Origin of the sequence: Allgaiera indica (assembly GCF_900106675.1) — a bacterium.
GTDB classification, from domain to species: Bacteria; Pseudomonadota; Alphaproteobacteria; order Rhodobacterales; family Rhodobacteraceae; genus Acidimangrovimonas; species Acidimangrovimonas indica.
Genome location: NZ_FNOB01000029.1, coordinates 1 through 44,697, shown reverse-complemented (window position 1 = coordinate 44,697; position 44,697 = coordinate 1). Strand labels below are relative to the sequence as shown.

38 protein-coding genes and 1 pseudogene are annotated in these 44,697 nt (G+C 67.4%); 18 read left to right on the top strand and 21 right to left on the bottom strand.

Features of this window, described 5'->3' with window-relative positions:
• Positions 1–149 (bottom strand): homogentisate 1,2-dioxygenase (locus BLV97_RS20925; protein WP_143037581.1); only part of this gene is annotated, 149 nt, incomplete at its 3' end.
• 199 nt (positions 150–348) lie between these two features.
• Here BLV97_RS20925 and BLV97_RS18310 point away from each other — a divergent pair.
• Genes BLV97_RS18310 through BLV97_RS18300 form a run of 3 tightly spaced genes read left to right on the top strand, consistent with a single transcriptional unit; the run spans position 349 to position 2,584 of the window.
• A complete protein-coding gene (locus BLV97_RS18310) occupies positions 349–774 on the top strand; it encodes a MarR family winged helix-turn-helix transcriptional regulator (protein WP_035839173.1) in 426 nt (141 codons plus the stop codon).
• Positions 771–1,409, top strand: coding sequence for a maleylacetoacetate isomerase (gene maiA, locus BLV97_RS18305; RefSeq protein WP_035839171.1), 639 nt, complete (start codon positions 771–773; stop codon positions 1,407–1,409). The genes BLV97_RS18310 and maiA overlap by 4 nt, the downstream gene beginning before the upstream one ends.
• Positions 1,406–2,584, top strand: coding sequence for an acetyl-CoA C-acyltransferase family protein (locus BLV97_RS18300; protein ID WP_035839168.1), 1,179 nt, complete (start codon positions 1,406–1,408; stop codon positions 2,582–2,584). The genes maiA and BLV97_RS18300 overlap by 4 nt, the downstream gene beginning before the upstream one ends.
• 167 nt (positions 2,585–2,751) lie before the next feature.
• Here the strand turns inward: BLV97_RS18300 and BLV97_RS18295 are convergent, their stop codons facing one another.
• Complete coding sequence (locus tag BLV97_RS18295) at positions 2,752–3,420, bottom strand: DUF1028 domain-containing protein (RefSeq protein WP_035839165.1); 669 nt, start codon at positions 3,418–3,420, stop codon at positions 2,752–2,754.
• A 142-nt stretch (positions 3,421–3,562) separates the two neighbouring features.
• On the opposite strand from BLV97_RS18295, the gene BLV97_RS18290 reads away from it, so the two are divergent.
• From BLV97_RS18290 to BLV97_RS18270, 5 genes are all read left to right on the top strand, one after another.
• Positions 3,563–5,146: an ABC transporter substrate-binding protein gene (locus BLV97_RS18290; RefSeq protein WP_035839162.1), complete on the top strand. Its 1,584-nt coding sequence runs from the start codon at positions 3,563–3,565 to the stop codon at positions 5,144–5,146.
• A 67-nt stretch (positions 5,147–5,213) separates the two neighbouring features.
• Positions 5,214–6,161 carry an ABC transporter permease gene (locus BLV97_RS18285; protein ID WP_035839159.1) on the top strand — a complete coding sequence of 316 codons (948 nt, stop codon included), beginning with the start codon at positions 5,214–5,216 and terminating at the stop codon, positions 6,159–6,161.
• Positions 6,162–6,360: 199 nt separating this feature from the next.
• Complete coding sequence (locus tag BLV97_RS18280; RefSeq protein ID WP_092164181.1) at positions 6,361–8,241, top strand: dipeptide/oligopeptide/nickel ABC transporter permease/ATP-binding protein; 1,881 nt, start codon at positions 6,361–6,363, stop codon at positions 8,239–8,241.
• Positions 8,238–9,197 carry an ABC transporter ATP-binding protein gene (locus BLV97_RS18275; RefSeq protein WP_035839128.1) on the top strand — a complete coding sequence of 320 codons (960 nt, stop codon included), beginning with the start codon at positions 8,238–8,240 and terminating at the stop codon, positions 9,195–9,197. The genes BLV97_RS18280 and BLV97_RS18275 overlap by 4 nt, the downstream gene beginning before the upstream one ends.
• Positions 9,166–9,942, top strand: coding sequence for a FadR/GntR family transcriptional regulator (locus tag BLV97_RS18270; protein ID WP_035839126.1), 777 nt, complete (start codon positions 9,166–9,168; stop codon positions 9,940–9,942). Before BLV97_RS18275 ends, BLV97_RS18270 begins: the two co-directional genes overlap by 32 nt.
• 164 nt (positions 9,943–10,106) lie before the next feature.
• Here BLV97_RS18270 and BLV97_RS18265 read toward each other — a convergent pair whose 3' ends face one another.
• Positions 10,107–11,279 carry a MalY/PatB family protein gene (locus tag BLV97_RS18265; protein WP_035839123.1) on the bottom strand — a complete coding sequence of 391 codons (1,173 nt, stop codon included), beginning with the start codon at positions 11,277–11,279 and terminating at the stop codon, positions 10,107–10,109.
• A 299-nt stretch (positions 11,280–11,578) separates the two neighbouring features.
• Here BLV97_RS18265 and BLV97_RS18260 point away from each other — a divergent pair, with 299 nt between their 5' ends.
• The 6 genes from BLV97_RS18260 to parA all read left to right on the top strand — a co-directional run bounded on the left by BLV97_RS18260 (position 11,579) and on the right by parA (position 17,976).
• Positions 11,579–13,012, top strand: a complete 1,434-nt coding sequence (locus BLV97_RS18260; protein ID WP_035839121.1) for an FAD-linked oxidase C-terminal domain-containing protein — start codon at positions 11,579–11,581, stop codon at positions 13,010–13,012.
• A 73-nt stretch (positions 13,013–13,085) separates the two neighbouring features.
• Positions 13,086–14,195, top strand: coding sequence for an FAD-binding protein (locus BLV97_RS18255; protein WP_035839118.1), 1,110 nt, complete (start codon positions 13,086–13,088; stop codon positions 14,193–14,195).
• Positions 14,195–15,478, top strand: a complete 1,284-nt coding sequence (gene glcF, locus BLV97_RS18250; protein ID WP_035839115.1) for a glycolate oxidase subunit GlcF — start codon at positions 14,195–14,197, stop codon at positions 15,476–15,478. Before BLV97_RS18255 ends, glcF begins: the two co-directional genes overlap by 1 nt.
• A gap of 97 nt (positions 15,479–15,575) precedes the next feature.
• Positions 15,576–16,445, top strand: coding sequence for a trypsin-like serine peptidase (locus BLV97_RS18245; protein ID WP_092164180.1), 870 nt, complete (start codon positions 15,576–15,578; stop codon positions 16,443–16,445).
• A gap of 146 nt (positions 16,446–16,591) precedes the next feature.
• Positions 16,592–17,065, top strand: a complete 474-nt coding sequence (locus BLV97_RS18240; protein ID WP_035839146.1) for an Hsp20 family protein — start codon at positions 16,592–16,594, stop codon at positions 17,063–17,065.
• A gap of 272 nt (positions 17,066–17,337) precedes the next feature.
• The gene (parA, locus tag BLV97_RS18235; RefSeq protein WP_035839109.1) at positions 17,338–17,976 is read left to right on the top strand and encodes a ParA family partition ATPase; all 639 of its coding nucleotides are present in this window, start codon (positions 17,338–17,340) and stop codon (positions 17,974–17,976) included.
• 230 nt (positions 17,977–18,206) lie between these two features.
• Here parA and BLV97_RS18230 read toward each other — a convergent pair whose 3' ends face one another.
• From BLV97_RS18230 to xdhA, 7 genes are read right to left on the bottom strand one after another with little or no spacing between them, the layout of a single operon-like run.
• Positions 18,207–19,295, bottom strand: a complete 1,089-nt coding sequence (locus tag BLV97_RS18230) for a BMP family ABC transporter substrate-binding protein (RefSeq protein WP_035839106.1) — start codon at positions 19,293–19,295, stop codon at positions 18,207–18,209.
• A 46-nt stretch (positions 19,296–19,341) separates the two neighbouring features.
• Positions 19,342–20,274, bottom strand: coding sequence for an ABC transporter permease (locus tag BLV97_RS18225; protein WP_035839102.1), 933 nt, complete (start codon positions 20,272–20,274; stop codon positions 19,342–19,344).
• Entirely contained in the window at positions 20,271–21,356 is a 1,086-nt protein-coding gene (locus BLV97_RS18220; RefSeq protein ID WP_035839099.1) for an ABC transporter permease, read from the bottom strand. Before BLV97_RS18220 ends, BLV97_RS18225 begins: the two co-directional genes overlap by 4 nt.
• Complete coding sequence (locus BLV97_RS18215; RefSeq protein WP_035839097.1) at positions 21,343–22,857, bottom strand: ABC transporter ATP-binding protein; 1,515 nt, start codon at positions 22,855–22,857, stop codon at positions 21,343–21,345. The genes BLV97_RS18220 and BLV97_RS18215 overlap by 14 nt, the downstream gene beginning before the upstream one ends.
• A complete protein-coding gene (gene xdhC, locus BLV97_RS18210) occupies positions 22,802–23,827 on the bottom strand; it encodes a xanthine dehydrogenase accessory protein XdhC (protein ID WP_081824925.1) in 1,026 nt (341 codons plus the stop codon). The genes BLV97_RS18215 and xdhC overlap by 56 nt, the downstream gene beginning before the upstream one ends.
• A complete protein-coding gene (xdhB, locus tag BLV97_RS18205) occupies positions 23,820–26,147 on the bottom strand; it encodes a xanthine dehydrogenase molybdopterin binding subunit (RefSeq protein WP_035839094.1) in 2,328 nt (775 codons plus the stop codon). The genes xdhC and xdhB overlap by 8 nt, the downstream gene beginning before the upstream one ends.
• Positions 26,144–27,559, bottom strand: coding sequence for a xanthine dehydrogenase small subunit (gene xdhA, locus BLV97_RS18200; protein WP_035839141.1), 1,416 nt, complete (start codon positions 27,557–27,559; stop codon positions 26,144–26,146). The genes xdhB and xdhA overlap by 4 nt, the downstream gene beginning before the upstream one ends.
• A 243-nt stretch (positions 27,560–27,802) precedes the next feature.
• Here xdhA and BLV97_RS18195 point away from each other — a divergent pair, with 243 nt between their 5' ends.
• The gene (locus BLV97_RS18195) at positions 27,803–28,729 is read left to right on the top strand and encodes a cytochrome c oxidase assembly protein (protein ID WP_081824924.1); all 927 of its coding nucleotides are present in this window, start codon (positions 27,803–27,805) and stop codon (positions 28,727–28,729) included.
• A gap of 9 nt (positions 28,730–28,738) precedes the next feature.
• On the opposite strand, the gene BLV97_RS18190 is transcribed toward BLV97_RS18195, so the two are convergent.
• Together BLV97_RS18190 and BLV97_RS21285 are read right to left on the bottom strand one after the other, a co-directional pair.
• Positions 28,739–29,344: an SCO family protein gene (locus BLV97_RS18190; RefSeq protein WP_051645890.1), complete on the bottom strand. Its 606-nt coding sequence runs from the start codon at positions 29,342–29,344 to the stop codon at positions 28,739–28,741.
• Positions 29,337–29,495 carry a hypothetical protein gene (locus BLV97_RS21285; RefSeq protein WP_160169149.1) on the bottom strand — a complete coding sequence of 53 codons (159 nt, stop codon included), beginning with the start codon at positions 29,493–29,495 and terminating at the stop codon, positions 29,337–29,339. Before BLV97_RS21285 ends, BLV97_RS18190 begins: the two co-directional genes overlap by 8 nt.
• Positions 29,496–29,629: 134 nt before the next feature.
• On the opposite strand from BLV97_RS21285, the gene dnaE reads away from it, so the two are divergent.
• The gene (gene dnaE, locus BLV97_RS18185) at positions 29,630–33,148 is read left to right on the top strand and encodes a DNA polymerase III subunit alpha (RefSeq protein ID WP_035839091.1); all 3,519 of its coding nucleotides are present in this window, start codon (positions 29,630–29,632) and stop codon (positions 33,146–33,148) included.
• Between the two features lie 229 nt (positions 33,149–33,377).
• Here dnaE and htpX read toward each other — a convergent pair whose 3' ends face one another.
• The 3 genes from htpX to BLV97_RS18170 all read right to left on the bottom strand — a co-directional run bounded on the left by htpX (position 33,378) and on the right by BLV97_RS18170 (position 36,086).
• The gene (htpX, locus tag BLV97_RS18180) at positions 33,378–34,274 is read right to left on the bottom strand and encodes a zinc metalloprotease HtpX (protein ID WP_035839088.1); all 897 of its coding nucleotides are present in this window, start codon (positions 34,272–34,274) and stop codon (positions 33,378–33,380) included.
• A gap of 133 nt (positions 34,275–34,407) precedes the next feature.
• On the bottom strand, positions 34,408–35,718 hold the full coding sequence (locus BLV97_RS18175) for an ammonium transporter (protein ID WP_035839085.1): 1,311 nt from the start codon (positions 35,716–35,718) through the stop codon (positions 34,408–34,410).
• 29 nt (positions 35,719–35,747) lie between these two features.
• Positions 35,748–36,086, bottom strand: a complete 339-nt coding sequence (locus BLV97_RS18170) for a P-II family nitrogen regulator (RefSeq protein WP_035839081.1) — start codon at positions 36,084–36,086, stop codon at positions 35,748–35,750.
• 534 nt (positions 36,087–36,620) lie between these two features.
• Between BLV97_RS18170 and BLV97_RS18165 the strand changes: the two genes are divergently transcribed.
• Positions 36,621–38,660 (top strand): transglycosylase domain-containing protein, encoded by a 2,040-nt coding sequence (locus BLV97_RS18165; protein WP_051645889.1) that lies wholly within the window; start codon positions 36,621–36,623, stop codon positions 38,658–38,660.
• A 222-nt stretch (positions 38,661–38,882) separates the two neighbouring features.
• On the opposite strand, the gene BLV97_RS18160 is transcribed toward BLV97_RS18165, so the two are convergent.
• The 5 genes from BLV97_RS18160 to BLV97_RS18140 all read right to left on the bottom strand — a co-directional run bounded on the left by BLV97_RS18160 (position 38,883) and on the right by BLV97_RS18140 (position 43,889).
• Positions 38,883–39,563, bottom strand: coding sequence for an ABC transporter ATP-binding protein (locus tag BLV97_RS18160; protein WP_035839078.1), 681 nt, complete (start codon positions 39,561–39,563; stop codon positions 38,883–38,885).
• Complete coding sequence (locus BLV97_RS18155; RefSeq protein WP_035839076.1) at positions 39,556–40,842, bottom strand: lipoprotein-releasing ABC transporter permease subunit; 1,287 nt, start codon at positions 40,840–40,842, stop codon at positions 39,556–39,558. The genes BLV97_RS18160 and BLV97_RS18155 overlap by 8 nt, the downstream gene beginning before the upstream one ends.
• 254 nt (positions 40,843–41,096) lie before the next feature.
• Positions 41,097–42,431 carry a proline--tRNA ligase gene (gene proS, locus BLV97_RS18150; RefSeq protein ID WP_035839073.1) on the bottom strand — a complete coding sequence of 445 codons (1,335 nt, stop codon included), beginning with the start codon at positions 42,429–42,431 and terminating at the stop codon, positions 41,097–41,099.
• Positions 42,432–42,519: 88 nt separating this feature from the next.
• On the bottom strand, positions 42,520–43,020 hold the full coding sequence (locus tag BLV97_RS18145; RefSeq protein ID WP_244521067.1) for a methylated-DNA--[protein]-cysteine S-methyltransferase: 501 nt from the start codon (positions 43,018–43,020) through the stop codon (positions 42,520–42,522).
• Positions 43,017–43,889 carry a LysR family transcriptional regulator gene (locus BLV97_RS18140; protein ID WP_035839062.1) on the bottom strand — a complete coding sequence of 291 codons (873 nt, stop codon included), beginning with the start codon at positions 43,887–43,889 and terminating at the stop codon, positions 43,017–43,019. Before BLV97_RS18140 ends, BLV97_RS18145 begins: the two co-directional genes overlap by 4 nt.
• A gap of 106 nt (positions 43,890–43,995) precedes the next feature.
• Between BLV97_RS18140 and BLV97_RS18135 the strand changes: the two genes are divergently transcribed.
• On the top strand, positions 43,996–44,214 hold the full coding sequence (locus tag BLV97_RS18135; RefSeq protein ID WP_035839060.1) for a hypothetical protein: 219 nt from the start codon (positions 43,996–43,998) through the stop codon (positions 44,212–44,214).
• A 76-nt stretch (positions 44,215–44,290) separates the two neighbouring features.
• On the opposite strand, the pseudogene BLV97_RS18130 reads toward BLV97_RS18135, so the two are convergent.
• Positions 44,291–44,593: pseudogene (locus BLV97_RS18130) on the bottom strand (transposase); the annotation flags it as partial.
• Positions 44,594–44,697 lie beyond the last annotated feature (104 nt).

Genomic DNA, 44,697 nt, shown 5'->3' with positions numbered 1-44,697 from the left:
CATTTCTGCGGGCTGTTCTGGCCCTGGGGCAGGGCGCCCGGCAGGGCCTCGGTCTCGAAATCGTTGCCAAAGCCCGGCATGTAGCCCTCGTGCGGGCCGGGCTGGCACGGCGCCCGTACCATCCCCTGCGGAAGCTCCTGACTGGTCATGGCATCCTCCTGTTGCCGCCGGCCCCGGATAACCCGGCGCGACATGCCGCAAGATGTATTGTTGCGAATGCAACGAGTCAAGCTCGCCCGGCCCACCTTCGCGCGAGGCGGGCGTCGCGGCGGGCCGGTCCGGGGGGGGTGCTTGAACCGGGCGGGGGAGTGGTGCACTCATTGTGCAGCCTGACGCCGGGGGATGGGGATGTCCGATTTCGACCTGACCGAATTTCTGCCCTATCAGCTGGCGGCGGCGGCGGCGCGCGTCAGCCGTGCCTTCGCGGAACGCTACCGCGACGATTTCGGCATCTCGATCCCGGAATGGCGGGTGCTGGTGCATCTGGCGCATTCGGGATCGGTAAGCGTGCGAGAGATCCACGCCCGCGTCGAGATGGACAAGTCCAAGGTCAGCCGCGCCGCCCAGCGCCTGACCGATGCGGGCTATGTCGAAAAGCGCCCCCATGCCGAGGACAGAAGGCTGATCGACCTGCGGCTGACGCCCGCGGGGCAGGCGCTGGTGGCGCGGCTGCTGCCCATCGCGGCGCAGTTTCAGGAAGAGTTGATCGCGTCGCTCGGCGCCGATCACGCGGCGCTGCGCCGCGCGCTTGGCCGGATCATGGAGACGAAATGAACGCGATACTTTACGATTACTGGCGTTCCTCCGCGGCCTATCGGGTGCGGATCGCGCTGGGGCTGGCGGGGCTGCCCTTCACCTCGGTTCCGGTCGATCTGCCGAAGGGCGATCAGAAGGCGCCTGAAAACCTGGCCCGCAACCCTCAGGGGCTGGTGCCGACGCTGGAAATCGACGGCCGTGTGCTGACCCAGTCGCTGGCGATCATCGAATATCTTGACGAGACCCGCGCCGCGGGCTTCCTGCCCGACGACCCGGCCGGCCGCGCACGGATGCGGGCACTTGCCTATGCGATCGCGATGGAGATCCACCCGGTGTGCAATTCCTCGGTCACCAATCATGCGGTCCAGGCCTCGGGCGGGGCGATCACCGCCGACGCCTGGATGCAGGCCATCATGGCCCCGAGGCTGGCGGCGTTCGAGGCGATGCTGGACAATCCCGCCACCGGCCGCTTCTGCCATGGCGACGTGGTGGGAATGGCCGATATCTGTCTGGTGCCACAGCTTTACAACGCACGGCGCTGGGGCGTCGACGTGACGTCGCTGTCGCGAAGCCTCGACATCGCCTCTAGGCTAGAGGCGATTCCGGCGGTCGCGGCCGCCCATCCGGAAAATTTCAAGGGAGACACACCATGAGCGACGATATCGTCATCCTGTCGGGCGCGCGCACCGCGATCGGTACCTTCGGCGGGTCGCTGGCGGGCACGCCGCCGATCGAACTGGGCACCACCGCCGCCAAGGCCGCCCTGGCGCGGGCCGGCGTCGAGGGCGGGCAGATCGGCCATGTGGTCTTCGGCCATGTCATCGATACCGAACCGCGCGACATGTACCTGTCGCGCGTCGCCGCGATCCAGGCGGGCATTCCCGATACGACACCGGCGATGAACGTCAACCGTCTGTGCGGATCGGGCGCACAGGCGGTGGTCTCGGCGGCGCAGTCGCTGATGCTCGGGGACGCAGATTTCGCTCTGGCCGGCGGGGCGGAATGCATGAGCCGCTCTCCCTTCATCCTGCCGGCGGCGCGCTGGGGCCAGAAGATGGGCGACACCGGGGCGCAGGACATGATGCTGGGGGCGCTCAACTGCCCGTTCGGCACCGGCCATATGGGCGTGACCGCCGAGAATGTGGCGGGCGAAAGCGGCATCAGCCGCGAGGCCCAGGACACATTCGCGCTGGAAAGCCAGACCCGTGCCGCCAAGGCGATCGCGGCGGGTTATTTCAAGGACCAGATCGTGCCGGTCGAGGTGCGGGCGAAGCGCGACATGGTGCCTTTCGAGGTGGATGAACACCCCAAGGCCACCACGGCCGAGGCGCTGGCCGGCCTCAAGCCGGTGTTCCAGAAGGGCGGCACGGTGACGGCGGGCAACGCCTCGGGCATCAACGACGGCGCCGCGGCGCTGGTGCTGGCCCGGGCCGCCGCCGCCGAGGCCGCCGGGCTGAAGCCGCGGGCGCGGATCCTGGGCTACGCCCATGCCGGGGTGCGGCCAGAGGTGATGGGTTATGGCCCGATCCCGGCGGTGCGCGCACTGTGCGCCCGGACCGGGCTCGACGTATCGGCTTTCGACGTGATCGAATCGAACGAGGCCTTCGCGGCCCAGGCGCTGGCGGTGTCGCAGGAACTTGGCCTCGACCCGAGGAAGGTGAACCCCAACGGCGGTGCCATCGCCCTAGGCCACCCGGTCGGCGCGACCGGCGCGATCCTCACCGTCAAGGCGCTTTACGAGCTGGAGCGCACCGGCGGCAAACTTGGCCTGATCACCATGTGCATCGGCGGCGGCCAGGGCATTGCCATCGCGATCGAACGGCTCTGAACGCGGCCGCGGGTGGCGACTCTGGCGCGTATTTGGTGAACGATGAAAGCGCAAGGAAGACCGCTGCCTTCATCTTGGCGAAAATACTCCACGGGGGTCCGGGGGTGTGAAACCCCCGGCGCCGGAGGTGGCGACACGCCCGTCCCCGTCCGCAGGGGCGCGTGGCCTCAACCGTCCTCCAGCGTCCGTATCGGGGCGTCCAGCGTCGGCACGCGGCGGGCCCAGTCGGCGTATTCGCCACGGGTTGCGCGGCTCAGCAGCCCCTGCAGCGCCGCAAGGGGGTCTTCCGCGTAATCCACCCGCAGCGTCAACGGCGGCGCGTCGCGCCGCACGACCAGCAGCGCGGCCGATTGCAGCCCGCGCACATCGCTGCCCGCGGCATGCCCGGCCCAAAGCCCCGCCAAAAGCCGCGCCGCGAAATCGCCTGGCGCGCCCAGGAAGCCCTCGGCCGCAGCCCGCGGCACCGCCTTGCTGGCCAGCATGTTGCCCGCCACGATACCACCGTCGAAGGCATGGCCGGCCATTTCGGGGGTGTTGCGCGTGCCGGTGAACAGCCCCGTGCGCCCGATCCGGTCCAGCGCCGAAAGCTGGCGCCATTCGCGCCCGGGATCGGCCTCGGTCACGTCGCGCACCGCCTCTTCGGCGCTGCGGCCCAGGCGCATGCCGACCAGCACGTCCTCGCCCCACAGCGTCGATGGCGCGGCGCCCTGGCTGGCCGACATTCCGGCGCGAATGTCACCGCGCAGCACCCAGCCACCGACGCAGAGCGACCCCGTCGCCGCCGCCCCGCCCAGGGCGCCGCTCTGGGTATCGCGCGCGAGAATTGAAAAGGTCATAGGCTTTGCCTCGCAGAGAACTCATATTCACCCCAAAATTATCATGAAAAATTGACGCATGCAAATTATCATGATAATTTATGGCCAGAGCACCCCGCCAGACGGGTGCCAGATCAGACCTGCGCCAACAAGGAGAGCCTTCATGACCCAACCGACCCTGACGCGCCGTGGCTTGCTTGCGGCGACGGGCGCGACGCTTTCGCTCGCGGCCTTCTCGCAACGCCTGATGGCCGCGACGCCCGCGGGCGTGCTGATCGTGGGCCAGGTGGCGGAGCCAAAATCGCTCGACCCTGCCGTCGACACCGCGGTGAACGACTTCCGCATCCTGGTGAATCTGTACGAGGGGCTGACCCGCTACAAATCCGGCACGCTGGAGCCCGGCCCGGGGCTGGCCGAAAGCTGGACGATCAGCCCGGACGGCACTGAATACACATTTAAGCTGCGCCGGGGGGTGAAGTTCCATGACGGCACCGATTTCGATGCCGATGCGGTGAAGTTCAACTTCGACCGGATGCTCGATGACAAGAACCCCTATCATGGCACCGGTCCCTTCCCGCTGTCCTTCTTCTTCTCGTCGATCAAGACGACCGAGGTGGTCGACCCGCAGACGGTGAGGTTCACGCTGAAGCAGCCCTATGCGCCGTTCCTGTCGAACCTTGCCTATCCGACCGGACTGATCGTCTCACCGGCGGCGGTGAAGAAATACGGCAAGGATTTTGGGCGCCATCCGGTTGGCACCGGCGCCTACAAATTCGTCGAATGGAAATCGAACGAGCGCGTGGTGATCGACCGATTTGACGGCTACTGGGGCGACAAGACCGGCACCAAGGCGGTGATCTTCCGCCCGATCACCGATGCCAACACCCGCGTCGCCGAAATGTTGTCGGGCGGGATCGACCTGATGGTCGAGGTGCCGCCGACATCGCTGAGCGAATTCAAGAACGATCAGTATGAGCTTTACGAACAGGTCGGGCCGCATGTCTGGTTCCTGATCCTCGACTGCGCCAAGGGACCGTTCAAGGACAAGCGTGTGCGCCAGGCCGCGAATTACGCGATCAACAAGGAGGCGATCTGCAAGAACGTGCTGGAAGGCACCGCAAGTGTCGCCAACGGCCCGATCGCGCCGGCCTTCAGTTGGGCCTATGACGACAAGCTGCAGCCCTATCCCTACGACCCCGACAAGGCCAGGGCGCTGCTGAAAGAGGCCGGCGCCGAGGGGGCAGAGCTGACCTTCTACGTCACCGAGGGCGGCTCGGGGATGCTTGATCCGGTGGCGATGGGCACCGCGATCCAGGCCGATCTGGCCGCCGTGGGGTTGAAGGTCAAGATCGAGACCTTCGAGTGGAACACCTTCCTGGGCAAGGTGAACCCGGGGCTGGACAAGGACCAGCATGTCGACATGGCCGAAATGGCCTGGATGACTAACGATCCCGACACGCTGCCCTACCTGACCCTGCGCACCGGTGCCTGGCCGCAGAAGGGGGGCTTCAACTCGGGCTATTATTCGAACCCCGAGGTCGACAAGCTGCTGGAAGAGGCCCGCACCTCGACCGACCAGGCCAAGCGCGCGGAGTTGTACAAGAAGGTCGCGGTCATCGTGCACGACGACGCGCCCTGGGTCTTCGTCGCGAACTGGAAGCAGAATGCCGTGTCGAACGACATGGTGCAGGATTTCCAGCTTCAGCCGTCGTTCCTGCTGGAATTGCAGGATGTGAAGAAGACCTGACGGACCCTGGGGCGGGGCGCGCTCGCCTCGCCCCCGACTTTCCGCTTGAACGCCGCATGGGGGCGCGATGGGCCGCTACATTCTGCGCAGGTTGCTTTCGGCGATCCCGGTGCTTCTGGGGATCACGGCAATCGTCTTCCTCATCATGGCGATGATCCCGGGCGATCCTGCCACGGCATTGCTGGGCGCCTACGCCACGCCCGACAACGTGGCGCGGATCAACAAGCAGCTGGGGCTGAACCACCCGCTCTGGTATCGCTATGTGCTGTGGCTGTGGAACATGCTGCATGGCGATTTCGGGCGTTCCTATTCGCTCAACCGTCCGGTGATCTTCGAGGTGTGGGAACGGCTGTCGGCCACTGCGGTGCTGGCCGGTGTCAGCTGGGTCGCCGCGTCGATCCTGGGGATCCTGGCCGGGGTGGTCTCGGCGGCGCGGCAATATGGGCTGGCGGACAAGGTGATCACCTTCGCGGTGCTGATCGGGATCTCGATCCCGTCGTTCTTCCTGGGCATAATGCTGATCCTCTTTTTCGCGGTGGATCTGCGCTGGTTTCCGGTATCGGGCATGTACGCGATCTATGGCGGCGGCGATCTTTTGGATCTGGCCCGCCACATCGCGATGCCGGCGGCGGCGCTTTCGGTCGTGGCAACCGGGGTGATCGCGCGGTTGTCGCGTTCGGCCATGCTGGAGGTGCTGCGCCAGGATTACATCCGCACCGCCCGCGCCAAGGGGGTGGGCGAGCGGCGGGTGATCCTGGGCCACGCGCTGCGCGCGGCGATGGTGTCGATCATTCCGGTGCTGGGGTTGCAGGCGGGCTTCGTGCTATCGGGCGCGGTCTATATCGAGATCGTCTTCCAATGGCCCGGCATCGGGCGGATGCTGGTGAACGCGATCCTGCAGCGCGACATCCTGCTGGTGCAGGGCGGCGTGGTGGTGGTGGCCTGCCTCTATGTGATCTTCAACATCCTTGTGGACGTGGCGCAAAGCCTGCTCGACCCGAGGATCAAGACATGAGCACGCTTCGCTCGAACGCGCCGGGCCAGCCTTGTCGCGCGATCATGGCCATGTCCCCATGCCTCGGCGACATCCGCCCCGCAACAAAGGCGCAAGTCCTGCTTCACCTTGGTCCAAATCCTCCGGGGTCCGGGGCAGAGCCCCGGCGCGAAAAGACATGTGCGCCAACGGCGCGCCGCCGGATGACGGAGACGCACGCATGAGGCAGTTCCTTCGCCTGCTCGCGCGCAATCGCCTGGCTTCGCTGGGCGGCGTGGTGATCACGGGGATCGCGATGCTGGCGCTGATCACGCCGCTGCTGCCGCTGCAGCATCCGGACGTGATCGATACCGCGCATCGCTTCCTGTTCCCGTTCTCGGAAGGGCATCTGCTGGGCACCGATCAGCTGGGGCGGGATCTGCTGTCGCGGCTGCTTTGGGGGACGCGGCTAAGCCTGGCGGTCGGCGTCGCCGCGGCCCTGGCGGCGGGAATCGTCGGGTCGGGCATGGGCATGGTCGCGGGCTATGTCGGCGGACGCACCGACAACATCATCATGCGGGCCGTCGACATGTTGATGGCCTTTCCCTACATCCTGCTGGCGCTGGCCATCGTCGCCGCGCTGGGCCCCGGGCTGATGAACGCGCTGATCGCGGTGGCCGCCGTCAACGTGCCGTTCTTCGCGCGCAATATCCGCGGCATCACGCTGGGACTGGCGCGGCGGGAATTCGTCGACGCCGCGCGGTTGTCCGGCAAGGGCCACCTTCGCATCATCCTGACCGAACTGCTGCCCAACGTCCTGCCGGTGATCGTGGTCGCCATGTCGACCACGGTGGGCTGGATGATCCTGGAAACCGCGGGGCTCAGCTTTCTCGGCCTCGGCGCGCAGCCGCCGCAGGCGGATCTGGGCGGGATGCTGGGCCAGGCCCGTTCGGCGATGATCACCAGCCCCCATACCTCGGTCGTGCCCGGCGTGATGATCTTCCTCATCGTCATGAGCGTGAACCTTCTGGGCGACGGGGTGCGCGACGCGCTTGATCCGCGCCTGCGTTCGGGCGCGCTCAGCCGGCCGCGCGCATCGACCCGGGTCGCGCGCCAGCACGCCGTGCCCGCGCCCGAGGCCGCGCCGGCCGATGCGTTGCTGGCGGTGCAGGCGCTCGAGACCCAGTTCCATGTCACCGGGCGCGTCTACCGCGCGGTGAACGGCGTCGATTTGGCAGTGAAGCCCGGCGAATGCCTGGGCGTGATCGGAGAAAGCGGCTCGGGCAAGTCGGTCACCGCGCTGTCGGTCATGGGGCTTGTCGCCTCGCCGCCCGGCGTGATCACCGGCGGCGCGGTGCGCTACAGGGGCGAGGACCTGATCGGCGCGCCCTATGCCCGCCTGCGCGACCTGCGCGGCGAAAGCATCTCCTACATCTTTCAGGATCCGCTTTCGACCTTGCATCCGCTCTATCGCGTCGGCGACCAGTTGGCCGAGGCGATCCGCGTCCACCACCCGGTTTCCCGTGCCGAGGCCCGCGCCCGCGCCCTGCAGCTTTTGCACGACGTCCGGATCCCCAACCCCGAAGGCCGGATCGATGACTACCCGCATGAAATGTCGGGCGGCATGCGCCAGCGTGTCGGCATCGCCATGGCGCTTGCCAACGATCCAGACATCATCATTGCGGATGAACCGACCACCGCGCTTGATGTCACGGTGCAGGCGCAGATCCTTGGCCTGCTGGACGATTTGCGCCGCGACCGCGGCCTTGCGATCGTCTTCATCACCCATGACTTCGGCGTCGTCGCGCAGCTGTGCGACCGGGTCGCGGTGATGTATGCGGGCCAGATCGTCGAGACCGGCCCGACGGCCGAGGTGCTGGCCGCCCCCGCCCATCCCTATACCCGCCGCCTGATCGCCTGCGTGCCCGAACTGGGCGGCGGGCGGCGCGAACTGGCGGCGATCCCGGGGCTGCCGCCATCGGTCGATGCGCTGCCGGATGGCTGCGCCTTCGCCGCACGCTGCGACAGGGCGGTGGCCGATTGCCGCGCGGGGCGGATAGACATGACCGGCACCGGCGCGCGCAGCGTACGCTGCCTCTTCCCCGAGGAGGCCTTCGCATGACCGAGGCGCTGCGCGTCACCAACCTGTCCAAGACCTTCCCGCGCGCGGGGGGCCTTTTCGCGGGCGCGCGGCCAGGCGTGCGCGCGGTGCGCCCGGTCAGCTTCGCGGTGGAAACCGGCGAAACGCTGGGCATCGTCGGGGAATCCGGCTGTGGCAAATCCACCTTCGCGCGGATGCTGGTGGGGCTCTTGCCGCCCTCGGGTGGCGAGATCGAGATCGAGGGGCGGCGCCTGGACAACGCCGATCCGGCGCGTTTCGGCAAGATGATCCAATATGTCTTCCAGGATCCGATCAGCAGCCTCAATCCGCGCAAGACCATCCGCCAGATCCTGGAGGCCCCGCTGCGCCTGCTGCACGGCATGGGCCGTGCCGAACGCGACGCCCGCATCGCCGAGATCTTCGACAGCGTGCATCTGCGCCCCGAATTCCTTGACCGCTACCCGCATGAATTTTCCGGCGGGCAGGCGCAGCGCATCGGCATCGCCCGCGCCCTGGCCGCCGCGCCGCGCATCCTGGTGCTGGATGAGCCGGTCTCGGCCCTGGACGTGTCGGTGCAGGCGCAGGTGCTGAACCTGCTGGCGCGGCTGAAGGACGACTTCGGCCTGACCTATCTGTTCATCAGCCATGATCTGGCGGTGGTCGAGGCGGTCAGCGACCGGGTGCTGGTGCTCTATTTCGGGGCCGTGGTCGAGATCGGGCGCGCGGAAAGCATTTTCAAACGCCCGCGCCACCCCTATACACGCTTGCTGGCCGATTCCGCGCCAGTGGTGGGCCGCCCCCTGCGCGCGCCCGAACAGCGGGGCAGCGAATTGCCCGACCCGCTGGACCCGCCGCCGGGTTGCGCCTTCGCCGGACGCTGCCCGCGCGCGACAGACCTGTGCCGGACCGAGGAACCACGGCTCAGACCGATGGAAGAGGATCAGCTTGCCGCCTGCCACCACCCGTTCGAGGACTGACCGCCGCTCGCGCCCCGAGCGCGTGGCCGAGGCGATCAAGGCCTGGGTGGTCGAACAACGCCTGCAGCCCGGCGACCGCCTGCCCAGCGAACCCGAACTGATCGAACGCTTCGGCATGGCCAAAAGCACGATCCGCGAGGCAATGCGCCTGCTGGAGGCGCAGGGGCTGGTACGCACCCGCACCGGGCCCGGGGGCGGCAGCTTCGTGCATGAGGTCTCGCGCGCCCGGGCCCAGGCGCTGCTGGGAAACTACTTCTATTTCAAGGATCTGACGATCCGCGACATCTACCAGCTGCGCCGCGCGCTGGAGCCAGAGCTTGCCGCCTCGCTGGCCGGCAAGCTGTCACAGGACGTGCTGGCGCGGCTTGAACAGACACTCCACGCCTATGACGTCCCGGCCCGCACGCTGGAGGAAGAGCGCGCCCAGCATGTCGACAGCCTGCGCTTCCACGCGATCCTGGCCGAGGCCGCCGAGAACGAGCTTTTGGGCTTCATCATCGGCTTCATGACCTCGGTGCTCAGCGACATCACCGTGACCCGCCGCCTTTACGCCCCTCCCAACCAGGAACTTTGGCAGCGCGGGCGCGATTACCAGCGACGGCTGCTGATGGCACTGCGCGAAGGCGACGCCGGCGCCGCGCGGGCAATCATGAAGGCGCATATGCAGACCGCACAGGCGCTGATGGAAGGCCAGGAGGCCGAGATGCTGCGCCGCTTCATCCCCGAACAAGGCAGCGAGGTCTGACGGGCGCCACCGCCGCTCCCAGGCGCTTCCGCCGCCCGGAACCCGACCGATCCGATCGCAACCGCGGCGTCCGTACCCGCCCGAGGGACGATGCAAGCGCGCGATGCTTTCATTGTTCCCGAAATACGCCGGGGGCGCAGGGGGCAGCGCCCCCGCCTTCGGCCCTATTGCAGGTCCTTGAAAGCGGCGTGTAGGCGCTCGACAGCTTCGACGACACGGCTGCGGGGAGTGGCAAGGTTGAAGCGCATGAAGCTTTCGCCGCCGGCACCGAAGGTCGGGCCGTGGTTGGCCGCGATCCTCGCGTCCCGCTCCACCCGTGCCACGACTTCCGGAATTTCCATCCCCGTGCCCGCGAAATCGACCCAGGCAAGATAGGTGGCCTCCAGCGGCATCGAACTCAACCCGGGGATCGCGTTCACGCCCTCGTCGAAAAGCTTGCGGTTGTCGTCCAGATAGCCGGTCAGAGCATCGACCCAGGCGGCACCCTCGGGGCTGTAGGCCGCCGTCGCCATCACCAGGCCGAAGGAATTGGCCGAGATCCCAAGTCCGGCCATGCGCGCCGCGAAGGTCTCGCGCAGCGCCGGGTCGGGGATGATCACGTTGCCCGAATGGCAGCCTGCTATGTTGAAGGTCTTGGTGGTGGCCGTCATCACCACCATCCGGTCAAGCGCCTCGGGCGCGGCCCTGGCCATCACCGTGTGGTTCTGTCCCGGCATCACCAGGTCGTGGTGGATCTCGTCCGAGACCAGGACCAGATCGTGTTTCTGCGCGAAGGCCGCGACCTGCGCCAGTTCCGCCGACGTCCAGACCCGACCGCCGGGATTGTGGGGCGAGCAGAACACCAGCATCGTCTCGCGCCCGGTCAGACGCGATTCATAGGCGTCGAAATCCAGGCTGTAACGGCCGTCGCGCACCACCATGGGCAGTTCGGTCACACTTCGTCCGGCGGCTTTGATAACCCGGGCGAAGGCGTGGTAGACGGGGGTGAACAGCACCACGGCGTCGCCGGGGCGCGAATAGGCCTCGACGCACATCGCGGTGCCGTTGACCAGGCCGTGGGTGGTGAAGATCCATTCCGGCGCCACCGACCATCCATGCCGGGTTTCCATCCACCAGGTGATTGCCGCCTTGTAGGCGCGGTCATCGCCGAAATAGCCGAAGACGCCATGATCGACCATGCCTTGCAGCGCGTCCAGCACCACCTGGGGCGGCCGGAAATCCATGTCGGCCACCCACATCGCGATACCGTCCGCGGCAGCAACGCCATAGCTTTTCTCCATCATGTCCCATTTCGCCGAATGGGTGCCGCGGCGCTCGATGATCTCGTCGAAATTCATGTCTGGTCCTTACTCGCGCAGGGTCCACGGTCCGACCGTGGGATCCTTCATGCCATGCGACAAGAGATAGCAAGGAGCATGTCTTCATTGAAGGTCGTAAATGCGAGAGAATTTCCCAAATTATGGCGCAGTATTTGGATCTCTCGTGCAATTTTCCGAAGACTTGCCGAACTGCTTCGTCTTTCACGGAGGCTTGATCCCCGCGCGCCGCCCCGCACCGCCCAGGGGCGGATAGCAAGAGGGCTTGCATACTGGTCAAATTGGTTATAATTTTTGACCAGTTCAACTGGGAGATTTCGATGGACATGCCGCCCCCCGATGCGGCCGTTCTGGCGGGCAAGGAGCGGATCGTGGCGCGACTGGCCGGGGTGCTGCCCGCCGATGCGCTGGTTGCCGACCCGGCCGAGACCCGCGCCTATGAATGCGACGCGCTGACTGCATATCGCTGCCCGCCGCTCTGTGCGGTGCTGCCGCGCTCGACGCAAGAGGTTTCCGCGGTGCTGAAGATCTGCCATGAGGAGGGCGTGCCGGTGGTGCCGCGCGGTTCCGGCACCTCGCTGGCCGGCGGGGCGCTGCCGACGGCGGATTGCGTGATCCTGGGGGTCGCGCGGCTGAACGCGGTGCTGGAAGCCGATTACCAGAACCGTTTTATCCGGGTCCAGACCGGGCGTACGAACCTTTCGGTCACAGGTGCCGTCGAAGAGGAGGATTTCTTTTACGCCCCGGATCCCTCCAGCCAGCTTGCCTGTGCGATCGCCGGCAATATCGGGATGAATTCGGGCGGCGCGCATTGCCTGAAATACGGGGTGACGACGAACAACCTGATGGGCGTGACCATGGTGATGATGGATGGCACCGTGGTCGAGATCGGCGGCGCGCATCTGGATGCGCCGGGCCTCGATCTGCTGGGCGTGATCTGCGGATCCGAAGGCCAGCTTGGCGTGGTGACCGAGGCCACCCTGCGCATCCTGCGTAAGCCCGAGGGCGCGCGCCCGGTGCTGATGGGGTTCGACGCGAACGAGGTGGCGGGGGCTTGCGTTTCCGACATCATCAAGGCGGGCGTCCTGCCGGTGGCGATCGAGTTCATGGACCGCCCCTGCATCCGCGCGACCGAGGCCTTCGCCCATGCCGGATACCCCGATTGCGAGGCGCTTCTGATCATCGAGGTCGAGGGCTCGGAGGCCGAGATCGACGAGCAGTTGGGCCTGATCAAGCAGATCGCGGCCAGGCACAATCCCGTGGCGCTGCGCGAGAGCCAGTCCGAGGAGGAATCGAAGAAGATCTGGCTGGGGCGGAAATCGGCCTTTGGCGCGATGGGGCAGATCAACGACTACATGTGTCTCGATGGCACGATCCCGGTTTCGGCCCTGCCCGAGGTTCTGCGCCGCATCGGCGAGATGAGCCGTGACTACGGGCTTGATGTGGCCAATGTGTTCCATGCCGGCGACGGCAACATGCACCCGCTGATCCTGTTCGACGCGAACAAGCCCGGCGATCTGGAGCGCTGCGAGGCCTTCGGCGCCGATATCCTGAAGCTTTGCGTCGAGGTGGGCGGCTGCCTGACCGGCGAACATGGGGTGGGGATCGAGAAGCGCGATCTGATGGTGGTGCAGTTCGCGCCCGAGGATCTGGAGGCGCAGATGCGGGTGAAGGATGTGTTCGATCCGAAATGGCTGCTGAACCCGGCGAAGGTGTTTCCGCTGGCGGTCAGCGCCGGGCGGCGGGCGGCTTGAGAAGCCGTGGGCGGGGGTTTTCCACCCCCGCACCCCCGGAGAGTATTGTCACCAAGATGAAGTTGGATTTGGGATGAAGCCGGCAAGCGAGGCGGAACTGGCAGAGGCGGTACGCGGGGCGGCGGGGCCGCTGGTGCTGCGAGGCGGCGGGACGCGCTCGATCGGGCGACCGGTCCGGGGCGAGGTGCTGGAGACCGGCGGGCTGTCGGGGATCCGGCTGTATGAGCCGGGCGCGCTGACGCTGGTGGCCGGGGCGGGCACGCCGCTGGCCGAGATCGAGGCGGTTCTGGCGGCGGAAGGGCAACGCCTGCCTTTCGAGGCGCCCGACATGCGCGGGCTGCTGGGCACCCAGGGCGAGAGCACGATCGGGGGCGTGGTGGCGGCGAATGCCTCGGGTCCGCGCCGGGTGCAGGCCGGGGCCTGCCGCGACAGCCTGATCGGGGTGCGCTTCGTCGACGGGGCGGGCACCGTCGTGAAGAATGGGGGGCGGGTGATGAAGAACGTCACCGGCTATGATCTGGTCAAGCTGCTGGCCGGCAGCCACGGCACGCTGGGGGTCCTCAGCGAGGTCAGTTTCAAGGTGCTGCCGGTGCCCGAAACGGCGGCCGGGCTGATCGTTTCGGTTGCCGACCCCGCGGCCGCGGTGCGGGCGATGGCGGTGGCGATGGCCTCGCCTTACGAGGTGACGGGGGCGGCCTGGCTGCCCGGCACCGGCGTGGTGCTGCGAATCGAGGGCTTCGCGGCCTCGGTGTCCTACCGCGCCGGGAAGCTGACCGGGCTGTTGGCGGAATTCGGCACGGTCGAGGCGGAGAGCGGGGCCGAGGCAGTGGCGGCGCGCTGGGCTGCGATCCGCGACGTGGTTCCGTTGCAGGGGGGTACGGGTGATATCTGGCGGTTGTCGGTGAAGCCTTCGGACGCGCCCGGGGTGCTGGCGCGGCTGGGGGCCGAGGCGGTGATGCTGGATTGGGCCGGGGGGCTGATCTGGGCGCGGGCCGCCGCGGGCGAGGATCTGCGTGCGCGGATGGGCGCGCAGGGGCACGCGACGCTGGTGCGCGCGGATGCCGGGACGAGGGTGCGGATTGCGCCGTTCCATCCCGAACCCGGGCCGCTGGCCGCGATCGCGGCGGGGCTGCGGGCGAAGTTCGACCCGCGCGGCATACTCAATCCGGGGATCATGGGCTGATGCAGACGCATTTCACCGACGAGCAGCTGAAGGACCCCGCGATCGCCGAAGCGAATCAGATCTTGCGGGCCTGCGTGCATTGCGGCTTTTGCACCGCGACCTGCCCCAGCTATCAGGTGCTGGGGGACGAACTGGACAGCCCGCGCGGCCGCATCTACCTGATCAAGGACATGCTGGAGGCCGGGCGTCCGGCCGATGAAAAGACCGTGCAACATGTCGATCGCTGCCTGTCTTGTCTGGCTTGCATGACGACCTGCCCGTCCGGCGTGCATTACATGCATCTGGTCGATCATGCGCGCGCTCATATCGAAAAGACCTACAGGCGCCCGCCGATGGAGCGCCTGCTGCGCTGGGGGCTGGCCAAGGTACTGCCCTATCCGGGGCGTTTCCGCCTGGCGCTGACGGCGGCGAAGTTGGGGCGGCCCTTGGCGCGGCTTCTGCCCGATCCGCGGCTGCGCGCGATGCTGGAGATGACGCCTGCGCGGGTGCCGCCTGCCAGCCCAAGAGACCGCCCACAGGTGTTCCCCGCGGAGGGTACGCGCAAGATGCGGGTGGCGCTGCTGGTGGGCTGCGCGCAGCGCGCGCTCAACACCGATATCAACGACGCCACGATCCGTCTGCTGCGCCGGCTGGGGTGCGAGGTGGTGGTGGCGCGCGGCGCGGGCTGTTGCGGCGCGTTGACCCATCACATGGGCAAGGAGGCAGAGGCCCATGCCAGCGCGGCGAAGAACATCCGCGCCTGGATGGCCGAAAAGCGCGGCGCGGGCTTGGATGCGGTGGTGATCAATACCTCGGGCTGCGGCACCACGGTGAAGGATTATGGCCATATGTTCGCCGGTGATGACCTGGCCGAGGACGCGGCCGCGGTGGCGGGGATGGCGCTTGACATCACCGAGCTGCTGGAGCGGATCGGCCTGCCCGAAGGCGCCGATCGCGGGATGCGCGTCGCCTATCACGCGGCCTGTTCGCTGCAGCATGGCCAGCAGATCAAGACCGCGCCCAAGACCTTGCTGAAACGCGCGGGTTTCGAGGTGGTCGAACCGGCCGACAGCCACCTGTGCTGCGGCTCGGCGGGTACCTACAACCTGCTGCAGCCCGAGATTTCGGCCGAATTGAAGGCGCGCAAGGTCAAGACGCTGGAGGCCAAGGCCCCGGATGCGATCGCGGCGGGAAACATCGGCTGCATGATGCAGATCGGATCGGGAACCGGGGTGCCGGTGGTGCATACCGTCGAATTGCTCGATTGGGCGACGGGGGGGCCGAAACCGCCGGCGCTGCGGTAGGCAGCGCACGCCGGCGCCTTTGCCGAAACAAGGAACATAGATGCCCCGGCGGCGCCACAGTTTGGCCCAAGCCGCGGGCTAGGGTGGGGCGACACCGATGCTGCGGACCCCGCCGATGCGCCTCTTGCGATTGTTGCACCCCCTTCTTCTTCTGCCGCTTTTCCTGCCGCTTTTCCTGCCGCTGGCGGTCGCGGCGGCGCCTGATGCGGCGCTCGAGAAACTGGAGACCGGCTATGAGGCCCAGGGCTGGAACGGCGTTGGGCAGCTTGAGATCGGCAGGCGCGGCTTTTGCACCGCCTCCCTGATTTCGCCGACGCTGGTGCTGACCGCTGCGCATTGCCTGTTCGATCCGCGGACCGGCAAGCGGGTCGATGCGTCGGCGCTGCGGTTCCTGGCGGGGCTGCGCAACGGGCGCGCCGATGCCACTCGCGACATACGCCGCGCCGCCATTCACCCCGATTATGTCTATTCGCGTCACGCCTCGGTCGCCGACGTGAATTACGATCTGGCGCTTCTGGAATTGCAAAGCCCGATCCAGCTGCCTTCGATCCAGCCCTTCACGACCGGCGCCGCCCCGACCGACGGCGCCAGCGTGGGGGTGGTGTCCTATGCGCAGGGGCGGGCGCAGACGCTGTCCTACCAAAAGGTCTGTCACGTTCTGGGGCGCGCCGATTCCGTGGTGGAAATGAGCTGCGACATCGATTTCGGGTCCTCCGGCGCGCCGGTCTTCGAGATGAAGGACGGCCGGCCGGTGATCGTGTCGGTCATCTCCGCCAAGTCGAAGCTGCGGGGCGGGAAGGTGTCGCTCGGGGTCGCGGTGGCGGGCGCGCTGCCACGGCTGAAGTCGGAACTTGCGCTGAACGAAGGCAGCCGTTTCCTGCGTCCGCCGCAAGGCGGGACGACGCGCTTGATCGGTGCGGCCCCCGCAGGTGTGCGTGCGGGCGGCGCAAAGTTCGTCCGCCCATGATTTCAAGCGGTTGAGGCACATCCGTCCCTCTTGAAAGCCCGCTTTTCCCTTCCTACCTAAGCATCATCCGGGTGCCATGACGGGCCCGGAGCAACCGCCTGTCCCCGCGCGGGAAGGCATCACACATCGCTCGTTGGAGGATGAACATGCGTAGTTTCGATCTTGCCCCCCTGTATCGTGCCACCGTCGGCTTCGACCGTTTTGCCGACCTGATGGACCGGGTTCTGACCAATGATGTCGCCCAGTCCACCTATCCCCCCTACAACATCGAAAAGACCGACGAGAACGCCTATCGCATCTCGATCGCGGTCGCGGGCTTCGCCGGCGACGAACTGGCCGTCGAGGTGAAGGAAAACACCCTTGTGGTCACCGCGCGCAAGGCCGGGGAGGAAGAGGAAAAGACCTATCTTCACCGCGGCATCGCCACGCGCGCGTTCGAGCGCCGCTTTGCACTGGCCGACCATGTGAAGGTGACCGGCGCGGCCCATGCCGACGGCATGCTGCATATCGACCTGGTGCGCGAAACCCCCGAGGCGCTGAAGCCCCGCAGGATCGAGATCGCGCGCGGCGCCGAGATCGAGGCCAAGGCCGTCGAGGCGAAGGAACCCGCCGAAGCCTAAGGCCCGCACGATCCGATCGTCCGAGGGGCGCGCCATGTGGCGCGCCCCTTTCCTGTCTGCGAAGGCGCCGCGCCGCAACCTGGGGAACAAGGCCGCCAAAGCCTGGGCGGACGGGATGCGCAGCCCCTTTCATTGTTCGACAAATACGCCGGGGGTGCGGGGGCGGCGCCCCCGCCGCGGCGCCCGCCCCCGAAGCCCAGAAGTCGCCCCCTTCCGCCGCCGCCGCAAAAGTGCGATGCTGCATCGCGGCAAATCGCGCGGAGGTCCGAGGCATGGCCGGCAAGATCATCACGGTGGCGCAGCAAAAGGGCGGGTCGGGCAAGACCACGCTGGCGGCCAATCTGGCCGTGGCGCTGGGCCGGGCGGGGCATCGGGTGGCGCTGCTCGACATCGACCCGCAAGGCAGCCTCGGGCGCTGGTTCATGGCCCGGGTGGAGCGTGCGGGGCCAGAGGGGCCGGGGCTCGATTTCTCCACCGCCTCGGCCTGGGGGGTCGGCTACGAATGCGACAAGCTGTGCCGGGACAACGATTTTGTCCTTGTCGATACACCGCCGAAGGTGGATGCCGACCTGCGCCCCGCGCTGCGCGCCGCCGATCTGGTGCTGGTGCCGGTCGCCTCCAGCCATGTCGATCTGTGGGCGACGGAAGGGGTTCTGGATCTGGCCCGGCGCGAGGGGCGCCCGACCGTGGTGGTGCTGAACCGCAGCCGCAAAGGGATGCGGTTGGCCGATGACGTGGCCACCGCGACCGGCGCGCTGGATACGATCCTGGCCGAGTCGCGGCTGGCCAACCGCGTTGTCTATGCCGAGACACTGGGCACGGGGCAGGGGGTGGCCGAGGCCGGAAATCCCGCCGCCAAGGCCGAGATCGCAGCGCTCACCGCCGAGGTGCTGCGCCATCTGCCCGACTGATCGCTGCGCCCGCCGGCCGGAAACCGCCGGCCCGGGCGCGCCTCGATCTGTGCCAAGAGACCCGCCCGTCCGCAATTGCCCGCAGCGTACCCGCCGTGCCTGCGTCAGCGGCAAGCAGGCCATCGGCGCCCGCACGCCCAGTGCCTGCCGGCCCAAAATCAAGCGACGGGACGCCATGGTATCCCGCCGCGATCGCGCGCCTGCCGGCCCCGGCAGGCAGGGGCACGGGCCTAGCTGGGGATCTTGCCCTTGATGCCCTCGACATAGAAGTTCAGCCCGGCAAGCGCCCCATCGTCCGCGACCTCGCCCTTCTTCAGCCAGACGCTGCCGTCTTGCTTGTTCAGCGGCCCCTCAAACGTGTGGTAGGTACCGGCCTTGATCTTCGTCTCCAGATCCAGGGCATGGGCCTTTACCTTGGCCGGCACGGCGTCGGTGATTTCGCCGACCTCGACCATGCCTTCCTTCAGCCCGTACCAGACGTTCTCGGCCTTCCAGTTGCCGTTCATCATGTCGCCGACGCGCTTGATGTAATAGGGCGCCCAATTGTCGATCAGCGCCGAGATCCGCGGCGTCGGCGCAAAGGCCGACATGTCGGAATCCTGGCCGAAGGCGACGATGCCGGCCTTCTTCGCCACTGCCATCGCGGCGGTGGAATCGGTGTGCTGCATCAGCACGTCGACGCCCTCGTTGATCAGCGCCTGGGCCGCGTCGGCCTCTTTCGCCGGATCGAACCAGGTATAGACCCAGACGACCTTGATCTCGACATTGGGGTTAGTGCGCTTGGCGTTGATATAGGCCGAGTTGATGCCGCGGATCACTTCGGGGATCGGGAACGAGGCGATGTAGCCGATCTTGTTCGACTTGGTCATCTGCCCGGCGATCGCACCGCAGACCGCGCGGCCCTCGTAGAAGCGGCCGGAATAGTTCGAGACGTTCGGCGCGCTCTTGTAGCCGGTGCACATCTCGAAGTTCACCTTGGGGAACTTCTTGGCGACGTTCATCGTCGGGTCCATGAAGCCGAAGGAGGTAGCGAAGATCAGCTTGTTGCCGGCCAGCGCCAGCTGGGTCAGCGCGCGTTCGGCATCGGCGCCTTCGGGGACGTTCTCGATGACGCTGGTCTTGACCTTGTCGCCGTAGTGCTTCTCGACTGCTTTCTTGGCCAGGTTGTGCTGGTAGGTCCAGCCGCCGTCACCGGGCACGCCGACATAGATGAAGCCGACCTTCAGCGGATCGTCGGCGGCCATGGCGCGGCCGGCCAGGCCGGTGGCGAGCGCGGTGCCGGCCATGGCCGAATTGGCAAGGAAAGTTCTGCGTTTCATGATCTTCTCCCCAGTGGCAGGCGCGGTGCGCGCCCGGTTATTGGCCTCAGCTAGAGGCGTGGAAAATGCGGCCCAGCGAGGCCGGGGCGCCGATCGCGGCACGGCCCCGTTTCGCGGACATGATGACCAGTACCAGTATCGTTATCAGATACGGCGCCATCGACAATATCTGCACCGGAATCGCGATGCCAGCGGCTTGCAGGCGCAGCTGCAGCACCGTCACGCCGCCGAAAATATAGGCGCCCAGCAGCACCCGCCAGGGCCGCCAAGAGGCGAAGACCACGATCGCCAGCGCGATCCAGCCCGCACCCGCGGTCATCCCGTCGGACCATTGCGGCACCCGCACCAGGCTGATGTAGGCGCCGCCCAGCCCGGCGCAGGCGCCGCCGAACATCAGCGCAAGCGTGCGCACCATGCGCACCCGGTAGCCCAGGGCATGGGCCGCGTCGTGGTTCTCGCCCACCGCGCGCAGGATCAGCCCCGCGCGGCTGTAGCGCAACACCGCCCAGGTGCCGGCGACCAGGATCAGCGACAGATAGACCACCCAGTCGTGCTGGAACAGGATCGGCCCCAGCACCGGGATATGACCAAGCGGGCCAAAGTTCAGGTCATCGGTCTGCGGCGGCCGGACGCCGTTGTAGCCCTGTCCGATCAGCGCCGAGAGGCCCAGCCCGAACAGCGTCAGCGCCAGGCCGGTGGCCACCTGGTTCGACAGCAGGATCTGGGTCAGGAAGGCGAACAGCAGGCTCATCGCCACCCCACCCAGCGCGCCGCCCACGAAGCCTGCCACCGGGCTGCCTGTATGCACGGCCGCCACGAAGCCGCAGATCGCGCCCATGATCATCATCCCCTCGACCCCGAGGTTCAGGACGCCCGACTTTTCCGCCACCAGTTCGCCGATCGCGGCCAAGAGGATCGGGGTCGATGCCACCATGAGCGAGGCGATCAGGACGACGAGGTCGATGCCGCCGATGGTCATTTCGCGGTCTCCTTCCTGCGCATCCGGATGCGGTAGTTCGACAGCACGTCGAAGGCCAGCAGGAAGAACAGCAGCATCCCCTGGAAGGCCTGGATCGCGGCCGCGGGCAGGTTCAGCGTCAGCTGCGCCATCTCGCCGCCGATATAGGTCAGCGCCATCAGGAAACTGGCCAAGAGGATGCCGACGGGATGCAGCCGGCCCAGGAAGGCCACGATGATCGCGGTAAAGCCGTAGCCGACGTTGAAATCCGGGGTCAGCTGGCCACTGGGGCCGGCGACCTCGAACAGCCCCGCCAGCCCCGCCAGCGCGCCCGAGGTGCCCAGGCAGAACGACACCAACCTTTGCGGCGAGACGCCGGCGAAGCGCGCCGCGCGCGGCGCCTGGCCCGCGACCCGGATCTGATAGCCCAGCCGGTGGCGGTTCAGCAGCACATAGGCCGCGATCACCGCCAGAAAGGCCGTGATCACGCCCCAGTGCAGCCCGGTGTTGGGGATCAGGTCGGCATTATGGGCCGCGGGGTAGTTCTGCAGGTTGCGGCTGCCCGGAAAGCCATAGCCCTGCGGATTGCGCAGCGGCCCGAAACTGACCCACGACAGGATGTTCTCGGCCACATAGACCAGCATCAGCGAGACCAGGATCTCGTTGGTGCCGAAGCGGTTCTTCAGCACCGCCGGGATCATCGCCCAGGTCCAGCCGCCCATGCCGCCCGCGATCACCATCAGCGGAAAGATATACCAATGCGCGGCCGGGTAGAACGCCAGCGCCACCGCCGCGCCGCAGATCGCGCCGATGATGTACTGCCCCTCGGCGCCGATGTTCCAGATCCCGGCCCGAAACCCCAGGCTGAGACCGATCGCGATCAGGATCAGCGGCCCCGCCTTCACCAGAAGCTGCGGCAGCGTGTAAGAGGTGTTGGCGCCGAACAGGGGCTCCCAGAAGATTACCTCGATCGCCTGGGCGGGCGGCTTGCCGAGCAGCGCGAACAACAGCCCCCCCGCCAGCATCGTCGCCACCACCGCAAGGACCGGCGTCACCCATGTCCAGAAGCGCGACGGCGCGGCGCGTTTCTCAAGCCTCGGCATGGGCCACCTCCATCCCGTGGGCGCCGCCCATCATCAGGCCGATCTCCTCGACCGTCAGCCCCGAGACCGGGCGCGTGGCGCTCAGCCGGCCCTCGTTCAGTGCGGCGAAGCGGTCGGCGATTTCCAGCAATTCGTCCAGATCCTGGCTGATCACCACCACGGCGGCGCCCTTGGCGGCCAGGTCGATCAGCGCCTGACGGATCGCCGCCGCCGCCGCCGCATCGACGCCCCATGTTGGTTGATTGACAATAATCACCGCTGGATCCTGCAAAATCTCTCGTCCGATGACGAATTTCTGCAAATTTCCGCCCGACAGCGCCCGCGCCGGAACCCCCACGCCGGGGGTGCGCACGTCGAAGGCCTGGACGATTTCCTCGGCAAAGGCGCGGGTCCTTGTCCAGTCGACGAAGCCGCGCCCCACCAGCCGCTTGCGCACCGCCCCGGTCAGCAGGGCATTCTCGGTCAGGCTCATGTCCGGCGCCGCGGCATGGCCCAGCCGTTCCTCGGGGGCGGAAACCAGCCCCGCCGCGCGCCGTGCATTGGGCCCCAGCGCGCCGCAGGGGCGACCCGCCACGGTGATCGCGCCCGGCGCGGTCCGGATTTCGCCCGAAAGCGCCAGCAGCAATTCATCCTGGCCGTTGCCGGCAACGCCCGCGATTCCCAGCACCTCGCCCGCGTGAACGTCAAACCCGACGTCCTTCAGCGCGGTGCCGAACGGGTTGGGCGAGGGCACCGACAGGCCCGCCACCCGCAGCACCACTTCGCCAGTGCCGATGCTGGCGCGTTCCGGCGGCGTCAGGGTCTCGCCCACCATCATCTCGGCCAGTTCGCGCGCGGTCTTCTCGCGCGGGCTACAGGTCGCCACCACCTTGCCGCGGCGCAGGATCGTCGCCTCGTCGCACAATGCGCGGATCTCCTCCAGCTTGTGGCTGATATAAAGGATCGCGGTGCCCTCGGCGGCCAGGGTACGCAGCGTCTGGAACAGGATCTCGACCTCCTGCGGGGTCAGGACCGAGGTCGGCTCGTCCATGATCAGCAGCTTCGGGTCTTGCAGCAGGCAGCGGATGATCTCGACCCGCTGGCGCTCGCCCGCGGAAAGATCCCCCACCAGCCGCGCGGGATCCAGCGGCAGGCCGTAATCCTCGCTCACCTGGCGGATGCGGGCGGCCAGGGCGCGCCTGGGCGGCGGATTTTCCATGCCCAGGGCCACGTTCTCGGCCACGTCGAGCGCGTCGAACAGGCTGAAATGCTGGAACACCATGGCCACGCCGGCGGCCCGGGCCGCGCGCGGCTCTGCCGGATCATAGGGCGCGCCGCGCAGCGTCATGCGGCCGGCATCGGGTTTCACCAGCCCGTAGATCATCTTCACCAGGGTGGATTTCCCGGCGCCGTTTTCGCCCAGCAGGGCGTGCACCTCGCCCTCGCGGACCGCGAAGGACACGCCGTCATTCGCCACCACCCCGGGATAGGCCTTGGTCAGGCCCTCGATGGTCAGAAGCATGTTTCCCGTCCTCGTCCTGTCGCGCCCCGTCCTGCCGCGCCGCGTTGTCCATCCCCCGCCCCAGCAGCCGCGCCGCGACGCCCACGGCAATCGCCTGTGGATGCTTGCCCAGCGTGGGGTCGCCGATCGGGCAGACCAGCCCCGCCAGTGCCGTATCGCCATGTCCGAGCGCCCGCAACCGGTTGCGAAACCGTGCCGCCTTGGTGGCAGAGCCGATCAGCCCCAGCCCGCCGTGGCCATGGCGCAGTATACGATGGCACAGTTCCAGATCGAGAGCATGGGAATAGCTTAGCACCAGATGTTCCGCGTGCCCTGGCGCATGTGCCACAAGATCGGCCGGATTTGCCGCCCAAAGCGGCGCCACCCGATCGGGCATGTCCTTCGGAAAGCGGCTCTCGTCCACATCCACCCAGGTCAGCGCGAAGGTCGGAAGCGGCGCCAGTACCCCGACCAGCGCGCGCCCGACATGGCCCGCGCCCCAGATCCACAGATCGCGCGTGGGTACGGCCATTGGCTCGACCATCCAGCCCTGTACCAGCCCGGCGACGGGCGGCAGGCCGGACGACCGCGCCCGCGCCAGCACCCGCTGCACCGCCAGCGGCATCTCGGCCGCGCCCTCCAGCGGCCGGGCGACCACGCCATTCTCGGCTTCCTCCAGCCGGGCCACGGCCCGGGCATCGTAGACCTCGGCCAGCAGCGTCACGGCCCCGCCGCAGCACTGCCCGATCCCCGGCCCCAGCGCCACGCGGGTGACCTGCCGCGCCTGGCCGCCCGCCAGCATGGCGCGGGCGCGGCAGGTCACCTGCCATTCCAGCGCGCCGCCGCCGATCGTGCCCTCTGTGCCGCCCTGCCAGATCAGCATCGCGGCCCCGGTCTCGCGCGGGCTCGATCCCTCGTGCGCGGCGATCACCACCCGCACCACGCGGGCCGCTTCGGCCACCCGGGCCCGGAGGGCGGCAAGGTCAAACATCCCGCACCCGGGCAATCGCGGCCAGCACCCGCTCGGGCGTGGCCGGCGCGTCGAGCGCGGGATAGATGCTTCCGTCGCCACAGGCCGCCACCGCATCCGACAGCGCCAGGAAGGCCGAGATCGCCAGCATGAAGGGCGGCTCTCCCACCGCCTTCGAGCGATAGATCGTCTCCTCGCGGTTCTCGCCGTCCCAGAGCGCCACGTTGAAGACGCGGGGCCGGTCCGAACAGGCGGGGATCTTGTAGGTCGAAGGCGCATGGGTGCGCAGCCGCCCTGCGCCGTCCCAGACCAGTTCCTCGGTGGTCAGCCAGCCGGCGCCCTGGACATAGCCGCCCTCGATCTGGCCGATGTCGATCGCCGGGTTTAGGCTGGTGCCCGCGTCATGCACGATGTCGCAGCGCAGGATCCGGTTCTCGCCGGTCAGCGTGTCGATGACCACCTCGGTCACCGCGGCGCCGTAGGCGAAGTAGTAGAACGGCCGGCCCTGGCCGCGCGCCCGGTCCCAGGTGACCTTGGGCGTGGCATAGAACCCCGTCGCCGACAACGAGACCCGCGCCTGATAGGCCATCGCGATGACCTCCTCAAAGGCGTAATCCGCCCCGCCCACAGCCGCGCGGCCCGCCGCAAAGACCACGTCCTCGGGCCGCATCTGATGGCGTTCGGCCAGAAACTCCGCCAGCCGGCCCCGGATCGTGTCGCAGGCCGCCTTCACCGCCATGCCATTCAGATCCGATCCCGATGAGGCCGCCGTGGCCGACGTATTGGGCACCTTGCCGGTATCGGTCGCGGTGATCTTCACCCGCGCCACGTCGATCCCGAACCCCTTCGCGGCGACCTGCGCCACCTTCTGGAACAATCCCTGCCCCATCTCGGTGCCGCCATGGTTCAGATGCACCGACCCGTCCTGATAGACATGCACCAGTGCCCCCGCCTGGTTCAGCCAGGTCAGTGTGAACGAGATCCCGAACTTCACCGGCGTCAGCGCGATCCCCCGCTTCAGGATCGGGTTGCCCGCATTCCACTCGGCAACCTTCGCCCGCCGCGTCCGATACTCCGCGCTCTCCTCCAGCCGCGCGGTCAGCCGGTGCAGGATGAAATCCTCCACCGGCATCCGGTAGGGTGTCATCTGTTCCTTCATCTTGGCGGAAATACTCCGGGGGTCCGGGGGCTGGCCCCCGGTCTCGGCGTAGAAGTTCACCCGCCGCACCTCCAGCGGCTCGCGCCCCACGGCATGGGCCACATGATCCAGAACGCGTTCGATCCCCAGCATCCCCTGCGGCCCGCCGAAGCCGCGAAACGCCGTCGCGCTTTGGGTGTTGGTGCGCAGCCGGTGGCTTTCGATCCGCATGTCGGGGATCAGATAGGCGTTGTCGGCATGCAGCATCGCCCGGTCACAGACCGGCAGCGACAGATCCTGCGACCAGCCGCACTGCGCCATCTGCACGAAATCGACACCCAGGATCCGCCCCTCGGCGTCATGTCCGACCCGGTAAGAGATGCGGAACGCATGGCGCTTGCCGGTGATCATCATGTCGTCGTCGCGGTCATAGCGCATCTTGCACGGCCGGCCGGTGGCGCGCGCCGCCACGGCACAGGCCACCGCCAGCGCATTGCCCTGGCTTTCCTTGCCGCCGAAGCCGCCGCCCATGCGGCGCACCTCGACCCGCACCGCGTTCATCGGCAGGCCCAGCGCCTCGGCCACCTTGTGCTGCACCTCGGTCGGATGCTGGGTCGATGAATGCACCACCATGTCGCCGCCTTCTTGCGGCAGGGCAAGCGCGGCCTGACCCTCCAGGTAGAAATGCTCCTGCCCGCCGATCTCTATCACGCCCTCCAGCCGGTGCGGCGCGGCCGCTATGGCGGCCTCGGCATCGCCGTTCCGCCAGATCACCGGGCCGCCCTCGAATCGGCTGCCGGCGGCCATGGCGTCGTCGATGGTCAGGATCGCGGGCAGGTCCGCGTAGCTGACCCGCGCCATCCGCGCGGCCTTGCGCGCCGCCAGATGGCTTTTCGCCACCACCAGAAACATTGGCTGGCCGGCATAATACACCTCCGCGCCTGCAAGCAGCGGCTCGTCATGGGCCGAGGGCGAACAATCGGGCATCGGATCCAGATCCTCGGGTCCGATCACCGCGACGACGCCTGGCGCGGCGCATACCGCAGCGAGGTCGAGCGCCGTTACCTTCGCATGGGCGCGTTCGGACAGGCCAAAGGCCAGGTGCAGCGTGCCCGCCGGGGTGGGAATGTCGTCGATATAGCGCGCCTGGCCGGTCACATGCAGCGGCGCGGCGTCGTGGGGCAGGGGCTTTGCGACGCTCATGGCTGCACCTGCAGCACATCCACCGACGCGCCCGCGCGGTCGTGCCAGTAGCGGATCAGCATGTTCTGCGCCGCGCGCAGCCGGTAGCCGGCCGAGGCGCGCATGTCGCTGAGCGGCGTGAAATCCTCGTCGAAGGCGGGCAGGGCGGCGTGCAGCGTGGCCTCTGCCCAGGGTTGGCCGGTCAGCGCGGCCTCGACGGCGGCGGCGCGCTTCGGTACGCCCGCCATGCCGCCGAAAGCGATGCGCGCCTCGGCGATGCGGCCGTCAGCGACGGTCAGGTTGAAGCCGCCGCAGACCGCCGAGATATCCTGATCGAAGCGTTTCGACAGCTTGTAGCAGCGCAGCCCCGGCGCTTCGGCCGGAAAGGTGACGGCGGCGACGAATTCGCCGGGGCGGCGGTCCTGGCGGCCGTAGTCGAGGAAGAAATCCTCCAGCGGCAGGCTGCGCATGTCGTCGCCCCGGCGCAGGTGCAGCGTGGCGCCCAGCGCGATCAGCGCGGGCGGGGTGTCGCCGATGGGCGAGCCGTTGGCGATGTTGCCGCCGATGGTCGCGGCCTCGCGCACCTGCAGGCTGGCGAAGCGGCGCAGCAGTTCGGCAAGGCTGGGGTGGACGTCTTCCATGGCCCGGCGCAGGGTCTCGATCGTGACGCAGGCGCCGACGCCGATCACCTTGCCGCGGGTCTCTATGTGGCGCAGGTCCTCGACCCCGGCGAGGAAGGCCACGGGGCCCGGATCGCGCAATTGCTTGGTGACCCAGAGGCCCACGTCGGTCGCCCCCGCGATCAGCGTGGCGTCGGGGTGGGCGGCATACCAATCGGCCAGCGCATCGCTGTTTGTCGGGCGGAAGCCGGGGGGGCTGCCTGCCCCCCCGGTCCCCCCCGGGAGTATTTCCCCCAAGATGAAGGGAGAAGAGAGGGCCTTGCGGTCGGCCGTGATCCAAGCGGGGCGCGGGGCGGAGGCGGCGGCTTCGGCGGCGCGGATGATGGGGGCATAACCGGTGCAGCGGCAGAGATTGCCGGCCAGCACGTCGTCATGATCGCGGCGGCCCTGCGCTTGGGCGCAGGCCAGCGCCATGGTGACGCCCGGTGTGCAGAAACCGCATTGGCTGCCGTGATGGGCGATCATCGCTTCTTGCAGCGGATGCAGGGTGCCGTCGGCGGCGGCCAGGCCCTCGACCGTGCGGACCGCCTTGCCGTGCAGTTGGGGCACGAATAGCAGGCAGGCATTCAGCGCGCGGCTGCCGGCGGCATCCGAGACCATCACCGTGCAGGCGCCGCAATCGCCCTCGTTGCAGCCTTCCTTGGTACCGGTGAGCGCTCGGTCCTCGCGCAGCCAGTCCAGCAGGGTCCGGGTGGGGGGCACATCAGTCAGGCTGACCGGAGCGCCGTTGAGGAGAAACCGGGTCTCCAACATGTGCATTTCAACCCGCCGCGTTACATTGGTTCATGGCTTGGCGTCCCGGCCCGATGCGGCGTAGGGCGGGAGGCGGCCCCTATCTTCACACTCACTTGAAACATGAAGCCGGGCGCTTTGCCAGTTGGCAAGCGCGCTATCTTCGCAATCGGGTGAAGGTGTTTCGCGCGGCGCCGAACAATCGGTCGCACTTCCCTGATCGGTGGCGGCGCAGTAGGCTGATCGGCAGGCGGGAGAACGCGGATGAGCGATATCACGGCAGGGGGCGGGCCGATAGGCCGCGTGGGCGGCGCCGGGCTGGTCTATGTGCTGATCGCCCTTGTCGGGGCGGGGCTGTGGCTGGTCTCGTCCCGCTATCCGGCCGATATGCCGGTGATCGGACCCTATTCTTTCGAGGCGCCGGTCTATGGTGCGGTGGCGCTGGCGCTTTTTTGGTATCTGCGCGGTCTGGGGCGGCTGTCGCGCCAGGGCGGGGCGGTGCCGGCGCTATGGCGGAGGGTGGCGTTTCTGGCCGGCATCGCGTTGATCTGGATCGCTGTGCAGACCGGGTTCGAATATCTCGCGCAGCGGATGTTCTTCCTCAACCGGATACAGCATGTGGCGCTGCATCATGTCGGGCCGGTCTTGCTGGGGCTGAGCATGGCCGGGCCGGTGATCCTGGCCGGAGGGCCGGATTGGCTGCGCCATCTGTGCGGCGGGGCGGCGGCACGGCGCGTGATGCGCGTGGTGCAGCATCCGGCGCTGGCGACGGGGCTGTTCGTGGGGCTGTTCTGGTTCTGGCTGATCCCGCCGGTGCATTTCGTGGCGATGCTGGATCCCGTGCTGTATCAGCTGATGAACTGGTCGATGGCGGTGGATGGCATCCTGTTCTGGGCGATGGTGCTGGACACCCGGCCCAGGGCGCGCACCGGGGTGGGGTTCGGGCTGCGTGCCGCTTTGGCGGTGGCGGTGATGTTTCCGCAGATCGTTCTGGGGGCGCTGATCACCTTCGCAACCCGCGATCTGTTTCCCTATTACGCCTATTGCGGGCGCTACTTCCCCGGCATCGACGCGGTGACCGATCAGCAGATCGGCGGCATCGTGATCTGGATCCCCCCCGCGATGATGAGCGCGCTGGCGCTGATCGTGGTGCTCAACAACATGCGCCGGGCTGACGCGCAGCGGGCTTAACATGCCGGCTCAGGCGCCGTGTGCCAGCCGCGTCATGTCCTCGGTCACGCCCTTGATGTCAGCGGAATTGTCATAGAAGCGCGGGATCATCAACCTTGCATCGCCGGCGCGGTCGAACACATAGACCGACGGCCCATGCACTACCTGATAGGGCCGGGTGTCGTTTGCGGGGATCACCTTGTAGGTGACCCGGTAGCGCCGCGCGACCTGCGCCAGCTGATTGGGCGTGCCCCGCAGGCCCACGACCTGGGGCGAGAGATCCTCGACATAGGCCTTCAGCACCGGCGGCGTATCGCGCCGGGGGTCGACGGTGACGAACAGAATGCGGATATCGCGCCCATCCTCGCCCATCCGGTCCAGCACCTGCAGCAGGTTGCCCATGGTCAGCGGACAGACATCGGGGCAATGGGTGAAGCCGAAGAACAGCATCACCAGCTTGCCGCGGTAATCCGCCTGGGTCACCAGCTTGGCGTCGCGCGCCCGCGTCAGGGCAAAATCCAGCGCCGGCAGGGCGCCCTCGACATCGATCGAGTTCCAGGGCTTGTCCTTGCGGCACGCGGCCAGGGCCGAGGCCCCCACAAGCGCGATCGCGCTGCGGCGGGTCAGGTCAGCCATGGGTGACGACCAGCGCCACCGCGAAGGCGGCGGCCAGCATCGCAAGCGCGCCGCCGATCAGCAAAAGTGCGAGGCCGCGGTTGGCGCCGCGCATCCGGTTGCGCTGATCTTCGGCGGAGAGGTCGCTTTCGGGGTTCGGGTCCTGGGTCATCTCGCCTCCTGCAGCGCAGCCTATCGCGCGCGCCCAGCCCTCGCATCCGGAAAAATGCCGCAGGGGGAAAGGGGCGGACCCAGGCCGCGCCGCGGGCGCTTTCCCTTCCCGCGCGCGCTGAGTAGGCTTGCGCCATGACCAAGCCTCCCCGATTCATCCATCTGCGCGTTCACACCGAATATTCGCTGCTCGAAGGGGCGGTGCCGGTGAAGAAGCTGGTGAAACTTTGCGAATCGCAAGGCATCCCCGCGATCGCCGTGACCGATACCAACAACATGTTCTGCGCGCTGGAATTCTCGACCCTCGCGGCCGGGGTCGGGGTGCAGCCGATCGTCGGCTGTCAGGTGGATCTGGCCTACGACCCGCCGCAGCCCGGCGAACGCCCGCGCCCGCCCGCGCCCGTTGTCCTGCTGGCGCAGTCCGAACGGGGCTACGAGAACCTGATGAAGCTGAACTCGTGCCTCTATCTCGACAAGCAAGGCGCGCTGCCCGAGGTCACGATCGGGGAACTGGCCGCCCATTCCGAGGGGCTGATCTGCCTGACCGGCGGTCCCGAAGGCCCGATCGGCAAGCTGTTGCAGGCCGGCCAGGGCCCAAAGGCCGAGGCGCTGATGCGCCGGCTGGCCGAGATCTACCCCGACCGCCTTTACGTCGAATTGCAGCGCCACCCCGGCGAGGGCGGCCAGCCCACCGAGGCCGAGCGCGCCACCGAAAAGGGCCATGTCGAGATGGCCTATGCGATGGGCTTGCCGCTGGTCGCCACGAACGATGTCTACTTTCCCAAGGCGGAGATGTACGAGGCCCATGACGCGCTCTTGTGCATCAAGGAGGGCGCCTATGTCGATCAGCAGGAGCCCCGCCGCCGCCTGACGCCACAGCATTACCTGAAGTCCGAGGCCGAGATGGTGACCCTGTTCGCCGATCTGCCCGAGGCGGTCGAGAACAGTGTCGAGATCGCGCGGCGCTGCGCCTACAAGGTGCCCAAGCGCGCGCCGATCCTGCCGCGCTTCGCCGATGACGAGGTCGAGGAACTGCGCCGCCAGGCCTGGGACGGGCTGGAGGCACGCCTGAAGGTCATCCCCCATGCGGTGCCGGTCGCGGACTACGAGGAGCGGCTGAAGTTCGAGCTGGGGATCATCGAGCAGATGGGCTTCCCGGGCTACTTCCTGATCGTGGCCGATTTCATCAAGTGGTCGAAGGAACAGGGCATTCCCGTCGGGCCGGGGCGGGGTTCGGGCGCGGGCTCGCTGGTGGCCTATGCGCTGACCATTACAGACCTTGATCCGCTGCGCTACAGCCTGCTGTTCGAACGCTTCCTGAACCCCGAACGGGTCTCGATGCCCGACTTCGACATCGATTTCTGCATGGACCGGCGCGAGGAAACCATCCGCTACGTCCAGGAGAAATACGGCCGCGACAAGGTGGGCCAGATCATCACCTTCGGCGCGCTTCTGTCAAAGGCCGCGGTGCGCGACGTGGGCCGCGTCTTGCAGATGCCCTATGGCCAGGTCGACCGGCTGTCCAAGCTGATCCCGGTCGAGGGGGTGAAGCCGGTTTCCATCAAGGAGGCGCTGATCCAGGAGGAACGCCTGCGCGAGGCCGCCCGCACCGAGGAGGTGGTCAAGCGCCTGCTTGACTACGGCCAGCAGGTCGAGGGGCTTTTGCGCAACGCCTCGACCCATGCCGCGGGCGTGGTGATCGGCGACCGGCCGCTGGACCGGCTGGTGCCGCTTTACCAGGATCCGCGCTCGGACATGCCGGCCACGCAGTTCAACATGAAATGGGTGGAACAGGCGGGGCTGGTAAAGTTCGACTTCCTCGGCCTCAAGACGCTGACGGTGATCCAGAACGCGGTGGATCTGATCCTCAAGAACGGCCGCCATCTGCATGTGGGCCCCGACGGGCGCCAGTTGTACGATCCACCCGAGGGCACGGCCGATCAGATCAACACGATCCCGCTGGGCGACAAGCCGACCTACGACCTTTACACCAGCGCCAAGACGGTCGCGGTGTTCCAGGTGGAAAGCTCGGGGATGATGGATGCGCTGCGGCGCATGAAGCCCACCTGCATCGAGGATATCGTGGCCCTCGTGGCGCTGTACCGTCCCGGCCCGATGGAAAACATCCCCACCTATTGCGAGGTCAAGAACGGGCAGCGCGAGATCACCTCGATCCATCCCTCGATCGACCATATCCTGGCCGAGACCCAGGGCATCATCGTCTATCAGGAGCAGGTGATGCAGATCGCCCAGGTGATGGCGGGCTATTCGCTTGGCGGCGCCGACCTTCTGCGCCGCGCGATGGGCAAGAAGATCAAGGAGGCGATGGACGCCGAGCGGCCCAAATTCGTCGAGGGCGCGAAGCAGAACGGGGTCGATGCCAAGAAGGCGACCGAGGTCTTCGACCTGCTGGAAAAATTCGCCAACTACGGCTTCAACAAGTCGCACGCAGCGGCCTATGCGGTGGTCAGCTACCAGACCGCCTGGCTGAAGGCCAACCATCCGGTGGAATTCATGGCCGGCGTCATGAATTGCGATATCCACCTGACCGAGAAGCTGGCGATCTATGCCGAGGAAGTGCGCCGCGGCCTTGGAATCGAGATCGTGCCGCCCTGCGTGAACCGCTCGCTCGCCAGTTTCGACGTGGTCGACCAGAAGCTTGTCTATGCGCTGGGTGCGCTGAAGAACGTGGGCCTTGATGCGATGCGCCTGGTGGTCGAGGCGCGGAAGGTGGAGGGCCGCGAGAAGCCCTTCGTCAACCTCTTCGATTTCGCCCGGCGGGTGGACATGAAGCGGGTCGGCAAGCGCCCGCTGGAGATGATGGCGCGGGCCGGGGCCTTCGATCAGCTGGACCCGAACCGCCGGCGCGTCTTCGAGGGGCTCGAGGCGCTGATGGCCTATTCGGGGGCGGTGCATGAACAGAAGGCCTCGGATCAGGTTTCGCTGTTCGGCGAGGCGGGCGAGGACCTGCCCGAGCCGCGCCTGCCGCGCTGCGACGACTGGCTGCCCGAGGACCGGCTGGCGGCGGAATTCCAGGCGATCGGCTTCTATCTGTCGGGCCATCCGCTGGACGAATTCGCCGGTGCGCTAAAGCGCAAGGGCCTGCCAACGCTGGCCGGCCTTCAGGCCGATGCCGAGCGCAAGGGCGGCGCGGTGGGTCGCGTCGGTGTGAAGGTCTCGGGCCTGCAGGAGCGCAAGTCGGCCAAGGGCACGCGGTTTTTCCGCATGAACATCTCGGATCCCACCGGGCAGGTGTCGGGGATGGTGATGTTCCCCGAGGATTTCGATGCCGCGCGCAAGGTCTTCGATCAGACCGACATGGTGATCATGACGCTAGAGGCGCAGTTCAACGAGGGCCAGTTCGACCCGCGCGGGCGGGGCGTGGTGCCGCTTGAGGGGGCGGTGGCGGATGCGGGCGGAATGGGGCTGCGCGTTCATATCGGTGCACCCGAGGCAGCCGGTTCGGTCAAGGCGGTGCTTGAGAAGATGGGCGGCGGCGAGGGCGCGCGCGGGCGTGGCCCGATCCGCTTCTGCCTGAACGCGCCCGACGGCCAGGAGGTGGAAATCGAGGTCGGCAAGCACCTGCCGGTCTCGCCGCGGATCCGCTCGGCGCTGAAGTCGCTCAACGGCGTGGTGATGGTCGAGGAGATCTAGCCCCACCCGCGGCGCGTCGCGGCCGGGTCCGGTATCGCCCGTGGCTCCGGTCCGGCCCCGCGAAGCATCAGGCGGCATGACGGGCGGCGCCGGGCAAGCTGGCCCTTCGCGCCCCGCGACGTTTTCGCCGGCGCGACGCGCTGGGGCGGGGCGCTTCCCTGGCGGTTCATCCGGATGGAGACGGCGTGCGGGCAAGCGCGCGCCGGACCCTAGGCAGCCGCAGCCGCGGTCAGCCCCAGGGCCCGCGCGGCGTGCTCTGCTGCGGCCGGGCGCGCGGCGCGTCGGTCCGGCCCATCCGGGCGGCCTGTTCGCGCAGCGCCGCGACCCGGTTCTCGGTGGCCGGATGGGTCGAGAACAGCCGGTCCCTCGGCAACGCGTGAAGCGGGTTGATGATGAACATGTGCGCCGTCGCCGGGTGGCGTTCGGCCGTATCGTTGACGCTGGCGCCCGCGAACGCCTCGATCCTGTGCAGCGCCGAAGCCAGCCATAGTGGGTTGCCGCAGATCTCGCCGCCCTCTCGGTCGGCCTCGTATTCGCGGGCGCGACTGATCGCCATCTGCACCAGACCCGCCGCCAGCGGCGCCAGGATCATCATCGCGAGCGATCCGATCAGCCCCGTGTTGTTGCGATCGGTGCGAAACCAGAAGGCAAAGTTCGCCAGCATTGAGATCGCCCCCGCGAAGGTCGCGGTCACCGTCATCGTCAGCGTGTCGCGGTGCTTGATATGCGCCAGTTCATGCGCCAGCACACCGGCCAGTTCCTCTCGGCTCAGGCTTTGCAGCAGCCCGCGCGAGGCGGCGACGGCGGCGTGTTCGGGCGAGCGGCCGGTGGCGAAGGCGTTGGGCTGGGCGGTCTCGATCACATAGACCCGCGGCATCGGCAGGCCGGCCTTGCGCGACAGCTGCTGCACCAGGCCGTAAAGCTCTGGCGCGGTGCGCGAATTCACCTCCTGCGCGTTGTGCATCCGCAGGACCATCTGGTCGGAATTCCACCAGGTGAAGACGTTCATCGCCGCCGCGACCGCCAGGGCGATCAACGCGCCGGTCGTGCCGCCGATCAGGGCGCCGAGGCCCATGAACAGCGCGGTCAGCGCCGCCATCAGGATACCGGTCTTCAGGGTCGCCATCGTGTCCTCTTTCGTTGCCGGCAAGATATGGCGATTGCGCGGCGCGCACTCAAGAGGTCGGATCGGGCGCGCGCGGCGGAAATGAAAACGGCGGGGCAATGCCCCGCCGTTTCCGTCCGGTCCGAGGATCGGATCAGTAGTGATAGGCCACTTCGCCATGCGAGGTGATGTCGAGCCCCTCGCGTTCGCTGTCGACGTCCACGCGAATGCCGAAGACCGCGTCCGCGATCTTGTAGAAGATGAACGACCCCACGCCCGACCAGATCAGCGTGGTGACCACGGCCACGACCTGAACCATGAGCTGGCCACCCATCGTCTGGCCCGCGGCATAGCCCACACCGCCCAACGAGGCGGCGGCGAAGATGCCGGTGAGCAGCGCGCCGACGATGCCGCCGATGCAGTGCACGCCGAAGACATCCAGGCTGTCGTCATAGCCGAATTTCGATTTCACCACGGTGACGAAGAAGAAGCAGATCGGCGACACGACCAGCCCCAGGATCAGGCCGCCGATCGGGCCGACGAAGCCGCAGGCCGGGGTGATCGCGACCAGCCCCGCGACGATGCCCGAGGCGGCGCCCAGCATCGAGGCCTTGCCGCGCACCAGCGCCTCGGTCGCCGACCACGACAGCAGCGCCGCGCCGGTGGCGATGAAGGTGTTGATCATCGCAAGACCCGCGGTGCCGTTCGCGCCCAACGCCGAGCCGGCGTTGAAGCCGAACCAGCCGACCCACAGGATCGAGGCGCCGATCATCGTCATGGTCATCGAATGCGGCGCCATGTTCTCCTTGCCGAAGCCGATGCGCTTGCCGATCACCAGGCAGCCGACGAAGCCCGCGATACCTGCGTTGATATGCACCACGGTGCCGCCGGCGAAATCCATCGCGCCCATCGCAAAGAACAGCCCGTCGCCGCCCCAGACCATGTGCGCGATCGGGAAGTAGACGAAGGTGACCCAGAGGCCGACGAACAGCATCAGGCCCGACAGCTTCACGCGCTCGACGATAGCGCCGATGATCAGCGCGGGAGTGATCACCGCAAAGGTCATCTGGAACACGAAGAACACATATTCGGGGATCGTGCCCGACAGCGAATCCAGCGTCACGCCATGCAAAAAGGCCTTGCCCAGCCCGCCCCAATAGGGCGCCAGCGCGCCCGTGGTCTCGCCGAAGGCCACCGAATAGCCGTAGAGCGTCCACAGCACCATCACCAGGCCGGTGATCAGCGCGCATTGCATCAGCACGCTCAGCATGTTCTTGGTGCGCACCAGCCCGCCATAGAACAGCGCCAGCCCCGGCAGCGTCATGAACAGCACCAGCGCCGATGAGGTCATCATCCAGGCGGTATCGCCCGCGTTCAGCTTGGGCGCGTCGGCCGCAAAGGCAGGCAGGGCCATCAGCGCCGTCGTCAGCGCCGCCAGGCCCAGGGTTTTCTTCGTGTTCGCCATATCTGTCTCTCTTCCCTAGAACCGCCGCGTCAAAGCGCGTCTTCGTTGGTTTCGCCCGTCCGCACGCGCACTGCCGATGCCACGTCGAGAACGAAAATCTTGCCGTCGCCGATCTTGTCGGTCTTGGCGGTTGTCTGGATGGTTTCGACCACCTGATCGGCCAGCCCTTCGGACACGACGATCTCAAGCTTGACCTTGGGGACGAAATTCACCGCGTATTCGGCGCCGCGGTAGATTTCCGTGTGGCCCGATTGCGATCCGAATCCCTTGATTTCCGTCACCATCATGCCGCGCACGCCGATGGTGGTCAGCGCCTCACGGACCTCCTCGAGCTTGAACGGCTTGATTGCAGCAATGATCAGTTTCACTGTCGTTTTCCCTTCCGGTTTTTGGCGGTTGGCAGCTTGCCAGAGGAAGCCCACGCCGAAAGAAGGCCGCTTTCGCAGCGGTGGAACAAGCCGAAGAGCACTCGCTGTGCCGGATCAGGTTGCTGGTTTTGCACAATTTTTGCACAAATATGATGAGATGTACGTTTTTTGGGCGAAAATGAATCGCCTGCGGGACTGGTCGAGTCTTCGCTTTCCGGACATGGCGGGGTAAATTGGCGCCAAGGGGGTCCCAAGATCCCGGAGCAGTGAACAGGATCAAGGCGCGGCCCCCGGCTGTGCGATCAGGCAGGTCAGAACATGAGCGCAACTTCCAATCGCCCACCCCTGGTGGCTGAGCGGCGCCCCGTCGCGCAGAAACGCGGCCCCACATCCACGCCCAGACGCGGCACCAAGACCGCACCGCGCCGCGGCGGCGGAGGCGGAGGCGGCGGCGCAGGCGGCGGATCGAAGCCGCCGCGCCGGCGGCCACCGCGGCGGCCTTCGGGCGGGGGTGGTCGTGGTGGCGGCATCCTGATGGTGCCGGTACGGCTGATCCGCGCGATCCTGCGCGGGATCTGGGCGATCGGCTGGCGGCTGGGCGTGGTGGTGGCGATCGTGATCGCGCTGGCCACGGCATACTATGTGGTCAAGCTGCCGCCGGCGCAGAAGCTGCTTGACGGGCGTTCGCGCGGGTCGGTGACCATGATCGACGACCAGGGCAACACCTTCGCCTGGCGCGGCCTGACCTATGATCAGATCTCGGCCAAGAACGTCTCGCCCTATCTGCGCGACGCGGTGGTGGCGACCGAGGACAAGCGCTTCTGGCATGATTTCGGCATTTCGCCGCGCGGCATCCTGGGCGCGATGCTGATCAACATCCGTGACGGGCGCGGCCCGTTCGAGGGCCATGGCGGATCGACCATCACCCAGCAGGTCTCCAAGCTGCTGTGCCTGGGCCAGCCGTTCGATCCGTCGAAATGGAAGAACGAGAAGGCCTATCAGGACGATTGCCGCCGCTCGACCATCTGGCGCAAGATCCAGGAGGTGCCCTATTCCTTCGCGCTGGAATGGAAATACACCAAGGACCAGATCCTGACGATCTACCTCAACCGCGCCTATCTGGGCGCCGGCGCCAGCGGTTTCGAGGCTGCCTCGCAGCGCTATTTCGGGATTTCCGCGAAGAAATTGGACCCGGCGCAGGCGGCGATGCTGGCGGGGCTGCTGAAGGCGCCGTCCTATTACGCGCCGACCAGCCACCTCAAGCGGGCGCAGGAACGGGCCGATGTGGTGCTCGACCTGATGACCCAGCAGGGCTATCTGACGCTGGCCCAGGAGGCCCAGGCCAAGGCCCATCCCGCGACCTTGTCGACCGCCGCCGAAAGCCGGGCGGGCGGATATTTCGCCGATTGGGTGATGGACAGCCTGCCCAGCTTCCTGTCGTCGCAGACCACCGAGGACGTGACTATCAAGACGACGATGGATCCGCAGATCCAGAAGGCGGCCGAAAGCGCGGTGTCCGAGGTTCTGGACAAGAAGCTGAAGAAGGGTTCCAAGGTTCAGGTCGCCGTCGTGGTTATGTCCCCCGACGGGGCGGTGCGGGCCATGGTCGGCGGGCGAAAGGTCGAGCCGCCCGGCGGCTTCAACCGCGCGGTCCAGGCTGAACGGCAGACCGGATCGGCCTTCAAGCCCTTCGTCTATGCCGTGGCGATGGATGAGGGCTATTCGCCGGCGGATTATGTCGAGGACACGCCGCTGACGGTGCATCGCCCGGGGTCTCCGCCCTGGTCGCCGAAGAATTACGAGCGCAATTACGAGGGCCTGGTGACGCTGACCACGGCGCTGAAGAAATCGCTGAACGTGCCGGCGGTGCGGGTGGCGATCGCGGTCGGGCTGGACAAGGTGCGCGAGGTCGCGAAAGAGCTGGGCCTGACCACCGAACTGGCCCAGGGGCCCGCGGTCGCGCTGGGGGTGTCGAACGCGACGCTGCTGGACATGACGGGCGCCTATGCGGGGATCCTGAACCTCGGCCAGGCGGTGAAGCCCTATGGCATGGTTTCGCTCAGCCTGCGCGGCGACAACACGCCGCTGATGGGACAGACGGGCGGGGCGGGCCAGCAGGTGATCAAGCCCGACGCGGCCAAATCGCTGATCTACATGATGAATCAGGTCGTCGAAAGCGGCACCGGCCGTAACGCCAAGCTGCCCGACCGGGAAGCCGCGGGCAAGACCGGCACCTCGCAGAACGAGCGCGACGCCTGGTTCATCGGCTTCACGTCGAACTATGTGGCCGGGATCTGGATCGGGAATGACGACAATTCCCCGATGCGTGGGCATTACACCGGCGGCACCCTTCCGGCCGAGATCTGGCACGCGATCATGATGAAGATCGACAAGGAAAAGAACGCGCCCGTCATCCCGCTGCCGATGGCCGAACCCACCCCGCGATTGCCGCCGAAGGTGGATGCCAACGGCAATGCCGGCGTCGGCGGCAACGCGGGCGAGGATCGCGGCGGCAATATTGCGCAGAAGATCCTCAGCGACGTGTCGCGGCTGTTTGGCGGGAACCGGCGTTAAGGTGGCTGCCCGGGGGGGGGGGCTGTGAGCCCCCCCAAGCCGCGAACGCCCGGTAGGCGCCCTCAGGCGCGGGGTGCGCGCCTGTCTGGCCCGATGGGCGAGCGCTTCGAAAGGACCGATCGCGCGGCCGGTCTCGCGCGGTACCTGCCGCCTTGAATGGCGCCGCCCACGGTGCCGGGTGCGCAACCCATGGGCAGGCGCGCGCGTTGCTCGGGCTGTGCCCTAGCCCTCGATCCGGCCCGTGTCGAGGCGCAACACGCGGTCCATCCGGGCGGCCAGTTCCATGTTGTGGGTGGCGATCAGCGCGGCCAGGCCGGTGCCGCGCACCAGCGCCATCAGCGCGCCGAACACCTGATCCGAGGTGTCGGGGTCAAGGTTCCCCGTCGGCTCGTCCGCCAGCAGAAGCGCCGGCGCATTGGCCAGCGCCCGGCAGAAGGCCACGCGCTGCTGCTCGCCCCCTGACAGGGCGGCGGGGCGGTGATCGGCGCGCGGCAGAACGCCCACGGTGTCCAGCAATTCGCGCGCGCGGGTCTCGGCGGCGGCGCGGCCCGCGCCATTGGCCAACTGCGGCAGCACGATGTTTTCCAGCGCGCTGAATTCCGGCAGCAGGTGGTGGAACTGGTAGATAAAGCCCACCTCGGCCCGGCGCACCTCGGTGCGGCCACGGTCGCCCAGGCTGGTCATGTCGCGCCCGCCGATCCGCACCGCGCCCGCGTCGGGCGTGTCCAGAAGCCCCGCGATATGCAGCAGCGTCGACTTGCCGGCGCCCGAGGGCGCGACCATCGCCACCACCTCGCCCCGCCGCAGCCGCAGCGAGGCGCCGCGCAGCACCGCCACCTCGCCCGGGGTGCCCTTGTTGTAGGTCTTCTCGATCGCGTCGAGTTCCAGCACGACCTCATTCATAGCGCAGCGCCTCCACCGGGTTCATCCGCGCCGCGCGCCGGGCGGGAAAGATCGTGATGATGAACGACAGCGACAGCGACAGCGAGGCCGCCTTCACCACATCGGGCCACTCCAGCTTTGCCGGAAGCTGATAGAGGCCATAGATCTCGGGGTTCCAGACGCCGCCGCCGGCGACGTAATTCACCAAAGAGAAGATCGGGTTGATGTAGATCGCGAACAGGCAGCCCAGGATCACCCCCAAAGCCGTGCCCGCGATGCCGGTCGAGGCGCCGCAGATGAAGAACACCCGCAGGACAGACCCCTCGGTCAGCCCCATGGTGCGCAGGATGCCGATGTCGCGGCCCTTGTTCTTGACCAGCATGATCAGCCCCGACACGATGTTCATAGAGGCGATCAGCACCAGGATCGACAGGATCACGAACATCACGTTGTCCTCGACCGTCAGCGCCTTGAGGAAGGCGCCGGAACTGTCCTTCCAGGTCCAAAGCTGGACCGGCTCCACCGCCGCCTTGCGGATCGCGGGTTCCATCTGCGCGACCTGTTCGGGATGTTTGACCATCACCTCGATCTGGTCGGCCACGCCGTCGCGGTTGAAGAAGTCCTGCGCCATCTTGAACGGCATGTAGATCCGCGTCTGGTCGATGTCGTAGCGCCCGGCGGTGAAGATGTATTCCACCTTGTAGGCATTGACGCGCGGGGTCACGCCGAAGGGTGTCTTGGCGCCCTCGGGCGAGATCAGCTTGACCGTGTCGCCGGGTACCAGCCCCAGATCCTGCGCGATGCCCGATCCGATCGCGATTCCCTTGGGGAAGTTCGCCAGATCGCCCATGTGTTTCTGCGGATGGTCGATCAGCGGGATCTTCTTGAGATCGTCGAAGTGGATCCCGTAGACCTGCACCCCGGTGTTGCGCCCGTTCGCGGCGGCCATGACCTGCCCGTAGATCAGGGGCGAGGTCGAGGTCACCCCCGGCACCTTGGCGATGCGCCGGGCCATGGCTTCGTAATCGGTGATCTCGCGCACCAGCCGGCCCTCGGGCCCTTCGTGTACCACGGGAAAGACCGCGACATGGGCGTTGGCGCCCAGGATGGTATCGACGAATTGCGCACGATACCCCGAGCGCACCGCCAGCGTCGCGACCAGGGCAAAAACCGCCAGCGTGATGCCGATCAGGCTGATCCAGGTCATTACGCTGACCCCGCCCTCGGCGCGGCGGGCGCGCAGGTAGCGCCAGGCGATCATCCATTCAAAGGCGGCGAAGGGGCGGGTTCGGTTGGCCACGGCTGCTCCTGTACCTCTGTACCTCGGGCGTCGGGTCCGCCCCGTCTATCCTGTCGATGGGGCCAAGAGAAGCCCCGCCGGACATTGCCCCCGGCCGGGGCTTCAAAGCACAACGGGGACAGCGGCGCCAGCCCCCCGGGCCGGCAGGCCCGGCCCCCCGCGGATCCGGCGTGACAACGCAAAGGCCCCGCCCGCCGGTTCCCTGCCATCTTGGCCGCGCGGCCCCATGCGCGCGGCGGCCGGCCGGGGCGTGGTCAGAACCCCGCGTAGATCTCGGCCAGCCGCGCGACGGCGGCGTCGGGGCTCAACTCTTCGCTGTCGCCGGTCGCGCGGCGGGTCAGTTCGACCTTGCCTTCCTTCAGGCCGCGCGGCCCGACGGTGATGCGCCAGGGCAGTCCGATCAGATCCATGGTGGCGAATTTCGCACCCGCCCGTTCCTCGGTGTCGTCATAGAGCGGATCCAGGCCCTTCTTCCGCAGCCCCGCATAAAGTGCCTCGCAGGCCGCGTCGGTGGCGGTGTCGCCCTGCTTGAGGTTGACGATGCCGCAATGGAAGGGGGTCACGCCCTCGGGCCAGATGATGCCGCGGTCGTCGTGGCTGGCCTCGATGATTGCGCCGACCAGACGCGAGACGCCGATGCCATGGCTGCCCATATGCACCGCGACCTCGCCGTCGGGGGTGTTGACCTTGGCGCCCATCGGTTCCGAATACTTGGTGCCGAAGTAGAAGATCTGCCCCACCTCGATCCCGCGGCTGGTCTTCTGCCGTTCCGCCGGGATCTTGTGGAACAGGGCGACATCGTGGGTCTCGTCGGTGCGGGCGTAGGGGGTGGTCCATTCCTCGACGATCTTCGCCAGGGCCGCGCGGTCCTGGAAATCGACCTCGCGGTCGCCGAACTTCAGATCGGTGATGGCCGCGTCGTAGAACACCTCCGATTCACCCGTCGAGGCGAGCACCAGGAATTCATGCGTGTCGTCGCCGCCGATCGGGCCGCTGTCGGCGCGCATCGGGATCGCCTGCAGGCCCATGCGTTCATAGGTGCGCAGGTAGCTGACCATGTGGCGGTTGTAGGCATGCATCGCGTCCTCGTAGCTGAGGTCGAAATTGTAGCCGTCCTTCATCAGGAACTCGCGCCCGCGCATCACGCCGAACCGGGGGCGGACCTCGTCGCGGAATTTCCACTGGATCTGATACAGCGTCATCGGCAGCTGCTTGTAGCTTTCGACATGGGCGCGGAAGATGTCGGTGATCATTTCTTCGTTCGTGGGCCCGAACAGCATGTCGCGGTCGTGCCGGTCCCGGATGCGCAGCATCTCGGGGCCATAGGCGTCATAGCGCCCGGATTCGCGCCACAGGTCGGCGGGCTGCATGGTGGGCATCAGCACCGGGATATGGCCGGCGCGCTGCTGTTCCTCATGCACGATGCGTTCGATGTTGCGCAGCACCCGCAGGCCCAGCGGCAGCCACGAATAGATACCGGCCTGCTGTTGCTTGATCATGCCGGCGCGCAGCATGTAGCGGTGGCTGACGATCTGGGCGTCGGCGGGGTTTTCCTTGAGGACGGGCAGGAAGTAGCGAGACAGACGCATCGGGAACCTCTGGAGTGGCTTGCCCGCGTTCCTAGCGGGCCGAAGGGGCGCAGGCAAGCCGCCTGCGCAGCGCGCGCGGGGGGGCGGCCTAAATCAGCAGACCCGCGGCGCCTTCCAGCCGCAACAGCGCCACTTTCGTCTCGACGCCGACCCCGCCCGAGAAGCCGCCCAGGCCCCGTGCGCCCAGCACCCGGTGGCAGGGGATCAGGATCGGGATCGGATTGGCGCCGCAGGCCTGGCCGATGGCCTGGGCGCTGACCCCCATTTCCTTCGCGATCTCGCCATAGCTGCGTGTCCTACCGTGGGGGATCGCGCACAACACGGCATAGAAGCGCTGCTGAAAGGAGTTGCCGCGCGGCGCCAGCGGCAGATCGAACACCTGCCGCGCGCCAGTGAAATACTGCCCCAGCTGGCGCCCGGCCTCGGCCAGCAGCCGGGCCTCCGCCCCCGCCGTCGCGTCGGCCTCCGCCCCGGTTCCGGGGCGTGCCGAAATCCCCGCCGCGACCCAGCGCAACCCGGTGATCGCGCCGCCGTCCGCATGCAGTTCCACCGCGCCCGTGGGCGTGCCGATCATCGCCGCGAAGCTCATGCCGTGCCCCCCTGCGCGGTCAGCGGGCGAAAGGCCGCGCGCAGCATCTCGGCCATGCCGGCGACCGCCTCGGATGCGCCGCCTCCGGGGGCGCGATGCAAGACGATCGCGGTGGCGTCGATCGGCGGAAATCCGTCCTCGGCGGTCAGTTCCCGGCAGCCCTCGGGCAGCGCCGACCGCGCCAGGGGCGCCACGGCAAGACCGGCCCGCACCGCCTGCTCCATCCCGCCAGCCGTGTCGCATTCCCAAGCCACGCGGTAGCGGATCCCCTGGCGCCGCAACGAGCCTTCGGCGTAATCCCGGCACCAGTCCGACCGGAAGAACGCCGCGATCGGCAGCGGCCGGCGCAGATGCTGGCCATGCACCGCCGAAGTCACCCAGACCGTCGGATCGACCCCCAGCACCTCTCCGGGTCCCTCTTGCCCCGAGGCGAAGGTCACCGCCAGATCGATCGCGCCGTCGGCCAGCGCGGCAAGCTGCGGCGCGGAATAATCGACCCGCACGCTCACCTCGACACCGGGATGACGCGCCGCGAAAGCCGCCAGCGCCGCGGGCAGCAGACGTTCGCTGTATTCTTCAGGGATCCCCACGCGCACGGGGCCGGCAAGCGGGCGTTCGCGCAGCGCCTGGCCTGCCTCGGCCAGCAGATCGACCACCCGCCGCGCATAGGGCAGAAGCTGCGCGCCGCGCTCGGTCAGCACCACCCCGCGCGGCAGGCGCTCGAACAATGGCTGGCCCAGCACCTCTTCCAGCCGGCGGATCTGCATGCTGACGGCCGATTGCGTCCGCCCCAGCCGCGCCGCGCCACGGGTGACGCTGCCTGCTTCGGCCACCGCCAGAAAGCCACGCATCAGATCACTGTCGAGCATCGGTGTCTTGACCTATCAATTCAGTAGATATCCAACATAAGAACTATTCTCTTGTATGATGACAGCATGGGGCGGAAACTGCCCTCGGTCCACCCCGAAGGTTGCCATGCTTTTCCGTTTCCCCCGTGTGCTGCTGGCGCGCTGGCTGGCGCTCCATGCCCGGCGCCGGTCGATGTCCTTTCTTCTGAGCCGCACCGATGACCGGCTGATCGAGGATATCGGGCTGACGCGCGAGGATCTGCGCCATCTGCTCGGCACGGCCAGGCGCGCGCCGCCGGCGGCATGCGAAAGGGCGGCCCGCAGACCGGCCCTTTGCAGAAAATGATGCAAGAAAATTAGCCATGTCTTGAATGGACTTGCCCGGTTTTGGTGGAGAGCGTTTAGCTCGCTTCTCGTGCCCTGCGCTCGAATGCGATGGGGCTCAGGAAGCCGAGCGATGAGTACCGCCTGACGGGGTTATAGAACCCGTCGATGTATCTGGCGATGGCGGTTTTGGCTTGCTGGCGCGTTTGCCAGGCGACCGGCCAGATCAGCTCCGACTTGATGGTCTTGAAGAATGTGAGGAGGATCAGAAAGCAGTCCAATGGACTGTTTTCCCGACGTAAAGCCATCGAGTTGTCGTAGCAGTTCCCCTTGCCGCTCATCGAGATCAGGATGCTGCGCTTTCGAAGCTCGGCCTGATAGTCGACGGAGCAGTATTGGGCGGATTCAAGCGGTCGTCGCAACACCTTCTATCATATCCTGTTTGAGCAGCCGGTCGAGAGCCTCTGCCGGTGTTTGCCAGCCCAGCGTTTTTCTGGGGCGCGTG

Coding starts and splice junctions, on each gene's coding strand:
- BLV97_RS18230 (WP_035839106.1), bottom strand. CDS start 19,295: ATGAAACGCAGAACTTTCCTTGCCAATTCGGCCATGGCCGGCACCGCG.
- BLV97_RS18220 (WP_035839099.1), bottom strand. CDS start 21,356: ATGCCGAGGCTTGAGAAACGCGCCGCGCCGTCGCGCTTCTGGACATGG.
- dnaE (WP_035839091.1), top strand. CDS start 29,630: ATGACCAAGCCTCCCCGATTCATCCATCTGCGCGTTCACACCGAATAT.
- BLV97_RS18300 (WP_035839168.1), top strand. CDS start 1,406: ATGAGCGACGATATCGTCATCCTGTCGGGCGCGCGCACCGCGATCGGT.
- BLV97_RS18190 (WP_051645890.1), bottom strand. CDS start 29,344: ATGGCTGACCTGACCCGCCGCAGCGCGATCGCGCTTGTGGGGGCCTCG.
- BLV97_RS18215 (WP_035839097.1), bottom strand. CDS start 22,857: ATGCTTCTGACCATCGAGGGCCTGACCAAGGCCTATCCCGGGGTGGTG.
- xdhB (WP_035839094.1), bottom strand. CDS start 26,147: ATGAGCGTCGCAAAGCCCCTGCCCCACGACGCCGCGCCGCTGCATGTG.
- htpX (WP_035839088.1), bottom strand. CDS start 34,274: ATGGCGACCCTGAAGACCGGTATCCTGATGGCGGCGCTGACCGCGCTG.
- BLV97_RS18265 (WP_035839123.1), bottom strand. CDS start 11,279: ATGAATTTCGACGAGATCATCGAGCGCCGCGGCACCCATTCGGCGAAA.
- BLV97_RS18295 (WP_035839165.1), bottom strand. CDS start 3,420: ATGACCTTTTCAATTCTCGCGCGCGATACCCAGAGCGGCGCCCTGGGC.
- xdhC (WP_081824925.1), bottom strand. CDS start 23,827: ATGTTTGACCTTGCCGCCCTCCGGGCCCGGGTGGCCGAAGCGGCCCGC.
- BLV97_RS18225 (WP_035839102.1), bottom strand. CDS start 20,274: ATGACCATCGGCGGCATCGACCTCGTCGTCCTGATCGCCTCGCTCATG.
- BLV97_RS18275 (WP_035839128.1), top strand. CDS start 8,238: ATGACCGAGGCGCTGCGCGTCACCAACCTGTCCAAGACCTTCCCGCGC.
- BLV97_RS18160 (WP_035839078.1), bottom strand. CDS start 39,563: ATGAATGAGGTCGTGCTGGAACTCGACGCGATCGAGAAGACCTACAAC.
- BLV97_RS18310 (WP_035839173.1), top strand. CDS start 349: ATGTCCGATTTCGACCTGACCGAATTTCTGCCCTATCAGCTGGCGGCG.
- BLV97_RS18280 (WP_092164181.1), top strand. CDS start 6,361: ATGAGGCAGTTCCTTCGCCTGCTCGCGCGCAATCGCCTGGCTTCGCTG.
- BLV97_RS18255 (WP_035839118.1), top strand. CDS start 13,086: ATGAAGCCGGCAAGCGAGGCGGAACTGGCAGAGGCGGTACGCGGGGCG.
- parA (WP_035839109.1), top strand. CDS start 17,338: ATGGCCGGCAAGATCATCACGGTGGCGCAGCAAAAGGGCGGGTCGGGC.
- BLV97_RS18260 (WP_035839121.1), top strand. CDS start 11,579: ATGGACATGCCGCCCCCCGATGCGGCCGTTCTGGCGGGCAAGGAGCGG.
- proS (WP_035839073.1), bottom strand. CDS start 42,431: ATGCGTCTGTCTCGCTACTTCCTGCCCGTCCTCAAGGAAAACCCCGCC.
- xdhA (WP_035839141.1), bottom strand. CDS start 27,559: ATGTTGGAGACCCGGTTTCTCCTCAACGGCGCTCCGGTCAGCCTGACT.
- BLV97_RS18175 (WP_035839085.1), bottom strand. CDS start 35,718: ATGGCGAACACGAAGAAAACCCTGGGCCTGGCGGCGCTGACGACGGCG.
- BLV97_RS18140 (WP_035839062.1), bottom strand. CDS start 43,889: ATGCTCGACAGTGATCTGATGCGTGGCTTTCTGGCGGTGGCCGAAGCA.
- glcF (WP_035839115.1), top strand. CDS start 14,195: ATGCAGACGCATTTCACCGACGAGCAGCTGAAGGACCCCGCGATCGCC.
- BLV97_RS18245 (WP_092164180.1), top strand. CDS start 15,576: ATGCTGCGGACCCCGCCGATGCGCCTCTTGCGATTGTTGCACCCCCTT.
- BLV97_RS18135 (WP_035839060.1), top strand. CDS start 43,996: ATGCTTTTCCGTTTCCCCCGTGTGCTGCTGGCGCGCTGGCTGGCGCTC.
- BLV97_RS18285 (WP_035839159.1), top strand. CDS start 5,214: ATGGGCCGCTACATTCTGCGCAGGTTGCTTTCGGCGATCCCGGTGCTT.
- BLV97_RS18240 (WP_035839146.1), top strand. CDS start 16,592: ATGCGTAGTTTCGATCTTGCCCCCCTGTATCGTGCCACCGTCGGCTTC.
- BLV97_RS18290 (WP_035839162.1), top strand. CDS start 3,563: ATGACCCAACCGACCCTGACGCGCCGTGGCTTGCTTGCGGCGACGGGC.
- maiA (WP_035839171.1), top strand. CDS start 771: ATGAACGCGATACTTTACGATTACTGGCGTTCCTCCGCGGCCTATCGG.
- BLV97_RS21285 (WP_160169149.1), bottom strand. CDS start 29,495: ATGACCCAGGACCCGAACCCCGAAAGCGACCTCTCCGCCGAAGATCAG.
- BLV97_RS18145 (WP_244521067.1), bottom strand. CDS start 43,020: ATGAGCTTCGCGGCGATGATCGGCACGCCCACGGGCGCGGTGGAACTG.
- BLV97_RS18195 (WP_081824924.1), top strand. CDS start 27,803: ATGAGCGATATCACGGCAGGGGGCGGGCCGATAGGCCGCGTGGGCGGC.
- BLV97_RS18165 (WP_051645889.1), top strand. CDS start 36,621: ATGGTGCCGGTACGGCTGATCCGCGCGATCCTGCGCGGGATCTGGGCG.